Source organism: Paenibacillus sp. N3.4, assembly GCF_008017805.1.
In the GTDB taxonomy this organism is placed as follows: Bacteria; Bacillota; Bacilli; order Paenibacillales; family NBRC-103111; genus Paenibacillus_E.
Genome location: NZ_VRTT01000045.1, coordinates 1 through 57671, shown reverse-complemented (window position 1 = coordinate 57671; position 57671 = coordinate 1). Strand labels below are relative to the sequence as shown.

At 45.2% G+C, this 57671-nt stretch carries 37 protein-coding genes and 1 pseudogene (1 of these 38 running past the window's edge); 3 read left to right on the top strand and 35 right to left on the bottom strand.

From position 1 onward, the window contains the following. From FU659_RS21565 to FU659_RS21490, 17 genes and pseudogenes are all read right to left on the bottom strand, one after another. Positions 1–7248 carry the 5' portion of a chitobiase/beta-hexosaminidase C-terminal domain-containing protein gene (locus FU659_RS21565; protein ID WP_147949438.1) on the bottom strand. 732 nt of this gene lie to the left of the window's left edge, so the window shows 7248 of its 7980 coding nt (coding positions 1–7248); it begins with the start codon at positions 7246–7248; its stop codon lies off the left edge, out of view. Next, on the bottom strand, positions 7197–8354 hold the full coding sequence (locus FU659_RS21560) for a hypothetical protein (protein ID WP_147949437.1): 1158 nt from the start codon (positions 8352–8354) through the stop codon (positions 7197–7199). Before FU659_RS21560 ends, FU659_RS21565 begins: the two co-directional genes overlap by 52 nt. Positions 8355–8449: 95 nt before the next feature. Next, entirely contained in the window at positions 8450–16057 is a 7608-nt protein-coding gene (locus FU659_RS21555; protein WP_147949436.1) for an S-layer homology domain-containing protein, read from the bottom strand. 25 nt (positions 16058–16082) lie between these two features. Then, on the bottom strand, positions 16083–21674 hold the full coding sequence (locus tag FU659_RS21550; protein ID WP_147949435.1) for a hypothetical protein: 5592 nt from the start codon (positions 21672–21674) through the stop codon (positions 16083–16085). A gap of 242 nt (positions 21675–21916) precedes the next feature. Further along, positions 21917–24964: a hybrid sensor histidine kinase/response regulator gene (locus FU659_RS21545; protein WP_147949434.1), complete on the bottom strand. Its 3048-nt coding sequence runs from the start codon at positions 24962–24964 to the stop codon at positions 21917–21919. A gap of 10 nt (positions 24965–24974) precedes the next feature. Beyond that, the gene (locus tag FU659_RS37430; protein ID WP_261807954.1) at positions 24975–25454 is read right to left on the bottom strand and encodes a bacterial transcriptional activator domain-containing protein; all 480 of its coding nucleotides are present in this window, start codon (positions 25452–25454) and stop codon (positions 24975–24977) included. Then, positions 25406–26095, bottom strand: coding sequence for a response regulator (locus FU659_RS37425; RefSeq protein WP_261807953.1), 690 nt, complete (start codon positions 26093–26095; stop codon positions 25406–25408). The genes FU659_RS37430 and FU659_RS37425 overlap by 49 nt, the downstream gene beginning before the upstream one ends. A 120-nt stretch (positions 26096–26215) precedes the next feature. Next, a pseudogene (locus FU659_RS21535) lies at positions 26216–27666 on the bottom strand (nicotinate phosphoribosyltransferase). A gap of 5 nt (positions 27667–27671) precedes the next feature. Further along, positions 27672–28502, bottom strand: coding sequence for an ammonia-dependent NAD(+) synthetase (gene nadE / locus FU659_RS21530; RefSeq protein WP_187274298.1), 831 nt, complete (start codon positions 28500–28502; stop codon positions 27672–27674). A 20-nt stretch (positions 28503–28522) separates the two neighbouring features. Beyond that, the gene (locus FU659_RS21525; RefSeq protein ID WP_147949442.1) at positions 28523–29077 is read right to left on the bottom strand and encodes a cysteine hydrolase family protein; all 555 of its coding nucleotides are present in this window, start codon (positions 29075–29077) and stop codon (positions 28523–28525) included. A 69-nt stretch (positions 29078–29146) separates the two neighbouring features. Then, entirely contained in the window at positions 29147–29920 is a 774-nt protein-coding gene (locus FU659_RS21520; RefSeq protein WP_147949432.1) for an NUDIX domain-containing protein, read from the bottom strand. A gap of 98 nt (positions 29921–30018) precedes the next feature. Beyond that, positions 30019–31218, bottom strand: coding sequence for a class I SAM-dependent methyltransferase (locus FU659_RS38935; RefSeq protein ID WP_397356231.1), 1200 nt, complete (start codon positions 31216–31218; stop codon positions 30019–30021). Beyond that, a complete protein-coding gene (locus tag FU659_RS38930; RefSeq protein ID WP_147949430.1) occupies positions 31191–32090 on the bottom strand; it encodes a class I SAM-dependent methyltransferase in 900 nt (299 codons plus the stop codon). Before FU659_RS38930 ends, FU659_RS38935 begins: the two co-directional genes overlap by 28 nt. A 130-nt stretch (positions 32091–32220) precedes the next feature. Beyond that, the gene (locus FU659_RS21505) at positions 32221–32541 is read right to left on the bottom strand and encodes an SPW repeat domain-containing protein (protein ID WP_147949429.1); all 321 of its coding nucleotides are present in this window, start codon (positions 32539–32541) and stop codon (positions 32221–32223) included. A 130-nt stretch (positions 32542–32671) separates the two neighbouring features. Further along, positions 32672–32974 carry a copper amine oxidase N-terminal domain-containing protein gene (locus tag FU659_RS21500; protein ID WP_187274296.1) on the bottom strand — a complete coding sequence of 101 codons (303 nt, stop codon included), beginning with the start codon at positions 32972–32974 and terminating at the stop codon, positions 32672–32674. Positions 32975–32994: 20 nt separating this feature from the next. Then, a complete protein-coding gene (locus FU659_RS21495) occupies positions 32995–33834 on the bottom strand; it encodes a DUF3298 and DUF4163 domain-containing protein (protein ID WP_187274295.1) in 840 nt (279 codons plus the stop codon). Between the two features lie 93 nt (positions 33835–33927). Continuing rightward, a complete protein-coding gene (locus tag FU659_RS21490; protein ID WP_147949426.1) occupies positions 33928–35634 on the bottom strand; it encodes a methyl-accepting chemotaxis protein in 1707 nt (568 codons plus the stop codon). Between the two features lie 252 nt (positions 35635–35886). Between FU659_RS21490 and trhO the strand changes: the two genes are divergently transcribed. After that, positions 35887–36792 (top strand): oxygen-dependent tRNA uridine(34) hydroxylase TrhO, encoded by a 906-nt coding sequence (gene trhO, locus FU659_RS21485; RefSeq protein ID WP_147949425.1) that lies wholly within the window; start codon positions 35887–35889, stop codon positions 36790–36792. Positions 36793–37062: 270 nt separating this feature from the next. On the opposite strand, the gene FU659_RS21480 is transcribed toward trhO, so the two are convergent. From FU659_RS21480 to FU659_RS21465, 4 genes are all read right to left on the bottom strand, one after another. Further along, a complete protein-coding gene (locus tag FU659_RS21480; protein ID WP_147949424.1) occupies positions 37063–37593 on the bottom strand; it encodes a hemerythrin domain-containing protein in 531 nt (176 codons plus the stop codon). Positions 37594–37692: 99 nt separating this feature from the next. After that, on the bottom strand, positions 37693–39945 hold the full coding sequence (locus tag FU659_RS21475) for a methyl-accepting chemotaxis protein (protein WP_315971343.1): 2253 nt from the start codon (positions 39943–39945) through the stop codon (positions 37693–37695). A gap of 380 nt (positions 39946–40325) precedes the next feature. Further along, the gene (locus FU659_RS21470; RefSeq protein WP_222708598.1) at positions 40326–40952 is read right to left on the bottom strand and encodes a GGDEF domain-containing protein; all 627 of its coding nucleotides are present in this window, start codon (positions 40950–40952) and stop codon (positions 40326–40328) included. Positions 40953–41039: 87 nt separating this feature from the next. Next, positions 41040–42053: an HD-GYP domain-containing protein gene (locus FU659_RS21465; RefSeq protein ID WP_147949421.1), complete on the bottom strand. Its 1014-nt coding sequence runs from the start codon at positions 42051–42053 to the stop codon at positions 41040–41042. A gap of 241 nt (positions 42054–42294) precedes the next feature. Here FU659_RS21465 and FU659_RS21460 point away from each other — a divergent pair, with 241 nt between their 5' ends. Continuing rightward, positions 42295–42531, top strand: a complete 237-nt coding sequence (locus tag FU659_RS21460; protein WP_147949420.1) for an AbrB/MazE/SpoVT family DNA-binding domain-containing protein — start codon at positions 42295–42297, stop codon at positions 42529–42531. A gap of 326 nt (positions 42532–42857) precedes the next feature. On the opposite strand, the gene FU659_RS21455 is transcribed toward FU659_RS21460, so the two are convergent. From FU659_RS21455 to FU659_RS21390, 14 genes are all read right to left on the bottom strand, one after another. Beyond that, complete coding sequence (locus FU659_RS21455) at positions 42858–43094, bottom strand: hypothetical protein (RefSeq protein ID WP_222708597.1); 237 nt, start codon at positions 43092–43094, stop codon at positions 42858–42860. 146 nt (positions 43095–43240) lie between these two features. Further along, complete coding sequence (locus FU659_RS21450) at positions 43241–43807, bottom strand: peroxiredoxin (protein ID WP_147949418.1); 567 nt, start codon at positions 43805–43807, stop codon at positions 43241–43243. Between the two features lie 48 nt (positions 43808–43855). Beyond that, positions 43856–44095 (bottom strand): glutaredoxin family protein, encoded by a 240-nt coding sequence (locus FU659_RS21445; protein WP_147949417.1) that lies wholly within the window; start codon positions 44093–44095, stop codon positions 43856–43858. Positions 44096–44124: 29 nt separating this feature from the next. Next, complete coding sequence (locus FU659_RS21440) at positions 44125–45051, bottom strand: NAD(P)/FAD-dependent oxidoreductase (RefSeq protein WP_261807952.1); 927 nt, start codon at positions 45049–45051, stop codon at positions 44125–44127. Between the two features lie 156 nt (positions 45052–45207). Further along, positions 45208–46305: a glycosyltransferase gene (locus FU659_RS21435; protein ID WP_261807956.1), complete on the bottom strand. Its 1098-nt coding sequence runs from the start codon at positions 46303–46305 to the stop codon at positions 45208–45210. Positions 46306–46663: 358 nt separating this feature from the next. Next, a complete protein-coding gene (locus FU659_RS21430) occupies positions 46664–47629 on the bottom strand; it encodes a copper amine oxidase N-terminal domain-containing protein (protein ID WP_147949415.1) in 966 nt (321 codons plus the stop codon). Between the two features lie 23 nt (positions 47630–47652). Beyond that, positions 47653–48225, bottom strand: a complete 573-nt coding sequence (locus FU659_RS21425) for a hypothetical protein (RefSeq protein WP_147949414.1) — start codon at positions 48223–48225, stop codon at positions 47653–47655. Positions 48226–48242: 17 nt separating this feature from the next. Continuing rightward, a complete protein-coding gene (locus FU659_RS21420; protein ID WP_147949413.1) occupies positions 48243–48935 on the bottom strand; it encodes a hypothetical protein in 693 nt (230 codons plus the stop codon). A gap of 1123 nt (positions 48936–50058) precedes the next feature. Continuing rightward, positions 50059–51186, bottom strand: coding sequence for a polysaccharide deacetylase family protein (locus FU659_RS21415; protein WP_147949412.1), 1128 nt, complete (start codon positions 51184–51186; stop codon positions 50059–50061). Positions 51187–51189: 3 nt separating this feature from the next. Then, positions 51190–52509 carry a glycosyltransferase family 2 protein gene (locus tag FU659_RS21410; protein ID WP_147949411.1) on the bottom strand — a complete coding sequence of 440 codons (1320 nt, stop codon included), beginning with the start codon at positions 52507–52509 and terminating at the stop codon, positions 51190–51192. A 3-nt stretch (positions 52510–52512) separates the two neighbouring features. Then, complete coding sequence (locus FU659_RS21405) at positions 52513–54060, bottom strand: oligosaccharide flippase family protein (protein WP_187274293.1); 1548 nt, start codon at positions 54058–54060, stop codon at positions 52513–52515. A gap of 138 nt (positions 54061–54198) precedes the next feature. Next, a complete protein-coding gene (locus tag FU659_RS21400) occupies positions 54199–55269 on the bottom strand; it encodes a polysaccharide pyruvyl transferase family protein (RefSeq protein ID WP_147949409.1) in 1071 nt (356 codons plus the stop codon). A 65-nt stretch (positions 55270–55334) separates the two neighbouring features. Continuing rightward, positions 55335–56528 carry an O-antigen ligase family protein gene (locus tag FU659_RS21395; protein ID WP_147949408.1) on the bottom strand — a complete coding sequence of 398 codons (1194 nt, stop codon included), beginning with the start codon at positions 56526–56528 and terminating at the stop codon, positions 55335–55337. Between the two features lie 27 nt (positions 56529–56555). After that, positions 56556–57413: a glycosyltransferase family 2 protein gene (locus tag FU659_RS21390; RefSeq protein WP_261807955.1), complete on the bottom strand. Its 858-nt coding sequence runs from the start codon at positions 57411–57413 to the stop codon at positions 56556–56558. 48 nt (positions 57414–57461) lie between these two features. On the opposite strand from FU659_RS21390, the gene FU659_RS21385 reads away from it, so the two are divergent. After that, positions 57462–57605, top strand: a complete 144-nt coding sequence (locus FU659_RS21385) for a glycosyltransferase (protein ID WP_147946272.1) — start codon at positions 57462–57464, stop codon at positions 57603–57605. Positions 57606–57671 lie beyond the last annotated feature (66 nt).

The window sequence follows — 57671 nt, the reverse complement described above, 5'->3', positions numbered from 1 at the left end:
CGTTAACGTCAATTTGCTGTTTTTGGCGACGGACACTGAAGTTTTGTTATCTGTCTGAACCGTCTTGGAGCCAATGTTAGCGGCAATACCCGGTTCGGTGACAATTGGCGGGCCCCATCCGCCGCCGCCCATTAACGGAGGCTTCTTCGTCCAAGTCGCCGTCATGACCTCGCTGTTTTCCTTATCTTCCGCTATCGTCATCGCCTTGATCGTTGTCGTATCTTTCAGCACGATAGGTGCGGTATAAACCTTGGACCATGCGTCCGGCTGGCTGCCGTCCAACGTATACACGATCTTGCCGCTCAGTTCGTCTGCAGCCAGCACAACGGAAACTTGATCGGCAAACGGATTTTCACCGGAAACGACTCCCGGTTTCTTCGCGGTATCGACGAATGACAAAGCTGGCGCATTCACCGTCCACGTTCTGGCTTCTCCGTTCACCGCTGCTGTCAGTACGGCGCTGCCGCCTGTTTTCATCGAGCCTTTCGTTGCTTCCGAAGCCTTGACGATGGTAATTCCATTCGGATCGGCCGTCCAAGTTACCTCACTGTCGCGAGTCAACCCAAAATCGGATTTGATGCCATAGATGGAATCCTTCTCGCTAAAAATAACGGCTGCTGTACTCAGTTTGGATACCGCGGTTCCGCTAAATGCTGCAAGCTGCGGATAAAAACCTTGAGCAGCCTGCCACAATCCGGCATTCAGACCGATCGGCAGCGTTCCTGAGACCATGTCCTTGGCCGACAGACCGATCGCTTCGCCGGTTACGCCGGCCGTTCTTTTTCCAACGGCGTTATAGTAAGCAGTGTCCGTTTTCAGCATTTGCTTGTTGAAAGCGGTATTCGCGATAACGGCCGCGCCTTCCTTCTTGCCGGCAATGCCGCCGAAATAAGATGCGCCCGGATCGATTTTGCCGCCGACTGAAGCGACAACTTCGCCGACATTCAAGGAATCGCTGATCGTGCCTTCGACAGCGTACCCGGTTATCCCGCCGGCCCACGCTTTGGATGTCCCGTCGGCGCTCAAACGTCCCGAGTAGTACGTATTGCCGATTTTACCCCGATTCAGTCCCGCAATGCCTCCCACCGTCGCTTGATCGGAGGAGATGGCAAGATTGGCAAAGGAGAACGATTCGCCGATGTCTCCGGCAGTTCTGTTTTCCCCAGTAATTCCACCCGCAGCTATCGCTTGACTGGAATTGGTATTGGTGATTGTTCCTCTGGAATAAGCTTTGCTGATCTTTCCTTCATTTGCACCGGCAATGCCGCCTGCAACGCTGCCCGCCGTGCTGATCGTAGCATTCACGGCTATGCGGTCCGCGTTACCGCTATTGAGGCCGATCGCCCCGCCGGTGTAATCGGCGCCTTGCACAGTGCCGCCGCTGATCGTGATGTTGCTGATCGTCGCCCCGGCATGGTTGATCCCAGCGACGATACCTGTGTTTGTGCCTGCTGTGATATCGGCGCCGACAAAGGTGACGTTGGCGATGCTTCCGTAATTCTCGGCAACAAAGCCGTAAGCGGACGCACCCAGGGCCGTGCCCTTAAGCCCTATAATCGATTTGCCTTTGCCGTCGAATTCTCCGTAGAAAGCGGCAAACGGTACCCATGGACGGCCATCCATAGCAATATCCGCCCCGAGAGAGAACTTGTTCATCTCAGGCTTCGCAGCAGCCGTCCGGTTAAACAGTCCGTAAAATTCGGTCCCTGGATCGTTATAGAACGTCGTGATGCCGATCAACTGCTTCTCGCTCTGGATGACAATATCCGAAGCTCCGTTCTGACTCAGGAAGGAGGCATCGATGTCAAAATTCCAGTTACCGAATGCATATGACCCGGTAAGGTCGCCTTCCGCTTTCATCGCCTCCCCCGTGCCTAAGTTGCGGCCCGTCGGAGCGAGCGATCCGAGATAGGAGGACGACGTCACTTTCCCGTCTCTGAAATTGTAGCCTATAAACGCTCCTATAAACGCATTTGCGCCGGTGACATTCATGGTAACCGCAGGGGTGCCGGCAAAGGCACTCTGGATCACGCCATCGTTATACCCCGCAAACCCACCGGTATACGACCTTGTCGCGTGATTGATCCCAGTCGTGGTTACTTTTTCCTGCATCGCATAAGCATTTTTCACGCTAGCCATACGCTCGATAACTCCGGCAAAGCCTCCGGTGCGTGTATCAAAGCCACTATTCGCGACTTTTCCCGTCGTATAAGCTTCATTAATCGCATAACGGTCTGCGGAGCCGACGAACCCGCCCGCATAAGCGCCCGTTATTCCTTGAACCTCCACGGTTCCTTTGGCGTAAGCCCGTTTGATGGCGCCCGATCCTGACGGGTCGGTATCCCCCAGCAAACCTGCAAATCCGCCGGCATAGATCGTATTGTCCTGATTGTCGCATATCACCTGCACAGGGATATCGGCAAAAGAATTCGTAAATAGCGTATTATCGGCTATTCCTACAAAGCCGCCGACGTGAGCTGCCGGAATTACACCCGGTTTCGTCACTGCGCTGCCTACCGTGATCTTCTCTCCGGCTGCTGCAGTCGCTCTCGTGTAATGGATTTCGCCGCCAGCCGATTGGCCGACAACCCCGCCGACATGATAAACGCGGCTGGAATCTGCGGCGATGCTGCTATGAGCGGCCGTGCTGACGATGTTCCCGCTGTTGTATCCCGCGATACCGCCGATCGCGGACGTTTTCCCGCCGCTGACCGCAAGGGCCGGAGCGGATACCGAATGATAGATCGACGCTGCCGTATTCTTGCCTGCGATGCCGCCGACAAAAAGGACGGCTCCGTTATCCGCGCCTGCTGCTTTTATCGTTTTGGCAGAGACGGTTGCTTGGTATATGCCTCTATAGAACGGTGCCAGCTTACCGAAATCAAAGGCCCGATTGACATCGCTGGACGAGATGATCCCCGCAACGCCTCCGATGGAGGACTCGCCCGATTGGGCCGCGGCGTCGATGTCCGAGGTCACATTCACCATATACAGAATGGCATTGTCTGCCTGTCCGGCGATACCGCCTGCAATGACTTGATCTCCGGCCGCTTTGATCGCGCCGCTTACTGATGCCTGCCCCACCGCTGCATTCGCGATCTTTCCGGCGATGCCGCCGATAACGGCTTGCCCGCCGCTGCCTGTGGCAACCAGCTTCACGTTATCCACTTTCACTTGGTCCAAGTCAAACGAATTGGTGCCCCGGCCTTCCTTGGCTCCCACGATCCCGCCGACAATGCCGCTGCCGGTCATATGCTGGCCATCCTGCTTGACCGCCAGCGTAACGTCGCTGACCGTATTGCCCGGACCCGATTGGCCGATCACACCGCCTAAAGTCGATCCCGCACCTGACGTTTGCAGCGTACCGTCCGTAAAGGTAAGCGCGATATGCTCCGCTTGCCCGGATACGTACTGCCCGATCAGACCGCCCACGGTGTTGTTTGCGCCTGTCGCCGAAATGCGGTAGTTCGCCGCAATATCCACGCTGAAGCCGCGCACATCGCCGGTCTGTCTGCCAATCAGCCCTCCGACCGTGGCATTGTCGGCCGAGCTGCCGATGCTTGCATCAACCGGCTTGAAGGCAAACAGTCCCGGGTTAAGCGCCATCGCGTTGTCGCCGATCAGCCCACCGGCAACCGAATTCGTGCCTGTCGCTTCGATTCGGCTGCCTCCCTCAAGACTAATCGCGATGCCTGATACCGTACCCGTATTTTTGCCAAGCACGCCGCCGACAGTGCCGCCGCTGATTTTCACGCCACCCAGCAGCTTGATGCTGATATTGGAGACAGCGCCTTGATTCACACCGGCAAGCACGCCGGTAAACTGTTGTCCAGCCACGGACAAAGGTTCGATATTGACATTCTCCACCTTCGCCTGCTGCCCGATCACGCCGAACAGTCCGGAGTACGAGACCGGTGTCACCGTCAGACCGTCGATGAGCTGGCCGTTTCCGTTAAAATGTCCTTGGAATGGGCTGTCTTCGCTGCTGCCGATTGCCGACCATTGTTTCGATTGAATATGGATCGGATTCATCACTTTGATCGTCCGGCCTTCAAAAGAGAACTTGGTTACGCCGGGCATAGAGCCGTTGACGATGGCCGCAAGGCCTGCCAGCTCCGCCTCGCTCTTCAACTCAAAGGTATAAGCGCCTTGATCGCGCATATACCAATTGATGTTGGCATTCACGTCGTCGCTGCCCGTCTCTCCTCCGCTGTTGGCCACGCGGATCAATTCTGGATATTTATATACGGCATTCAGCGAGCCGTATCTCCAGACCGTTGTGAAATCCCAGCCTGACAGCGTCGGGAAATAATCTCTGTTCTTGAGCGTTTCCGCCAAAATTGTGCTAAGCCGTGCCTGCACATTCAGCCAACGCATATTGCCTTCTGCAAAGTCGGGCAAATCCGCGTTGATATCGTTGCCTGCATCTTTCACATAATACGCTTTATAAAGCAGTTCCTTGCTTGCATTGTCATAACGTCCCGCAAAGCCGCCGGCATACGAGCCTTCAACGGCCGATACTTTGCCGGCTGAATAGGCAGTCGTCACATTGCCGTTCGTAATTCGGCCAAGCAGTCCGCCGGCATAAGAATGATCGGCACTCGCAACTACTTCTTTGGCCGCATAAGAATTCGTGATGCTGCCTGCCGCATGCTCGCCGACCAAACCGCCGACGATCGTGTAGCTGCCTTTGGCTGTCACTTTGGAAACCGAATACGATTTGTCGATCGTTCCGCTGTTGCGGCCGATGACTCCGCCCAAATAAACGGAATTGCCTTCTGTTCCATAAGCGCTGCCGGTAATATCAATGTCCACATAAGAAGCGGTCACCTGACCGCGGTTTTCGCCGACCAGTCCACCGGCCAGCGTATTTTCGCCTTCAATCGTCAGGTTCGCGTTGGAGTAGGTGTAATACAACGTTCCGCTGTTTGTATTTATGCCGGCCAAGCCGCCTACAATACCGGAATTCCCTTTGGAGATCACCGCTATTTTATCGGAAATGCTGTTATTTGCGATCAAGCTGCGATTGTCGCCGACCATCCCGCCAGTTACAGCTGCATTCGCATTCACCTGAATCGTACCGACGATCCGACTATTCTGAATCGTGCTGACCGCTTTGCTAGGATCCGTACTCGGATCTGAGCCACGGCGGTCATTGATTCCGACGATCCCGCCGACTGTAGATGCGGAAGCGGTCGGGTTCACCTTGATGCTAAGGGCATCCGTATGATTGTTTACGATAACCCCGGCCGTATCGCCGCTCAGATTGTAGCCGGCCATCCCGCCGACCACTGCGTTCGAACTTGCTACGACGAGATTGACATAACCCGATGATATTTTTTCCACCCGCGTTTTGTCGCTGTATCCGGCAATACCGCCGATATAGGGGGACGCTGCAGAAGCGTTGCCGGTAATAAACACGTTGTCCGCATTGAGCTTCACCGCGTCGCCGACGATTTTACCATTCTCGATGCTTCCGGCGATCCCGCCGGCCTTGGCATTCGCTCCCGTAACGGATATCATCGCGTAGTCGGGAAGCTCGGCATCGATCACCGGATCCTTGATCTCGGTATTCCGCGCATACCCGGCAATCCCGCCGATTACGGCGTTCGTTCCCGTCGCTGTCAGCAGCGGCTCCTCTCCTGCCCGTACCCATGCGCCGGCGATGCCGGCCGGCACGGTGCTGTTGTTCGGCGCTTCGGAATGTCCGGCGATCCCACCGAGCTCCGCACTGTCACCGCTTGCCTCAAGCTGATAATTTTGGGTGTGGACCGCATTGATGACTCCGGTATTATTGCCGGCAATCCCGCCAATTTGATTGGTGCTGCCTTGCGATGTGATTGTCACATCTTTTGCCGTGATGGCAAAGCCTGAGCTTGGGGCGTTCATAACGGCTTCCTGAATACCGATGGCTCCGCCGACCTTGATTCCGGATGCCGGCACTTGAGTAACGATATTCTCTATATGAAGCAGAGTAATTTGCGATGTGCGGTTGATGCCGATAGCCCCGCCCGCATTACTGTTAGCCGCCTTGACGGCGATCTCTATCTGCTTGACTTCAACCGGTGCCCCGGAAGCTCCGATTTGGGCATCGGGGCCGAGTATGCCGGCCATCCCGCCCAAATTGTAGCCGCTTCTTCCCGCTTCATTAAGTAATCCGATGCGAGTAACCAGACTGCCCGTAACCGTAAGCGGCCCTTCGCTCCGTCCGACAATACCGCCTGCCGTCAAACGGTCGATGCCCGCAGCAGCAGCTAATTTCACGCTGTCGCTGCCTGCTGATGCCGCGTCGCCTACAGTTGCTCCGGTGATTGTGCCTTGTGCCGTACCGGCAACGCCTCCAGCGAAGCCGTCAACGGTCTGGACCGTCGCGGTCACATATTTGACATTCGCCGAATGAATAGTCCCTTTCAAATATCCCGCCACGCCGCCGATGAAGCCGTCAGCTGTAAGCGCTGCTTGGCTGTCCGCCGTATTCCCTACGGTTGCGCCGGAAATCAAGCCGCCGTCAACGTAACCGGCAATACCGCCCGTATAGGTGTACGCGCCGCCGCCTGTCGATGTCAGCGTTCCCTTCCGGTATGTCGGAACTCCCTGGACCATGCCGGCCGGTGTCCGTTTAAATGATGCCCCGGTAATACTTCCGCTTCCGCTGGCATTCATATAGTAGCCAACGATTCCGCCCGTACTGACAGTGCTGTCCGGGCTGGAAGTCGTTGCCGTAACCGTGATGTCGCCTGCGAACGATGCGCCTGCGATCGTTTTATCGAGTCCTTCTTCCGGGACGATGCCAATGAAGCCGCCCGTATACTGCTTCGTCTTGCCTGTGACCTTGATATCTCCGATGCTGGAGACGTTATCGCTTGGTTCGCCGCTTGTTCTCGCATAAGCCCGGTTGGAGACGATCCCGCCCGTATACAGTCCGGTACCGCCGGTTACCGTGATGGCCCCGCTATTTTCAAAAGCAAGCGCAGTCGTATTGTCGAAAAGCACCCGGTTCGCGGCATAGCCGACCAATCCGCCGGTATACACTTCATCCGGCTTACCCGGCTGCACTCCTCCGGAAACTTGAAGTGCAGCCGTATTTTTTGCCGCACCTTTAAAACTGAACGCTCCTGACGCATAGCCGATCAGCCCGCCGGTATAGAGGTGATCTTTACCGGTTGCCGTAATGCTTACGCTGTTAGTATAGTTCTTCACATACGTAAATTCGCCCTCGACATAGCCGGCAATACCGCCCGTGTACACGTTGGTTCCGCCGTTATTCGTGACGACCCTGTATTGACGAATGCAACATCCGCCTGCGCGGTGCCGAGGAAGCCTGCCAGCCCTCCGGCATACGATGCGCTTGCCGATGGAGCCGTGATTGTGATCGTTCCGCTGTTTACGGTGTCCGGGGAAAAGATCGCCTGCCCGTTGGCTTTGCCCAAAATGCCGCCGGCATAAAGGTTTGATCCGCCGGACACGGTTACTGCCCCTGCATTCGAAATATTGGTGTTGTAGTTGCTCATCATGATGAATTGAGGCGAATAGCCTGCGATACCGCCGGCATACACGTCATTCCCCGCTCTGCTCACCGCGTTAAGTGCCCCATTATTCCATAATTTAACAGATTCCAACCCACTGCCGTACACACTTCCGATGACCCCTCCGGCGTAAACCGTTCCACCGGATGCCGTAACCGCACCGTTATTGATGAGATTAGAGATATGGCCTTCGCTTTGACCGACGATTCCCCCAACGTAGGTATCGCGAGATGCTGTATCGACCGTGATGGTCATGTCGTTCGTTATATCGTACAAATAGCTGTTGTTGATCATTTTGCCGACAGCTGCCCCAGCATAGACGCCCTGAGTAACCGAAGACATGTTGATGCTGCCGGCGCTGGTGAATTTAAATCCGCCTACCGTTGCCCCGTCCATGTATCCGATCAAGCCGCTGTAAATGCGATCGTCAGCTACCTTCATACCGCGAATTTCCTTAGCTTGCCCGTCCGTTGTTATCAACGTCCCTTTGAAGGGCTTTGTATCCGTACCAATCGGTACCCAGGAGTACGCGGATAAATCCAGATCCGTACTAACCTCCAGCCTTTTTCCGCTAAAACCGTCGATCGCCACGCCATTTCGGCTGATCCCGTCATTGACCAGCTTGGCTACGCCAGCCAGCTTCGCCGGCGTGTTAATCGTAAAGGTTCCGAAGGAAGGATCGACGTCAAACCAACTCGTATCCGGATTGCCACCGTCCGTCCATCGCCCTGTGTTAGCACTCGCATGGTAAGCTGCAAAGCTTGCCAGTAATGCGATACATAAACCAGCAAATACAATCGCATAGATTGATTTTTGCTTCAATGCCATTTTTACACCGCCTCAATTTGGTAAAAATCCGGTTGTCTACCTCTTAATAAGAGATACCGGCACAGGCCATAAAGACTTGTGTCGGTATCTTTTCGTTATTTACGGCTTGCAAGCCACGCATCGAGTCTGATCGCGATCGCCGCTGCCTGAGCCCTTGTCAGTTCGTTCAACGGATTCACGTAGTTGTTGTCCCCTTCAATGATTCCGTTTTGGATGCAGATCGCAACTGGTATTTTAGCCCAGTCGGGAACGGATGCTCCGTCCGCGAAGGCTCCGAGCACCTTGTCCGACTCGTCTTCCGACATCTTTTGGCTGCGGCCCAGCGCTTCAAGCAATCTTCCCGCCATCGTCATCGCTTCCATTCTCGACACGGTCGACTGAGGAGCAAAGCTTCCGTCAGCTAGACCGTTGACGATACCCATTCGCGCTGCAACTCCCACGCTGCGGTTGTACCAATCTTCTGAAGCGATATCCGTAAATTCAGCTTCAGCCTTCTTGTTCATCATGCCTGCTACACGCAGCAGAATCGTCGGATATTCGGCCCGCGTAATGCGGCTTTCCGGCTCGAAGCGATCCTCCGCCTTGCCGAGCACAAACAATTTGGCTGCCGCTTTGCTGATGGCCTCTTTCCCCCAGAAGCTATTCTGTACGTCCCCGAACGTTTTCGCGTTCCGGATAAATACGAGATTGCCTTCTCCGGTCAATTGGACGTCGACAGAGGCCATATTGCCTGCCGTATTCAGCTTCCACGGCACCGGTGTCCAAGCGCCGTCCGGACTTTTCAGCACAACCGCAGTGATATCTCCCGGTTTAAGCGAATCCGGAAGCGGGATACGGGTGGCCGCATAAGCATTCCAGTCGGCTGCAGGGATGTTGGTCTTGATCGATACACCCTGGCCGCCGGCGAGCAAGGTGGAGTCCAGACTGCCTGCCAGCCTTCCCAGGTCGTCAAGCTCATCGCTTAAGTTTCTAAAAATATGAACTTCCAGATTGTCTTTCATATTTGCCAGCATCTTCGGCGTCAAAACAAGCTCAGCCAAAGGTACTTGGATGACGATATTGCGTTGTTTGCCGATCGCCTGCCGACCAATTTCCTTATCCAGATGGAATGTAAAGCCCTTGGCCGTGCGATCCTCGGAAGCGATCACGATATCCTTGGTGCCGGAGGCATCCACATGTTTCGCATCAATATCTGCTACAACCACGTCGTCTTTTTTCACGGCGCTAATGCGCTGCTGGCCGATGATGATTTCGGAAGCGGTCGTGACCGGAATAAATCCGCCGCCACCACCAAAGCCGCCAAGCTGCGGCTGCCAAACGTTAGCAGACATTGTCGCTGCAGCTACGGCCAGCTTGCCCGAAGAGGTCCGCTTCGCCACCACGATGCTGTCGCCCGATTGTGCGGAAACGATCCCGTCTTGTGGCAGGAAGCTCCAAGAGCTTATATCTTGATTAAGTGCAGGCTGCGCTGCACCCGTACCTTTGGAAAACACTTTATATACAAGCTGGAATCCGAGCATTTCCCCTGCACCGCTCACAGTCAACTTCGTATGGGAATTGTCGTTTCCGATTGCCGAAGTACTGGCTTGAATACTGCCGAGTACCGTTGGTGCGGGAACTTCTACAGTTGCCGCCGCCACCGCTTGCAGTGTAACTCCTTCGGCAACCTGATATTCCGCCTGAACAAGGCTGGCACCTCTGGAAAGCGCGGTGATCGTCTTGCCGTCGGCGTTCAGTTGTGCCGCTTCCCCTGACAACATGGAATAGTTGACTTTATCGGCCGAAAGCGGAATCTCCTTGAACTTCGGCTTACCCTGCGCATTTTTGCCGTCGGATACACGCAGATTAGCTTCCAGCTTCGCGCTGTCTCCTGGCTTCATGACCGGCAGCTGCTTAATCACGAGCCCTGCAGGAACATGAAACTGGTCGTTTGTAATCGACACGATGGCCGTATTTTCATTGCCAGCTCCGTCCCGTGCCTTCACGGTGAGCTGTACGGTCGGATCGGTCGATTCCACCTTGATGTCCCCTGAGAATCGTCCGTTATCCGCCACATGAAGCGTCGTTTCTTTCTCGTTCTCGATCACTTTAAGTGCGGCGTCGTTTGAAGTTCTCCCGGAAAAATGAATTTTCCCGCCGCTCGTTCTTGCCCCCGTTAACGGCTCGTCCAAGTACAGCACGGGAGCGATCGTATCCACGGTCAGGTAAAGCATTTTGACCTTGTAATCTTTCGTTTTCGTATTGGTGGCAAGCAGCTCGATTGCGTAAGTACCGTCCGTCGTAAACGGAGTCAACTGCAATGTGCCATGGCTGCCGGTTCCATCGTTCTGTAGTGCCGTCTTGCCGATCAACTGATTGTCATAGTAAGCTTCCACAGTAACATCCTGCTGATCAGAAAACAGCTGGATGTTTTGCTGCGTGACATGATTGGTCAATAGATCGATTTTCGGTTGAGGCGCGCCAAGCTTTTCCCTGCTAGTCTCAAGCACCGGTTTGGCCGGCACCGGCAGCAGCTTCCTCACGCTGTCCATTCTGGCGGCATAATGATAATTCTCGTTTTTATCGACTTCCTTAGAAGGCTTGACGACAGGCGAAACGCCTACGATATACTCTTGCCCCACCTGTAAGCCGGTATATTTGATATCTTTCGGATCCACAGCGGCGCTGTTCAAGCTTTTGAGATCGACGTTGGCGCTAGTTGTCGTCGCCGTCCAACCGCCTATCTTAATGCCTTCGTATTTGCCTGTTGCGGCATTCCAATGACTTGCCAGCTCCGCTTCGGTAAACATTAGCTCACCGAAATTCGGATAAGACGTCAACTTACCGTCCTGTTCCTGCATCGCGTTAATGACATAGCTATGCTCGAAATTCTGTAGAGCCGGCTTTTTCGGCGCCGGTCTAAAACTCAGCTCGAAATATCCGTTGCCCGCAGGCACGATGGAGACATCTTTAACCTCCTGTGGAGCCAGAGGATCGACGATGTCGAATTTCTCAGCCGATGTCTTGGTGCCGAACGCGCTATCAGACTTGAGCTCGGCCCGCAAATAATAGCTGCCTTGCTGCAGCAGTCCGCGAATGTCCTCATCGGCTCCCATCATATTGACCTTCGTGACGTCGATGACCTTGCTGCCGCTAGTCGTTGCCCCCGACACTCCGCCGCCTTCGGCTACGGGGATGTCTTTGGCAAGCAGCATACCGGGTTCACCCGGCTCAAGCACTTCTTGACCGTTTTCAAGCTTCGTCTTGGCTCCAGTTACGGCATCCTTGGTCAAGTACAGATTAACGGTATCTCCCGCCTTGGCATTGTTTACCGACCAGCTTGCCGTAAATGTATTCGCATTTCCGCTATTCTTCGTCAAGCTGACGTTGTTCAGCTGCGGCAGCGTCGGAACGCTAAGCAGTCTGGTTTGTACGGCAGATGTGGATGTCAGCGTCCATGTGCCGCTGTTTTTGATTTTATCCTGCGGAACAACGATAAACGCCTTCTGGTGATCCACCTGATCGCTCGATTGAGCGGCAGGGATGATCTGTGTAAATGCGGTAGCCGCCGGATTCGTGTTCGTGTTGTCGATAACGATCGGATACAGCTTTCCGGCCGAATCCTTGAGCGTTAAACTAGGCATGTCTTTATCGGTGTATTCCACTTCAATAATGGCATTGCCTGACACCCCGCTTGTCGGAATTTCGTGCAAGCGTCCGCTGTTTTTCACTGTGATGCCGCCGATTCCGATATTCATTGCGCCATTATCTAAGACTTGCACGCCTGGAGCAGCGTCACGGTATACGATCTCGTGTGTTTCTTTCTCCGCTTCGACCCACGATGTGGCCACCGTCTTCACCCCTTGCCCGACGACGAGCAGACGCGGACCGCGTTCCGGATCATTGATGAGCAAGTGGGTAAAGCCTTCGGGGAGCTGCTCGCCAGAGGTGCCGAATTCGACCCCGCCGCCCCAATAGTACGTAACGCCAAGGGAAATAAACAAAATGCCTACGCTTCCCCAAATTTTATCGTTATTTAATCCGAAAAAGACGCTGGACAGCGGCATCCCGCCGACAACAGGGACCGAGCTCGGGATTTGGATCTTCGCGCCGATGTAGCCCTCAAAATCGGTTCGGTGTTTCTCCAGGTTTTGCCCGACAAAAATCCCGACTCGTCCAACAATGACATCCCAGCCTCCAATGTCCACTTCAGCCTGCAAGCGCACGAACCACGGAGTCACCCACTGGGCTTCAATAAGCGCCTGAGTCAACATCGGAATTAAATCGTCTTTACTCGCATTGCTTTTGGTCGAAAAGCCAAGCTTTCCTTCCAGCTTAATACCGGTCCGTTTTAACGTCAGATCAATGTCGCCATAATGATAAGCAGGCGCAATCCCAAACCGCAAGCTGATGCCGGCTTCGATGACTAACGGGAACGGATCGTCCTTGGTGCCGCCGGCAATCGTATCGGCCAGTTCGCGCAGCGCTCCCCGCACACCCGTTAAATAAGTCGCGCCGGTAATGAGTATGCCGGGATTGTTAAGGGAAGCTTTAAACGCAAGCACATCCGGCAAAATCCTGCCGTCATCAACCTTCTTGAAGGCAATTTCTGCCCCTATCTCCGTCATACTTTTTAGCTGGGCATCGAATTTCAAGCCGTATGTGTTGGAAACGCCATCGACCGGCTGCACATAATGCGTGATGTCGATTTCACCGCTTGGCTTCTTCGGTCCCTCCGGTTCTTTCTTGGCATCCCCGCCCTCTTTTTTCGGTCCGATCAAGCCCAGTTCTTCGTTTAAATCGAACTTGAGCGCGGCATCGATACCGACGAATCCCTTATCGTTAAACACGACGTTCTTCACTTCGGCGTTTAATATTTTCAAAGAAATCGTACCGCCGAAGGAAACGCCGCCGGGTCTTAAAATAAAATCGTTAAAGGAAACGCCGAAGCCTGAAAATGTAAAGTTCGGTACGGAAAACAAGCTATGCTTGTTAAAATAGACAAGCTGGACCATCAGTTGCTTGAACGGATTCAACCTGTCTCCAAGCGCTCCCGAAGCCCATTTTAAGCTGCCGTTTAAGCTGTCGTCTTCCTCATTGCCTTTTTTCTTCGGATACTCCGCCTGCGGAATGGTATATCCTTCGCCGAGCGTTTTCTCAAAGCCGTTGAAGAAATCGAGCGTCCATTCCCCTTTGTGGAACACAAAACCGCTGCTGGCCACACTGAGCGTCCCGTCCCCCTTCACAAACAACGTGTCGAAGAAAGGCATCCTGTCGTAACCGTTCACCTTTTGTTTGACTCCGAAGATGTCCAGCTTGCCTCGCGTAAATACCATATCCTTGCCTTTATACGCGACGGCTCCGTTAATGATGGCCGGCTCGGTTTTCGTATCGACGATGACCTGCTGATCGGCTCCGGTGCCTGCCTGCTTGATCATCCCGCGGATGTCGACAAGCTTCTCCCGATCTTCTTCTTTAAAAAACTCCTCCATCGCTTCATCCGATTCAAACAAGCGATAATGATAAACAGGCACTTCTTTTAATGTCTGCATATCGTTATAGGCGACGTTATCGAATTCCGGGTCCAAAGCCTTGGTAGCAGCGCCCAGAAATAACTTAGCAGCCTTATAAACGGCTACAGCATCAGCCAAATTCATTCCGGGTTTAAAAGGCGCCCCCGGAAATGCGCTGTTCAGCTCCTCCAGCAAACTTCCGTTCAGCGAGATCGGCGCATGGCTCAAGTCGAATTTTTGCTTGTAGACAGCCATAATTTTCGCTTCCCGGATCCGGTTGCTGTCGTCATCCGATACGGCGAATGTTTGATTGGTCGTTATGCTGTACATCGACGCGATTTCCGCGTCGCCGCCGGTGTCGCCTTTATAAATAATTTCAACCTGGTATTGGCCGAGCGGAAGCTCCGGCCCGAGACCTGCCTGAATGACGGTACCCTTGCTGTCAACCAGGTCCCCGCCTCTGTATGTAATGCGCATATCTCCCGAGAACCCGTCATCGGTCGGCTGCAAAATGACCGAACTTTTGACCGGCACCTTATAGCGTTTGCCCGTAACTTTCTCCTTGAGGAACAAGTCGAAGTTAGGCTCGGTTGTCTCGTTGCCTGGATTGTAGGCTTCAATATTCGATAGATTCACGGCCAAATATTTGACGTCGGTGCTGTACGTCTCTTTGGGTGACATGCCAAACACATACGTCGGCACCGCATTCCCGATGGCCGGCAATAAAATGAAATTCGATTTATTCGATTCGTACTGAGCTTTAATCCCTTCATCTGTTTGTCCCTGCAGCTTGGCCTCCGTTTCCGGACTCCTTACCGTCATCATGTACTGCTTGGTAGTTGGCCAAGGCTTGCCCTTCGCTTGGACTTTGAACGAAGCTGTGACGGTATCGCCGGGTTTGAATTTCGGGATAATGCCCAACTCCGCTTCCGCCGGTGTGGCCGGTTTACGGAATACCATTTTTTTGCTGCGGTATGATTCCGTAAGCGCCTTGCCGTTCGCATCGCGCACGATCCGTCCCTGGTCGTCCAGCTTAACGAAATTAAGACCACTATCCAGAGTCAGCTCAGCCTCAATGTATGATTGCTCCATATTAAAAGAAGCAAGGTTTTCAAGCTCCGCGTTCATATCAAATATGCCTTCGCCCGCATAATCGCTATTGTCGCTCAAAGTAGCCAATTGCTGAGGCGTATCCATAAATCGGATGGAAAAGACTTTATCCGGCGCGATGATTTCGCCAAGTCCATAGACGGTTTCAAATGTTTGCTTCGCCTGGCTCGCGATTGGCTTCGGCTGCCAATATAATGCTACCGCCGAATCCGCCGTGCCGTAATCGTTCGTATCTCTCGTAAAATCGAGATTCGGATTCGGGGTATAATCCCACTTCGTGTTCGCCAGACCGTTCCAATGGCCCACGATCATTTCATCAACAATATTGATATTTTGCTCCGCAAAGTTGTTAAAACCGTAAGCGATCACGTTGGTAGCCTGCGGATCCGACAGATTGAGCTTATCGCGCATGACCCAATAAGGCGGAAGCTTGTAATAAGCCTTATCCTCTTCCGATATACTCGAATCCGGCTCGTGAACCAACTTTCTTTCGACCGACAGAGGAACCTTATAGCCGGTTCCGATTTGGAACTCGGGCCCGTCGTTGCCTCCGACCATCGTATCGAGCAGAATACGGGAGCCCAGCTGCACCTTTGCTCCGCTTCTGTTGACAACCTCATAACGGATGTTTACGTTGCCTACATTTTTCTTGTCCGACGTGTCGGCATAGAGCATAAGAATTTGCTTGATCTCAACGCCCTTGATCGTCCATACCGTTTCGATCTGCTTGGATCCATTCGTATTTGCCACAATACGTGGCGGTGTAATCTCCGAGAAAAAATTGGCGGCAAACTTGTAAGGATTGCCGAAAATATAGTCGGTTCCGTCAATCCGAAAGGTCGTGAAGGACGTTTCTGGATCGTCGCCACGGAATAGCATATCGACGTTCTGATCCTTTTTCCGAATCGGCTGCCCTTCCACCGTTCTTATGCCGTACCGCCCTGTGGCGTTATCGACGGTAACTTTAATAAAATCGTTTTGCAGCACCGTTACCTTGGGCGCGTTAAGCTCCGCCGCAAGGACGGAAGCCACCTGGAAATTCGAGCTTGCGATAATGATGAGTGCCAGCAATAGTACAAGTGTCTTTCTGACCAGCTTCAAATGAACTGCCTCCTATCCTCAAACGCTATTCCTTTTTGCCGATAAAGAAAGTCGAATACTCGCGTTCCCGTTCCTGATTTTTTACGATAATCGTATACCAGCCCGTATCCGGTAAAGTGACCTTGAACTTGCCGTTCACCAAGTCGCTGTAGGAAATTTTCGTTGCGATATATTTCATTTGCCCTTCGCGATACAGCCCCTGCTGAACCAACAGGTCGTAAGTGCCCCATTCGTTGATCCGATTTTGTCCGCCAACTTCCATGACATTATAATTCGTTATATGGAAGGTGAGCGTATTGCGGTTGAACAAGGCCGATTCGTTGCTGGAACCGGAAATAAGCACATCGTCTGCAAAAATAAGCATGCCGTCGCTTGCGACAACCGTAACGTCCTGGTAGGCAACGGCCGTATTGCCAACCTGATCCGTTGCGGTATAGGTTACCTTTTGTCTGCCGAGCTTGCCCAGATCGAGCCCGCTGATGGAAACCGCAATCTGATCGGCCGCAGATACGTTGTCGCTTACAGCGTATCCTCCCAGGTCGGTTCGGAAGTTAAAATTCGGCTTGTTTTGGGCGATACCTACGGTTGACAAATTCAGGTTGATGTCCGGAGGCGTGTTGTCCAGTCCTTTAATAGCAACAGGCACTTTCTTCGTATTGCCGAGCAAGTCCGACAGAGCGACCAACGTATTGCCGTCCGCGGAGAAAGTGCGTGAGTATGTGAAAGAGCCGTCCGCATCGCTGATTTGGTTCGTATAATGGTTGCCCTCCGAAATCGGCGTGACTCCCGCAAATACCATGTTTGGCGCCTGAGTCCGGCCACTGAGTGTCACTTTCACTTTACCTTGGGCATATTTCTGACCATTAATCGTTACAATTTTGTTATCGGAAAGCGGGTTCCCCTCATCGTCCACAAAGCTGTACGTTATTGATTCCGCCTTCGGCGCTGCTGAGATGATGTTGTCTACTGTTTCCTTCACAATGGTCGTATTGCCGAACAGATCGGAAACCATAAAGGAGACTGTGCCGTTCTCCAGCAGCATCGCGCTCGTTTTGCCGTCCGCTACGGTAAAGTCCTTGGCATTTGCGTCTGCTTTTTCTACCGTCAATGTGACTCCAGAGGAAAATAGCACGCTGCCGCCAGTATTTTTAATCGTGCCGAACGTTTGGCTGTTGTTCTCGCCGTATGCATAAGAGCGAATCACCTTGACCTGCGGCACCTCTTTGTCGATGTTATAAACGTTCGCCGTTACCGAATTTGTATTGCCCGCTTCGTCTTTAAATTCGAAAGTAAACGAGCCGTTCTGGGTAAATTTGTATACCGAACGCCCTTCATTATTGGTAATCGTGACCGGCTTGGAAAGATCGGTCAGCTGGACAGACACGTTTCCGTTCGTTTTTCCTGTCGTCAAATACTCAACGGTTCCGGTCGGCTTCGTATCGTCCACATTTTTGACTACGGCATAAAGCGTCGCTTTTCTGCTGGCATCGGCAATATCCGTAAGATCGAAGGCATACAGTCCGTTCTGCTTGACATTAAACCTGTTGCCGGATCGAGTAGGCGTAGACGGATTCACAGCCGATGGCATTACTTTAATGCCCAGCGGCACCGTAATGTCGATATCAGCGCCCACCTCCGATTTAATCGGTCTTTCGTTGCTAATAGCTGCTAATGCGTAAACCGGCTGGTCTTTGGATATGTTTTCCGCACTCAGCACTTTAGCCGTACCGACTACACCGCTTGGCGTTCTATACTTTACTTGAACCTGCAAATCGGAAGGCTTGTTCGTTGCTACCTTTAAAGCGACAAAATTCGTATACGGCCGCCATTTCACCCAGCTGATCCCGTTATCCGGAGACAATGAAAAATCGTATCCGCCTTTATCCACGGAATCTTGCGCAAGTCCCAGCTGCACGATAGCGGTATAGCCATCCTCTTCGTCGCCGTACAAGTAAATCAAATCCGATGTCACATCGGCAGGCGGGTTGCCGGGATCCTCAGACCTCGAGATGGCGAAAACGCCCGTCGTTTTGGTCAGTACGCTATTCCCTGCGCCGTCCTTGGCCCACACATACAGCCGGAAGTTCTTTTGCTCCCCGAGTTTAAGCACCTTCTCACCATCGATAACTGCCTTCCCATCTTCCGGCAATTCGATCCATCCTGCTGTCGCTTCGTTCGGATCAGGCAGTCCGTCCACGACCCATTGATATTTCTTTTGAAGTCCTACTTTGCTGTAAGGTTCATCAACCGTTACGGTTACCGATTGCGAAGCTTGCGGATATGAAGCGTTGTTTTTACTGAACGTAACGACCGGAGGCTCGTTGTCAAAATAATAAGCTTTGGAGAAGAAATATTGCTTTTCAAATCCGTTTTCAGTCACTTTTGCCAAAATATGAACATATTGCGTGCCGTTTTTGATCGGGTCTGCCGGTACCACATACAGGCGGCCACCGTCCTTCAGCGTGTAAGTCGAAAAGCCTTTGAAGGCCGTTTCGGCCGGACGCAGCGCGCTCCCGCTTAACGCATAGCCGACATACACCGAGTTGGTGACCGTTGGAAGCATCATCCCGCCATAGGTCGATTGCGTTACTGTCGGCGAATAGGTCGATGAAGTCACAGTTGCCGAACCAAGATTGTCGACCCCCATGAGTTTGAATTCGACGTCACTGCTTTTTACATATACGGGCCTGCCTTCGCTATCGACACTAGCAGGTGTTGCGAAGGTTCCGTTAATCAGCGAAGAGGAATTGACGGTGATCGGATCGCTCTGGAAGTTCCGCACGTTGCCCGCATTGTCCGTTGCTCTGATAAACAGAACATAGTCTCCGTCTTCAACAACTTCATTTTGGGTAGTTAGTGTAGCGCTATTGCCCGAAAGCGGAATCGGCTGCCAATTGATATCCTGCGGCTGACTGCCAACCTTCACCCATTGATACAGGCTGCTTTGGACACCACTGTGCTCGTCCGTTATGGTCAACGGGAACTGCACGACGGATGTGTTATTACCAATAACCCCTGTCGGAGTAACCGTTGGCGCTTTGTTGTCTACCTTGATCGTTCCGACACTATGGACCCAGTTGGAATCGTCATGCTTAAAATCGTCCATCGGCCAAAGGCCGTATTTCCCTACTTTTTCTAATACTTTATTGTCGGCATAAAATATTTTATCCGCTTCGGATGCGCCCGGAGCCTCCGCTTTCCAAGCTTCATATTGAACTTGGCCCGCTGGGTCTTGTAAGTAAGCTTTTTTCTTGTCGTATTGCATCAGCTCTCGTGCCGTATCCCAGGTCATATCTGCCGTCCATGTATGCAGATACCAAGGACCGCTTTTATCTTCAGCGAGCGCTTCCGCCGGCAGTACAATCAGATTCGTTTTGTTATTGGCAACGCTGAAGCTCGTATCGGCAAATTCTCCGGGGTAAAGATCTTCTCCCGGTTGTTTGCCGGTAAGGGAGTATCTTTTAACGGCAGCGAAATGATCTGCGTCTTTGCTTTCAAAAGGATCGACCTGACTTTGGCTCCACCAGTAATAAACTAACCCGACCGCCGGCGAAGAGGATCCCGTCATATTCGATGGACGATATATACCTCTGCTCGGCCTTGCCTCCCCAGGCCCTATCGGATCGAGCGACGGCACGATGATCGTAGCGTCGTTGGCATCGATCGTCATTTTTCCGTTCTTTTTGTACATGGCATCGGTTGCTCCTCCGGGTTCGTACCGGTAGCTGACCGTCGGTTTCGTATTATCGATCGAGAGCTGGGCCCAGTCGATTTTCGAGTTGACGTTGGAAGATTCGAGGCCATCCTCTGGATCCACGAAAAGACCGTTATAGTTGGCCGGCTGAATCAGAAGATTCCCCGCATAGTCTTGCAGCACATTCGTATCTTTCGGCATACCAGTTGCCGTATCGGTGATATTTGCATCGTTGGTCAAGGCAATCGCCTTAAGCAGCGGTGTCTCTACGCTTACGCCACCGGGAATACTCAGATGGAAAACCCACTTGTCCGTTCCCTCGCCGGTTACGTAATAAGCTTTCATTCCGTTATTCATCAGCAGAAACGTTTTCCTCACGTCCCAGCCTGTTTTCACTACAGCCTCTTCTGTCAGCTGTACCGTAAAATCAAACGAGTCATTTTTGTTCAAGGTGCTGCCGGTCAATATTTCCGGCTGAATGCCGTTGCCTGTCTTCGAATATTTAGGGCGCACCGCATCAACGATCGCCCGGTATCCCCCGTGTTCAAAATCGAAGGGATTTACCGTTTTAGTGCGCAAATAGCTTTTGCTCGTATCGCTGGCTTTGTTAAGCGCGTCGAAATCCTGCACCAAATTACCCGCTGCATCGGCAAGGCCAGCCCCTCGCAGCTTCTGCTCCAAAGACGAATCGATCGTAAACGAAGTCGATGAGCCCGATTTCTCCGCACTGGTTCTTTCAATAAACGGTTGAAGCGGAATATTGCCATTCTGGTGATACTTAACAGCGGTATACCGGTACTCCAAATTATCTGTATAAGGCAGATTGTTCATTTGCTTGAAATTTGCCGTTTTGTAGTCCTCGTTTAGCAAATATTGCTGTTGACCGGCAGCAGGCAAAAGAGTGCCCGCCAGATTGACAAACAACGGATGCTTTAGAAATGAGACGCTGTCTCCCATCAAACTTACCGACGTTGGTCTTACCGGTTCAGTGAAGTTGTACGCAAGGCTGAAATATTCATCTTTTTTGGCATAAAGCTCTTTTTCTTTGTTTTTATTGTCTCTGGTCGCTCCATTGGCTTTAAAGGTGTAGCCGGTCAACTTCGGACGATGCTTGTTCTGCTGGAATTTGACAAACACGCCTTCCGTTCCGGCCCCTTGCCCCTCTATATTAACCGTGAATTTAATAACGGTTCTCGACGTAATAGCCACTGTCTTTGCTTGATTCACGCCACTGCTATCCCGGCAGTCGCCTTTCAACGTTACAAATTCAGGTCCCGATGCAAGCAGCGACGTCATGCCGTTAGCAAAACTTCCCGACGGTGAAGCTGTCGGAACAGAGCTGCTGCCACTGTCGCCACTTCCATCATCCTCAGGCGGGACATAGTCAGGATCTGGTTCCCCACCTTCCGGCTCGTCAGCCCCGTCACCGTCATTGGGGTCAGGAGGGAGGCCATCAGTACCATTGGGATAAATCTTGAATTCGGCAGAAGTAACCCTCGTTTTGCACCAGCCGAGAAAACAGCCGAATTTATTGAAACGCAGCTTGTTCCAGCCGACTACGACTTCTGCATTCCCGCTTTGAGCAAGAGCAAGCAAGGTCGGGTTATCCTTTACGTTAACTTCAAAACGAAGTGTAAACCCCTTATCTCCCTTCGGGTTGATCGATCCATCCCCAAAAACGCTTCCTCTATCTGAAAATGTGGTTTGCGCAAAGCCGTGCTCTGGCTCACCTGTGAAGTTTACAAATGAGTTAGTGGCAGGATAACTTAAGTTGCCGAGCTGCACACCCTTGCCAAAAAAAACTTGCAAGTCCTGGCCTGCTGCCTCTGCCTTCTGAACATCCCAAGGTAGAATCAGCGTTATACACATGAAAAAAATCAAAAAGTTTGCTATCCATCTTCTTGCCATCTTGCTGTAAAGCATGAAAACCAGACCCCCTTAATAACCTTAAATACAATCCATAAGACCCACATCCTCAGACATAATACGACAAAGAACCTTAAAGAAACCTTAAAAAGTATAGGTCTTTAGACACATGAGGCTGTAAAATTTACAATAGAACAGGATATAAGAAATTCTTTTCAAACAAAAAACGACAGTCTTTTCCGGTACACCACCGTGAATAGACTGTCGTTTTTATATCAACATTTCCAATTGGGTCGGCCTCAGCTGAATCCCATCTTCTCTGCCGGGATCAGAACCGTAACCTTGGTTCCGTTTCCGGGAGAGCTGTCCAGTATTAATTCCGAATTATACTCGTACTTGAGACGCTTCATAATATTTTTCAAACCGACCCCCTGGAAAGCGGCAGACTCCTGGTCAAGAAGTTGCTTGACCAGCTCGGTCTCCATGCCGACTCCGTTGTCTTCGATTTGGAAGCAATAATGTTTTTCCGTTTCATTTGCCGTTATTCTTACCGTTCCCCCATCGGTCAGGCCTCCTATGCCGTGGCGGATGGCATTTTCTACGAGCGGCTGGATAAGCAGCGGAGGAATGCTGATACCGTACATCGCCTCCGAAATATCGTATTCAACCTGCAGACGATCTTTAAATCTTGCCCTTTCGATCTCTATATAAGACCGGATCAAGTTCAGTTCCTGCCCGAAGGAAGTGCGCTTCTGAACGTTGCTGAACCGGAAGCTGCCGCGCAAATAGTCGGCTAGATCGATCGTTAGCTTTCGCGATTTCTCCTCATCCGTGTAGCTTAAAGCAACGATCGTGTTCAGCACATTATACAAGAAATGGGGCTTAATCTGCGACTGCAGAAACGCCACTTCCATATCGATCGCCTTGGCGAGCGAATCCTTCATCAGCAATAAACCCTTGATCCTTGCCTTTAGCTCCATCGTATCAAACGGCTTCGGCAAAAAATCGTTCGCCCCCGCCTCAAAAGCAGCGAGCTTATCCTGCGGCTGTGTTGCCGTTGTTACCATCAATACGGGCATTTCAAGCAGCGTGTACTTTTTTCGGATCGTCTGGCATACCTCAAAGCCCGACATCCCGGGCATCATAAGATCCAGAACGACAAGATCGACCGTATTCGGCTTATCGATTTGCGCGACAGCTTCAAAACCATTTTTGACGGCAATGACGTCGTAGCCCATCGGCTTAAACGCGTCGATCAATATTTTCAGATTGGCATGATGATCGTCCACGATAAGTATTGTATGTTTGCCTGTGCCTTCCGAATAATAAGGAGTAGGAAATGAATAGTAGGGATCCTTTCCAGGTTCGTAGATAGCATGCGAGTCTACCGTCCTTGCTCCCTCACTTTTTTCGGCTAAAGGAAGACTGAAGGTAAATACTGTCCCCTCGCCTTTAACCGAAGAAACTGAAATTTTGCCGTTCTGCAGCTCGACTAGCTGTTTGACAATGGGCAAACCTAAACCGAAGCTCTCGCTCTCCGGGGATTCGAAAGATTTAAACGGTTCAAAAATAAGGTCAATAGCCTGCCGATCAATCCCCGCCCCCGTATCTTGAACAGAGATTTCTATAGCTCCGTCCTGCTCGGAGGCCGACACCTCAATGGATCCGCTTTCCGTATGCTTAACCGCATTATCGAGCAAATTATTCAAAATTTGCCTGAAGCGGTTTTCGTCTGCAAGCATGTTAGGCAAATTTTCTGGCACGCTGTTAATTAAACGTATAGGTTTGCCGGCCGTCATAAACGAAACGATCCGCAGAACAATGTCGACCGTCGAACGTACATCAATCGAAACAGGCCGTACGGTCAAATCCCCCTGCTTCAGCTTGGATAAATCCAGAATATCCAAAACGAGCTGCGACAGCTTCTTGCTGATGCTGAGCACAAGCTCCAGCTTCTCCTGCTGTTCCGACGGCAATTGTTGGCGGCGATCATCGATCATCGATTGGGAAATCGTAATGATACTCTGTAAAGGCATCTTAAATTCATGCGACGTTTTCGAAAGAAAATCATCCTTTAGTTTATCCGCATTGAGCAGTTGTATGGAAAGCTGCTCAATCTTTTTGAATGCGTTCGAGAAGCGCAGCGACATCAGCAGGGCAAGCATCAGAATGACTAGAAACACCTCGTAAGGGATCATTGTATATACCGGTACATTCGAATAAATGCTTAAATTTTGGATCATCACATGCTGATTCAAGGCTATGGCGGCCATGACCAAATACTTGCTTCCTTCAGCGCGCTGAAAAGCAGCCAGGACGTACACATAGGTTACATAAAAAAAAGGAACCGTGCCGTATCCTGTCGTAAGCAACTGAAATAGTTTGCCATAGCTAATACCGGTTAGACCAAATATCGTCAAGCCTACGCCAACAGAAACCCCTGCATAAACAAGCTTTTTGGAGCAAAATGAACGGAAAGCCGTATACACATAAATGAAATTCATGATCCCTGTGGCATATACCGATATGTTCTGCAAACGAATTAATAACCAAAACGGGATGTAGTCGAATAGGATGACCAGCAATCTTTCTCCATGCGTTGCTAAATATAAAGTGATGAATATGCATAGAAGTCCGAATGCAATAAGAGAATAGTCGCTTTTTCGCTGGATATACAAGCCGGAAAAATACAGGCCCATGATCAAGAAACTGCAAATGGACATCAAATCGTGTGAAAGCGCCTTGTCGCGCAGGCCGGAAATCTGTGAAGAGTATCCTAGAATAATGGAATTTACAATGCCGCTGCTGGCCTCATACTCGTAATTGGCCGCTTGAACGATAATTTCGTTCCAGCCCGGCTTCAATGTAAAATAACTTACATACGGTTTGTTATTCGCTGAGTATGACGCCTCTTCCGACACCACTCCCGCAGAGCCGATTACGGTGCCGTTGATGATAATGCGATTGGCCAATTGGATGGACATCGTCTTCAGTCCGTAAATTCGATTGGTGTCATCCACGCGGATTTGCAGTCTATAGGTAGCCATCCCGAGCGTATTCATCAGGTTGCTCCATGAACCGGGTACGGTAATCAGCTTAGGCGAAACTAAGGTGCCTAAAGCCGATTGTGAGTCCGCATGTCCAAGCAGCATATCCGGATAAAATTCCCACTCCCCGTCAAGCGGAACAAACCCTTCTTCGTCAAAGCGCCAGCCGGACAGGTCCATACGACCACTGGATGCGACCGGTGTATTTTTATCGTAAACCCTATTAATTTGAAATAAAATGCCATATGTAACTACCAGAAGTACTATCGTTACAGCCGCTGCAACGAGCTTTTTTTTCATGCCATTCTCCTCAGCCGGATAAAGTGAAGCTTTTATACAGGCGTACCGTCTCTTCTTCCAGCTCTACCCCCAGATTCTCGCGAACCTCATGATCCAGCTGCCGGTATACTTTTAAAGCCTCGTTTCGTTTATCCGTATTTATGTATAGCCGAATCAAATCCCGGCCGTCCTTCTCCGAATCGGGAGTTAGCGCCAAAACGCGCTGCAAGCTGTCGACCGCGAGCGGAATGTTGCCTGTCCTCATAAAATACCTGTACGCAATTCTCAGCGTCCGGATATATTTGGATTTAAGTTCCTCCCTCTTCCACCTCGCCCAATCGAAATCGCAGCCCTGCAAATATTCGCCTTTGTGCAATGCGTTGATTTTTTCGTACTGCTTCTCTTCCAGCGTTTCATCAGAAGCCGCCTTTTCCGCAATGGCTAAAAACTCCGCTACATCGCTTATAATTCCTGTAACGTTGACAACGTATCCTCTGCCGATTTTATCCACTTTGCTTTAACGCCATTCGCCTGGAAGCTTTTCCGCAAATACGAAATGCATGTGTACAAATAAGTTTTCGCTTTATTCAGTTCGGATTCCGGCCAGATTGACTCAATGATCGTTGCGGCATCGACTTGATTCCCTGCGTGATGAATCAAAAATGCGCAAAGCTCCTTTTCCTTGTTCGTTTTCCACGGGAGCAATCCGCTTGCCATATGTATACTAAAACCGCCAAAGCATTGCATATAGACGCGCGCTTCGTCCGTAAGCTCGCTGGGACTTTTGTCGAAAGAGGGCTTCTCGAAGCGCGAGACGGTGTTTTGCAGCCTTTCTTTTGTAAACGGCTTCAATAAATAATCCACGGACTGAATTTCGAACGCTTCCACTGCATATTCCGAATATGCGGTAATAAACACAAACTGGGTATGCGGCATCTTCTCTCTGATCTGCCTTGCCACCTCAATCCCCAGGATGCCCGGCATTTGGATATCCAAAAATACGACGTCCACCGGCAGCTCACCGAGAACCTCCAGCGCCTGGAACGGGTTCGTAAAACGCCCGACCACCGTTACATGATCGATCTCGCGCAGTAAAATTTCCAGAACATCCAGCGCATTTTCTTCATCATCGATAAGCATAACGCGTATCAATTGGTTCACTCCCTTTGTTGATTCGGTAGAGAAAAATAGATTTCTTACCCATTTTACTGGGAGGTTCCTGCCAAATCAATGGATGCAAGATTTATATTGGATTACAGCTTCTGTCAAGACTCAACCTTTATATTTTTTCATCAATTCCATTTTAAGTTCCCAAGCCGCTGGACTTAGATTTACTCGGAACAACTCAGGATTCAACTTACGAAGATACTCCGGCCAGAATAACTGAAGTTGTTGCTCATGATACAAGCGAACTTCACTTAAATCTGGTAATGAATACTCAAGTACACCATTCACAAATATAGGACGTAGGAGTGATACACTTTCATAGTCATCTACCGTTTTATTCCTATAAGGGTGAATGGGATCAAACAAATTCAGTGGTTTTCCTAGTTGTACATCCGTTTCGTCTCGTAAAGCGATGTAGTCGGCTTCTGCTTTGCCAGTTTCTTTATTGATAATCCGGTAGATTTCCTTCACACCCGGATTTGATACTTCTCCGGGTTCCCCGATATCTTAATAACCGGTTCGCATACCCCATTTTTTTCTCTTTCTACCAGCTTATAAACGCCCCCTAATGATGGCTGATCTGCCGCAGTTATTAACTGTGTGCCAACTCCCCAAACATCTATTTCCGCTTCTTGTGCCTTCAGATTAATTATAATGTTTTCATCAAGATCACCTGATGCAATTATCTTTACATATTGAAGTCCAGCATCGTCAAGCATTTCTCTTGACCGCTTTGAAGTGTAAGCCAGATCTCCACTATCAATTCGAATAGATTGCATTTTTTTGCCCATACGCTCTAATAGTTTGGCAGTTTTTATGGCATTAGGGACACCACTTTTTAACGTATCATAGGTGTCCACTAATAAAGAAACTTGATCAGGAAGTGCTTCAGCAAATTTCCAAAAAGCTTCTTCCTCGGTATCATGATCCTGAATCCAAGCATGAGCATGAGTACCCTTTGTTGGAATTCCGAACAGTTTACCAGCTCGCAAGTTTGAGGTCGCATGAAAGCCTGCGATATAAGATGCTCTTGCTCCCCACAAAGCTGCATCGGCTTCTTGAGCTCTTCTGGTGCCAAACTCCAACAACGTCTCATTAAGTGCCACTTGTTTAATTCGAGAGGCTTTGGTCGCAATTAATGTTTGATAATTCATAAAGTTAAGTAAGGCAGTCTCAATCAAATGCGCCTCGAATATCCTAGCCTCGACCCGAATTAATGGTTCATTTGGAAAGACTAAGGTCCCTTCAGCGACAGAGTGTATATGACCTGAAAACTTAAAATTCCTTAGTTCGTCCAAAAATCCATCCTTATACTTCTCCTCTTGTTGCTGAAGATAATGAATATCCTCTTCGCTGAAAGCTAAATTCTGAATGTAAGTAACGATCCTTTCCAAACCCGCAAAAACAGCATACCCATTTCCGAATGGTAATTTACGAAAATATGCCTCGAACACTGCCATATTATTCAATGATCCCTGTACCCAATGCGCGTACATCATATTAATTTGGTATTTATCCGTATGCAGGGTTAGGTTGTCATAGTTATGATCGTTCATGCTAATCATCCTTTCCACCAAGTATCGTAGCAGGTCACAGGACCTTGACGTTTATGCGCTGTTAAAGCGAAGCGGGTTTCGATTTTCTGCTGAGCATCAATTGAAAGCATTTTTCCCTCTAAATAATCATCCAACTGGTCGTAAGTGAGACCTAGCGCCTCTTCATCCGGCAAACCCGGTTTCAAATCTTCCAGATCCGCCGTAGGCTTTTTCAAATATAAATGTTCGGGGCAGCCCAGCTTCTGAAGCAACTGCTTGCCTTGCCTCTTATTAAGCCCATAGATTGGGGCTACATCACATGCGCCATCACCATGTTTGGTGAAAAAACCGGTCAAGGCCTCAGCCGCATGATCCGTTCCCAACACAAGCATGCCATAGTGCGCCGCGATATCATACTGCGCCTTCATGCGTTCGCGCGCTTTCACGTTTCCTTTATGAAAATCCTTGAGCGTTTCCCCCGTTGCCTCTGCAAATTGCCGCACCGCTGCATCCACAGCAGGCTGAATATTCAGCGTTATGACTCTATTCGGTTCGATAAATGCAATGGCATCCTGAGCGTCAGCCTCATCCTGTTGAATACCGTATGGCAATCTTACCGCAATGAATGCGAACCTCGTACTTTCCTGCTCCGCATTCAGTTCATTGATCGCAAGTTGCGCCAGCTTACCTGCCAGCGTAGAATCTTGCCCTCCGGATAAGCCGAGCACATAACCTTGAGACCCTGTATGAAGGAGGTAATCTTTCAGAAAATGTATTCTGCGCTCTATTTCATGGATACCATCTACTTGCTCATTCGTATGCAGTTCTAGTCGAATAGCCTGTTGCCTAGGATTCACCATGGTTCCCCATCTCCTTCTTATTCGTGGTTTGTAAAGCCACGAACAACTTTAGCGCCTAATGTGCCTTGAACATGCTGCAGGGCCCATTCATGACCCTGTGGATTAAAGCTGGCAACCGCATCCTCATGAATCACAATCGCAAATCCCTTATTATAAGCATCAATGGCAGTATGCAGCACGCAAATATCTGTGCAAACGCCCACCAAATGCAGCTCCTGAATCCCTCTTGCTCTCAAGCGAAGCTCAAGATCCGTGCCACAGAAGGCGCTATATCTCGTTTTATCCATCCAATAAATGCCATCCGCATGTTGTTCGTATGCCTCCTGCAGCTTCCCATACAGCTCACGCCCCTGAGTACCGCGAATATTGTGAGGAGGGAACAGCTTCGTCTCCGGATGGTAAGGGTCTTCTTCCTCATGAAGATCAACAGCCATGACGACAAATTGCTGCTGAGCTGCGAACTGCTCCGTCAGTTCACTTATGCGTGTTTCAATTGCGATGCCAGGATCCCCGCAGGGAAGCTTACCTACCACAAAATCAACTGTGTAATCAATAACAATAAGGGCTCTCATCATCGACACTCCTTCAAAATGTATATTTAATATTATTAAACAGACAGTATCAATAATGAAAAGAGAGGCCTAGCTGTAAATGGACAGCTGAGGCTCATAATCTGTGAATCGGTACAGCTGCGCCGCCCGTTGGGAATAACGGTTCGACACTTTACCTTCGCCTTGAAGATCCAGAACTTCTTCGATGATCCCTTTGCGACTTTGTGTCGACGTAATTTTACGAATAAAATTTCGCTCCTCGAACGTGGGCACGACCGACTGGATAACCTGATACAGCTCGCTGATTGTGAATTCCTCAGGCAGAAACTCCCGGGCAATCGTCGTCGTCAGCATTTTCCGTTGAATCTGCGCTAGCGCATCCCGAAGTATGAGGCTATGGTCAAAAGCAAGATCCATAGCGAGGGCCTCCCCGATGGGAAACAATCGAACATCCGCCGCATCGTCGGCAGCTTGACGTTTCTCCAGCAGCTTCTCATGCACCAGCGCTAAGAAAGCATGCGAGATAATCCAGCCCCGCGGGTCACGCTCAGGGGTACTATATACATTGAAATATTCAATATGCACATCGGCGACACCTGTCTCCTCCGTTAATTCGCGCCGCGCGCTCTCATGAATCGTTTCGGTTTCCTTGGAGAAACCGCCGGGAAGCGCCCATTGGCCTGCGAAAGGCCACTGCTTTCTTTGAATCAACAGCACCTGCAGCTCTCTGACAGGCAGCGACTTTTTTGTTGATTCTTTGCCTTCAGCGGTGATCGTGAAAATAACGATATCTGCAGGCGCGCCATCCGGAGTGCGATATTTATTGGATTGATAGTTCAATACGTTCTCTGCTTGCTCGTTCATACACTCACCTGCTCTTTAACCATCCTCGAACTTATATAATCAATTCGATAAACTCATTATGACATATTTAAATTAACATTTCAATCCCAACTCATTAATTATTTCTCAATCACAATCAAACAAGTGCTATCCGGCAAAGAAACCGTGTTTCCTTCTTCATCCATGAAGCTAATTTTATCCCTTAACGCTTCCGTATATCCATCTTGGAGAAAGTGTTTGCTTACCACAATGTTTGCTTGTGGACCTAGCTTTTCCAGAATGAATGAGGTAAATGTACTTGGTGTAAAATATCCGAACTGCTCTTGCACTTCATGGACATAGGCTTCTTCCCCCCATGTATACGTATAGAGGAATTCCATGGCATCGTTCACCGGCATCATGACTTCATTCGGAGCGACAATCTCGTACTGAATGGTACGGCCTTCAAAATCTTTGGCGTAGCGTCTCAGCCATTCCATGGCTTCATCCTGGAAAAACCGGATTCGACGTTTCTGTGCAAGAGGCTCGGTCATAATGCCATCTCGAATAATGATTCGACCTCCGGGAGCGAGAACGTCAAAAGCACTTTGCAGTGCGGCAGCAACTGTATCATGGTTGAATTTCTTCCCCTCAAAAGGGATGTATGAATACAATTCATGCAGGATAGAAGAGAAAATAACCGTATCAATCGTGCCTGGCTCCACATACGCTTTGAGATTGAGAGCATCGCCCTTTATGACATCCCAACGATGGCCCTCCAACTGTTTCTTCCGCTCCAGAGCTTCAATGACATTGGAGGATATATCAATCCCGATCGGAAGCTTGTCCGGTAAATATTGCTCGATAAGATCCAGCATCACCCCGCCCCCTGGGCCAATGTCTATAACCCGTCTTCCAACAACGTAATCCAGCATCAGCTTCTTATAATCTGCCGTTTGATTCATTGTGGCCAAGTATTCTTCTTCGTTATGGAAACGATCATAAGCATCTCTGCGTAATTCAAAGAGATCGAACAGGAGCAGCACCGCTTTTTCATATAACGGAGATTTCTCAGCTTCTACACAAAACTCAATCAACTTCTCAGCCGCAGCAGAAAATTGGAACGTGAAGAAAATCGTATCAGGAAGCAGCGGCTTGATCTCAATAATATGCTTTAAATGAGCATTGCCTTGGTTTAGCCGCCCCTCCAAAATATCTGCCCAAGCAAGCTCACTCAAATATTTCTCAATCATCCGTTTCTTGTACACATTAACCTTTTTGGCACCCTTATAATCATAGTACATCGTTTTCATTAGGTGCTCGAAGCTGATGTGCTGAATAGAGGGATTGACATGCCCCTTTTCGTACTGCTGGATAATAAGGAATACTTCACCAATTGCTCCAAAGAAAACTCTTGCAGTGCGGATTCAACGAACCATAACGTTGTTCTTTCCAGCAAAGAAGCCAACGCCTCCATTGGTACATGATCGATCAGCTTGGCGAATTCAGCTTCGAAATTTTCACCTTTCTGAATCGAATGGCTTCTTATCCTAGCCAACCGATCTGGAAAGGAAAGCTCCGTTTCCAAGGAATCCGTCACAATACGCTCAATAATCGCCTCAACCTCATAACGTACTGATTCCCACAACGTCTCGGAAACACCAGCAATAATGCATTCGTTTAAAGGTAAAAGCAAGCTGCGCAGCTCTTCCGCCGAAAGCTTCCCTTCTTTCATCAACGCTACTAGAGGCTCCTGTTCTTTCAAGGGAACTTCACCTCTTATGGTTTGACCTATGAGCCCATGGGTTCGAATTAAGGTCTGAATAACTGCCGTTTTATCGCTCGTATTGACCACATTACTTTCATATAACTGGGCTGAACCTCTGTTATGTACAAAAAGATGGATACCTGCCTCCTGCCATTGAATACGCTCCCGCGAAGTTCCTCCCTTCGCTACTTCAGACCAAATCAGCACTTCTTCCAAAACATCTTTCTTCCAGAAGGAAAGCTCCAGCCTGTCCAACACCTGAAGCGTTCGTTCCACGTAATCCAGCACCGGATTGGCCTGTGCCAATTCCTTTATGGAATGAATGCGTTCAAAATTAACAATGCGTTCCTCTGCCGAAACGATATAAGATAACCATGCATGCTCAGCAGCAACACGTGTATCGCCTGCCCGAAAGCTGCGAATGAATGCTAAAGCGTTCAACATATGACCTCATCCTCCCTGATTTCGGTGAATCACCCACAAACAAAAAAACCTAAGCAGAATGCTTAGGAAACCAATTCACTCCGCATACCATTATCTTCCTAGTATAAACCAACTTCGCAGGAATCTCACATTACTGAAAATCGTCATACAAATTAGCGTAATTCACCAGCATTGTCATAAAACCAAGAACAACAAAAGAGAAGAATGCCATCAAATGTAAGCCATATAAATTCGGGAGGACAAGAAATACGGCACCTGTGAAAAAGCATATCCAATTTTCCCACACTTTTTTTCCTGTTTTGCCAAGCGCGAGTAAAGAAAGAACAACTTGCAAGCTTCCCAATAACGCACAGACGAGGAATGCGTTCATATGATCGGTGAAATCAAAGACCCAAGGGCTGACCAGAAACCAAATCCCCATGCCAGCGGACATTAAGTTTTTCAAGTACATCGTCCACTTCCACCTCCTATTGGTTCGATAGCTTATTATATGCAAGCGTTTCCAATAAAGTGTAATGGAAAAGCCCCTAGTTCTCCCATTTTTCAACAGGAACTAGAGGCTGTTAGACGTATGTGATATCTTATTTCAGCTTTTCAATATGAATATCGCCTGAATCGCCATTTCTCACATCGGCATGTAAAATATCAGAAACGAATGTGAGAGGCACATATAAGGATTCATTTTGAATAACAGGGGCAGCTTCCAATGTGATCGGTGCTAGTTTTCCATAGAAATACGCATTCTTCCCTACAATTACATTTGTCCATTCTGCTCCTTTGTTCAGTTCAGCAGCGAACTCACTTGTGATCCACTTGACCTCGTATCCAAGTCCTTCAGCCACTTTCCTTAAAGGTACGAGAGTTACACCTTCTGGACTCTTCAAGCTGTCGTTAGTCAGTAAATCTAATTGTATGGTCTCCGCTTTGGCAATCGGCTCAACGAATTCGGAGTGATCGTTACATTTTCTGGCAAGCTAAACCGAATTCGTGATCCTGTTGAACCAGGCGCAATGGCATATTTCGGAAAGATAACGACCGCTTCACCTTTTTCAACAAAAAAGCCCTGCTCTTCATTTATACCCTTAAAATCATTCTTGAAATAGTTCTGAGGATCCTCATCCATTTTGGCTAAAACACCTGTGTTTACAATTTCCTTGAAGTTGTCACCCAGCAGATCTTGGAGCCTGACAAGCTGAGCTCGCTCGCCATTAAACACATTGTATGTATCCACACGCGGCATCCCTGTTCCGCCAGTCTCTCCATAGGTTGTTACTTCAAGCGAAATTACACCCGCCGGGTTACTCGACCCGTCTGATTTCAGCTCGTAAGTAATTGTCAACTCATAGGGTCGATATGTAAAACCATTCGCTTTGGCATCCGACGCAGCTTGCGCGGCCTCTTTTTCCCAGTTGGCCATATCCTTATTGGCATGAGAGAAAATGATATCGTTCATTTCCGCTTGATAGGTCGTATCACGCATCCCCGTGAGCTGGGGTACTTTCATATTTGTTTTCAGTTCCTTACTTGCAGAGATTAAAATCACTTCTTTAACCGCAACGGAGGAAGGATGTGTTGCTGGGATAGACGCCTTTGGAATTGGCGTGTTCATGGGAATCGCTGTAGCTTGTTCGGCTGAGGCCGCAGCTGCATTCCCTGTCAAGGGAATAATCGCCCCGCTCAACCCTGCCAACATCGTACATCCGACTACACCCAACTTCAACATGGTAAAACGATTGTTTGTCATTTCCATTCACTCCTCGACTGATTATCATGGTATTTACTTACTCGATAATTTAGACGAGGCAGCTCGTAAAAAAGACGTAAAGTCACAATTTATTCACGAAATCCGGAATGTGCTCACGACTTGGTGTAAATCGTTAGCAATATCCGCCAAGCTTTTGGCAGAAGCTGTAATCTCTTCCGTTGAAGCAAGTTGCTCTTCCGTTACAGCTGCAACCGACTGTGCTGTCCCTGCTGTTTGCAGAGCGACGGAGCCCATGCTCGCAATCGCTGCAGCCACTTCCTCCGAGCTTGCCGCCATTTGCTGGGCAGCCGCAGCCGCATCTTGAATTTTATTTGCCACATCTTGCGAAGCACCGAAAATTTGACTAAATGCTTTCTCAGCTACGCCAATTTCGATGAGGCCTTCATTCACTTCCGTAAGTCCAGTGTTCATCACCTCAGCGGCCTTTACAGAATCTCTTTGAATATTCGTGATAAGTTCCGAAATCCCGCGTACAGATTCATCTGTTTGTGACGCAAGTTTACGAACCTCTCCTGCAACAACAGCGAATCCCCTACCGCTTTCTCCCGCACGAGCCGCTTCAATAGCGGCATTCAGAGCAAGAAGATTCGTTTGTGAAGCAATATCACCGATTAGTGTGGAGATTTGTCCTATGTTTTGAGAGTGCTTTTCCAATTCTTGAATGACTTTGTTCGCAGCATCCACCGAAGCGCTAACGACCTGCATTTTATCCATCACACGTTCCATCGAATCCGTTCCTTGCTTAGCCAAGTTCGTCGCAGAAATCGATAATTCCGATACATCAGATGTCGTCTCAGCAATACGCTGAATGCCAATTGTCATTTCCTCTATCGCTGTACCGCATTCCATGGAGCTTTGAGCCTGTGTATCTGCACCTGCAGCAAACTCCTGAACGGCTAACGCCACATGGTTCGAGGCCGATACATTTTGTTCGGAACTGGCGAATAGCTCCTCAGAAGAAGCGGCCACACTATCAGAGGCTCGCAGCATTTGAGTAACGGAATGACGTAAATGCTCAACCATCCGATTCACGGAATCGACTAGTGTTCCAATCTCATCTTTATTCCTCACATGAATAGGTTCAACCGTCAAATCGCCGTTCGCAATCCGGTTCAGGGTTTCGGATGCTTTACGGAGCGGATTCGAAATGATTCTCACCAATATATAAGAAGCTGCTAACATGAATAATATAATCACAATAAGAGTAATGAAGGATGTCCTTACACTTGCATCATACAATTGCCTGCTCTCTATCTCCGCATTGGCTGCACCATTCTGATTGTAGGAGACCATTTTCTCCAGAATCGTCTGCATATCCGTATATGATTGCAGCATAGATTGTGTAGCAGCCAAACCATCTTTAGATTTATTGGTGTCAAAGCCAAGCTCTTTTACCTTTGCTAAAGATGCTGTGAAATCTTTCCAATGCGTTTCAAACTTTTTATAATTTTGTTCGTCCTCGTTCCCGCTTAAAGAAGCTTTGTACTTTTCAGATAACTGCTCAATTCTTTTTGCCGTTTCGGACATCGTTCCAAAGAGCGGCTCGCGTTTATTTACATCAGACTCCGAGATGATTCTGTAATAATTAGTAATCATAAATTCCGTGTTGTAATGAATGTCCTCAATGGACTGAATACCCATTAACCAGTCGTTTACTAGTTTTTGATTATCGTTTTTCAATGCTCCCATCCGGGTCATATCCGTCCAGCTCAAGCCTCCGATCATTAGAAATATGATCAAAAACACGGTAATCAACTTTGCACGTACTGTGAACCTCATTTGTCATTTCCCCCCGAGTTGTGGATGAATAATTGAACTGCTTCTTAGATGAATGCAACTACATGTCTAATTATAGGGGCAAATCATTAAAATTGTTACCTAATATTTGTTATTATTTGATGAGTTTTATAAAATGTCCTTCCTCTGATCCAAAAAATGCTAGTAGATTGAAAAATGAGCCGATTTATGTCACTATATGCTTATGCCTTGCATGAACTCTGGCATGTAATTTATTCGTATAGGTGGTTAACCATGACTGTAGAAGGCGCTCCATATCGCATATTGTTGTACTATAAATTCGTTACCGTTCTGGACCACGAAGCATTAGCCCGCGAGCATTTGGCCTATTGCAAAAAAATCGGTGTCAAAGGACGTATCCTCATTGCCCCGGAAGGCATTAACGGAACTCTCTCTGGAACGATTGAACAAACCGAAGCCTACATGGCTATGATGCGCCAAATGCCACTCTTTCAAGATATTGTCTACAAAATAGATGAGAGCGAGAACCACGCTTTCAAAAAATTGTTCGTCCGTCCCAAAAAGGAACTCGTAACCTTCCGTCTCGAAGAAGATGTGAACCCGAATGAGTTGACCGGCACGCATCTCAAGCCCAAGGAGTTTTATGAGAAACTCCAGCAGGAAGACGTTATCGTGCTGGATGGCCGCAACCATTACGAATTCGATATCGGACATTTCCGCGGCGCCATTCGCCCTGAAGTGGAGACCTCCAAAGAGTTTCCGGAATGGATTCGCAACAATCTGCAGGACTTTAAGGACAAACCGATTCTCACCTATTGTACAGGCGGTATCCGCTGCGAGAAACTTTCAGGCTTTCTTATGCAGGAAGGCTTCAAAGAGGTCTATCAGCTTGATGGCGGTATTGTTTCCTACGGCAAAGATGACGAAGTACAGGGACGGCTATTCGATGGCAAATGCTACGTCTTCGACGAGCGGATCTCTGTTCCGATCAACCGTACGGAAGAAGATATCGTGGTTGGCAAGTGCTACCACTGCGGGACGTCCGAGGATCGCTATATCAACTGTGCGAACGACGCGTGTCATTTGAAGCACATCTGCTGCGAAGCGTGCGAAGAAGAGCACAACAGCTTCTGTTCCAAGGAATGTGAAGAGAAAGTACTGAGTCAGCTTGAAGTCTAACACAAGGATAAACAACTTCGTCGTCCTTCAGGGACGAGCGAGTTTGTCAAGGTAGATGCGAAGCAAACGTATAGACATATACGTTCTTATCAAATTAGAAAAAGGGTTCTCTACAGTCGTTAACCAGACTGCGGAGAACCCTTTTTTACCATATAAGAAAGTAAAAGTTCTCGGTTCCCGAAAACCGCTTTCTTATTGGCGATAAAACTAACCTCTAAACGCGGTCGCTCATCATTGAATGGCCTCGATAGAGGTTTTCTCATTATGCTTTCAAGCTAATTTCTCCAAGATACCATCAGCTAACGGATATACAAGCTCCTCTTCCAAGGTGAAATGTTTCAACAAAATGAGACAAGCCGTCATTAATTCGGAAGCCATCACTTGCAAAAATGTCAGATCTATCGGTACTTTCATTGCATTGACGCCATCGACGAAGGACTGCACAACTCTTTTGGCTAAGTCATGATCCTGCTCCAGCACCGTCACGGAACGCGACACGGAAAGTGCCATCGTGGGATGTAAATAGGATTGCAGAAGGGGAAACAACTCCTGTTCTTCCCATTCGGAATGCTGCTCCAGCTCTTCAATGAGTGAAAGAATGCGATCCTGCAGTTCAATTAACTTGCACATGCCCATTGAGCAATCCTCAAGGGAGAGCAGAGAGACAGCCAGTTTGCGGATTTCGGAGATCTCCTCGCGCATTTGCTTGTGCTCCTCCTTCAATCGTTCCACAATCAACGGAAAATAGATTGAATTGGCTGCATACTCCCCATTCCTTTGAATGCTCAAACGCTCATCCATTAGACATCCTCCTTAGCGATTTCGTTAGAATCCTGCACCTTATTAGCAGTGTATGCGGATGGGGGCTTCTAACATGCGCGAATGTCTAATTATCAGCATTTAACGAATGCGGCTATCGGTCAAATGAAACTGATTCACGAGCTGCAGCAAAGACTGCGTGATAACCCCCACGTTACCAGTGGTTTGACGCACATGCAGCATATCCTGCAGCAAGTCCTGCACCGTCCGTTCAACCTCCGCAGATATGTGACGATTCTCGATACTCACCGCCGCAACCTTCTCCATCAGCGCAACGACTTCGTCCACTACCTGTGTTTTCATGGTATCGTGCGCGCTCGCGCTGCTTAAGATTTCTGAGGCTGCCGCAACGATTTGCGTCCCCTCCATGACCACCTTGGTGCCCGTCTCCATGGAGATGAAAGCTTCATTCGCATGGTGCTCAATATGTCCGATCGTGACATTGATCTCTGTCGTTGATTTCTTCGTCAAATCTGCCAGCTTGCGAATTTCACCCGCAACAACGGCGAAGCCTTTGCCATGCTCACCCACTCGTGCAGCTTCAATGGATGCATTCAGTGAAAGTAAATTTGTTTGTGCAGAGATTTCCTCAATAACTTTAAGCAGCTTGGGGATTTCTTGCGTCGTTTGCAGAAACGTTTGTATCGCCTGATTCGTCTCGGCCACTTTATCCGAGATATGATTCATTTTCTCGCCGATTCGCATGACTTCTGCTTGAGCGACGGCGATTTGTCCGGATGCCTTCTCTTCCAATTCCCGCAACGTGCCGCTCATATTTTGAGTAACATCTTTGGCGATATCGATATCTTTCAACTGTCCGCGCAGCGAGCGGATCATGTCATTGATTTTGATGCTCATTCGTCCCGTCGATTGTTCCGTTGAGCCGGTGGATTCATTCATGCGTTCCTGGCTAATCTGCACATCGGCTGCCGCCTGTTTAACTTGCAGCATAATTCCCTCTAGGGAATCAATCATATTGTTAATCCACTTGGCCAATTCGCGCGTCTCATCACCTGCAAATTGTTGAACCTGAAGCCGCTGCGTTAAGTCGCCGCTGCCTTCCGCATTAATCCGGATAAATTTATTAATTTCCGTCAGCTGACGCACAAGAGGCTTCGTGCCTTTATGTTGAAAAACACGTGCGCCAATCCCACCATAAACCAAGCTCATAGCAGCAATAAGAGATGCTCCTAAACCACTTGAAACATGCCCGTTAAGCAGCCAGAAACCTGCGCTGCTGAGCAGGATAAAACCTAGGATGAAACCTAACTGCAAGCGCAGCAGCTTCCAATCCATACTGCGGATTCGGTAAACCTCCTCCAAATCGCCTTCACACATCATCCCCCAAACGTCCGGACAATGTGGTAATTGGAAGGTGACACCTTTCCCAATAACAGCAATATGTCGATAATCGGAATAACCCGGAAATTCCACGAATAGATTACTTCCCTTGGCAATCGTTCCCGCTACCCCTGGATGAAGCTGTCCGGTTGCCGGATCGGTGAAGATCAGTTCGAGCTCCGTGTGTTCCTTTACTGCTACCGTACCATAATCGGTTCGTACGCCATCTTTTAGATTATCGCCGTGTGTAAATGTTAGATCTTCAAATCGGCTTCGCGAAAGCGCAGTGCCCGGCGCAATCTGTTGATTTAAACCTGGCTTAGCCATGAATAAATAGTTGTCACCCGAATCGGGGTACACATGTCCAGACTCACGTTGAATCAAATCCCCCAGCACATCGTTTGGCACGCGCCCACAAACAGCTCCTTTCCAGACGCCATTCTCTGTAATCGGTAAGATAAAAGCTAGCGTCATAGCGTCGTGAAACGGAGATGTACTCGGACCTATCTGTAGCGTAAGAGAGTCGGAATAAGGACCGAACAAACATTTTTCTCCTTTCCGAGCCTCCTTCAACCCTTTGGAAAGTTGATGCTCGTTGGCATACGAGATGCCAACATGAGCTGGATACGTCGAGCCAACCACCACTTCTTTTTCATTTAAAATAAAGATCTCCGAGAAATCTGCTCCGCTCTTTATTGTTGCTGCAAGAATTTTTTGAACAGTAGCATCTTCTTGGTTCCACGCTGCAATGGAAGGTTGATACACAGCGATCTGCTCAAGAAGGCGGTCTAGATATGACCAGTATGCCTTCACCCAACTATGTAATATTTCCGTTCGTGTGTGAGCAATCCCTTCGAAAATATGCTCTACATCCACTTTAAGATGGCGGTTGAGGCGATAAGACCACCATAAAGGTAAACCCTTCCGATACCCAAGCCAATCGAACATAGGATAGCCCCCTACAATCACATCTAATGTGATTTTATTTAACATTCTTATATTCGACATTTTAAAGCTGTTTTCCGTGTAAAGCAAGATAAATCGACTATTATTCCCAATATTTATGTTGCGCAGATCTTTTCCTGCAGTTTATGTCCATGAATATATGAGTCAGATATATTGACATATTATTCTGAAAAATCTACAATATAAGAAAATCCATTATTACCCATCAATTAGCGTTACATTTACTAACATCATTTGATCTTAGATTAGAAAGGAGGCCTGGTTTTTGCTTCGGACTATGATAAAGCCGCGCATCCGAATGCAGTATGAAGAAACCAGGGAGCCGCGATGTCCAAAACTGAGAATCTGACCACCATTAAGTTGATCGAATAGTATGATCCGCAATCAATTCCCCCGTTATATACGGATCAACGTCCCCGCTTCACTCCCCTTTCTCCCCGGTTTTCTTTATTTTTGTACTGATACATTCGCCAATCTGCTCGTTGAACCAGTTCTTTCATCTGTTGAGCATCATCCGGATAAATCGCTGATCCAACAGAAATCTCAATATTCCCCTGAGAGATAACTAACTCATTGAGTTTTGTTTTTATTCTGCTTAAAGTATGATGGACTTCATTTTCTCCAACATCAGGACAAAGAAGAAGGAATTCATCGCCTCCCCAACGCGCAGCAATGTCTTCCTCCCTTTTACATGTCAAAAGCAAACGAGCGAACGCCTTAAGTACCTTATCGCCCGCATCGTGTCCTTGCGTATCATTAATCAATTTAAAATCATTCATATCAATGATCAAAACAGCGAGCTTTTTATGTTTACGATCCATTTCGGATTTTAATCTAGGAAAAACTTGATGAACATGCCTCCGATTGTACATGCCGGTCAGCTCATCTCTCTCGGCCAAAAATTTAGCTTTATCAAACTGCTTGCCTAGCTCATAACCTAGCAAGCAAGAGACTCCTAGAAGCAAGATGACAAATAAATCAACAGGCAGCCCATCCATCGCGTATTTGAATATCCATGCTCCTGACTGAAACATAGCAATTAAGCACCCAACCCATCTACCTCTGTAGTTCATGTATGTGTCCTTTCGTGGGCAATGATAAGTGATCTGTGGTTTATAGCCTCAGAGAATGATATCTTGAATGTGAACATGCAGATCTTTACTAAGGTCCACAAAGGATTGATCCACCTTAACCATAGGATGTGTGTCATCATGAGGGTTCAAGTAAACAACTTCCCCCCATCGGCCGTCCGTAAGCCTAACCCTGCGTCCCAATAAATTTCGTGTTAGATTTTCCAGAAAAACAGACACGATATAGGGATCTAATTCACCAAAAAAACCGCTCCGCATTCGGCTAACCACTTCAAAGAAAGGGAGTGCTTCATGATATGGCCGCTTGGAGGACATGGCGTGAAAGACGTCAGCCACCGCAACAATGCGGCTTAATGGATCGATTTGATGTTCGGTAAGACCAAGTGGATACCCTTTTCCGTTCGCACGCTCATGATGCTGCAGAGCGACTAAGGCTCCTCGTGAACTCAAACCAACTGTATCTTTCAGCATGGAGTAACCATAGACCGTATGCAGCTTCATTTCCTCGAATTCATCCTCGGTTAACTTACCGGGTTTATTCAATATGTCCGTGGAGATTCGAACTTTGCCCACATCATGCAGGGTAGCAGCCACAGACAATAAAGCAACTTCCACTTCATCCATATTCAGCCACTTTCCAATGAGCGTTGACAACACGCCAACACCAATGTTGTGCTGATGCGTGTATTCGTCTTTGGCTTTTACAGCTTCAAATAACTGAAATAAATCTGGATGTTCGCTAGCTTGTTGTACAATCGGAATGAGTTCATTCCTAATTTCTAAAAGGGGAATTTTTTTATTATATTTCATGCGTTCGAACAAATCTTGGGCATAGTGAACAGCCTCTTTAACTAAACTTTCCGGCGAATCGGTTTCCACATCGTTATCGGACCAAAGGATAATGTCTGTAAAGTCAATCGCGTGCTGCTGCAAAAGCTCCAGACTATTTAGATCGAGCACATACCGGGCCGGAATAAGTACGAGCCCTTTTTCATTGGTAACATCATTCTTAATTTTCTTGCCTAGCAGTCGGTCTAATGACATCTGTCTTCACTCCAACACTTATATTTAAAATCACTTTTCAATTCGATTCATCATTCTTCATTGTACTCTCTCGTACTGAACAAATACTGAAACTAGAGTAAGCAGGGCTGTTCTACGCTCACGCCTATGTATAGCAATAAATTTTTATTAGTAAATAAAAGGAATTCAAGTTCATTTGTGGAATAGAAGGTATATAACGTACAGGTTCGATTGCAATAAGCGAATAAGGAGGCTGCTAGGAATGAAATCGACGGGAATCGTCAGAAAAGTGGATGAGTTGGGACGGATTGTATTGCCGATTGAACTGCGGCGTACGCTTCATATCGATATCGGAGATGCGATTGAGGTTTATGTAGATCCTGAGCGTATTACACTCAAAAAATATATGCCGGCTTGTATTTTCTGTGGCAACTTTGAACAAATGACCTATTTCAAAGGTAAGCTCGTTTGCCATACGTGTGTGGAAGAAATCCAGTAATTCACTATTCCAAAGTTAGCGAAAAAGCCCCTGCGTACCACAGCTGTTACTGACAGCTACGGCACACTGGGGCTTCTTTCTTAACAGAGGGAACTACGTGATCCCCTTACTTCACTTTCACTTCCACTTGCTCCGGTCGATAAACGGCTATTCAAGTGGCCTTGACCATCAGTCGCTAACATGACTGTCCGCTCGGATGCAAGCTCTTGACTCCGGCTAAACCCAGAACAGCTAATCTTTTTACTTTGCCCATCAAAAACGGTATCATTCACCTATGCACAAATAAGGCGTATAGCGCTTAAGAGTAGCTATACGCCTTATTTGTGCTAGAACAAGGACAATCCAATAGAAACCAGAATCCCTGCCACTGAAATCCAAAATAAATAGGAACGAAGGACACGGCGCAAGCTCTTGTCTTGACGGTCAATAACCGATTTCTTCCTAGAGCTGCTATCCTTCGTCTCTCCATCTAATTCATCCGTAACTTGCGAGCGCCAGTTCACGAACTGAAAACCAATTCCGCTAATCACCACTGAAACCATTAATAATATCAAAGAAAACATAAATATCTTATCGGATAGCGACTGCATATTCGGGTAACCTCTCTGTCTTTACCTAAGATTCTTTCTTCTATTATACTGCAAAATGAACCTTGAATACATACAAAAGCCTCCATCGAGTGAGAGTCGATGAAGGCTTTCAAATGCTTTTATAATGTTTTATCGCCTGGTTTCCAGTTCGCCGGACATAATCCGCCTGCCTGAAGCGCTTGGAGCACACGCAGGGTCTCATCTACAGATCGCCCTACGTTCATATCCGTAACCACTTGATATCGCAGTACACCGTCCGGATCAATGATGAACAATCCGCGGTGCGCAGCTCCTGTATCATCGTCTAGAACGCCGTAAGCTCGCGCAGTTTCTTTGGAGAAGTCACTGACCAACGGGAACTTCACAGGGCCAATTCCGCTCTGTTCACGCGGTGTTTGTGTCCACGCTCTATGCGTATACACACTGTCGACAGAAGCTCCAACGATTTCACAGTCAAGCTCAAGAAACTGCTCGTAATTGTCGCTGAAAGCCGTGATTTCAGTCGGACATACGAATGTGAAGTCAAAAGGCCAGAAGAAGAAAACAAGCCATTTTCCTCTATAATCTTCAAGCGAAGTTCTCTCCTCTAAGGTTTCCATATTCTTCGTTGACAATAGGGAAAAAGATGGGGCAGGAAGACCTATTTTGGCAAAGGATTGTGAGGGTTGTACAGTTAGTTGGGTCATGGTTAGCTCTCCTCTTTTATCTATATTTGATAATTTTCTTGTCTTAACTTAGCTAGCAATCTCGGCCAAAGCTTTTTTCAGCTTCGTCACATTGAGACCTAATATTTTATGCTCGCCAATCACGGTTACAGGCAACGACATCAAGCCCATATCGTGGAGCTCTTGTCCAAATTGATCGTTCAGATCGATGTTTCTTTCCTCATAGGGAACGCTTTGCTCGGTTAAATATTTTTTCAACTGTTGGCAATAAGGGCAATTCGTACTGGAATAAACAATGACATTAGACATCGGTATTCATCTCCTCGTTATATGTGTGATTATTTGTACTGCGGGATCAGTTGAGCCCGTTTATTAATAAACTTATCTACGGCCATCGCGGCAATAGCACCATCAGCGGCTGCAACGACGGCTTGCTTCACTGGTGTACGTCTAACTTCCCCAGCTCCAAATACACCAGCTACCGGCGATTGCATTAAGCTATCGAGAACCATAAAGCCATCCTCATCCAGTGGAACTTGGTCTTGTAGGAAATCCGTGCCTGGCTTGCTGCCGGATAGGAACACGAATACTCCATCTACATCGAGCACTTCCTCAGCGCCTGATGCTGTGCGGATGCGCAGACCCTTCACATGCTGATCGCCAAGCACTTCAAGCGGTTTGGATTTATACAGCATGTCCGTATTTGGCAAATCCGGCACATGATGAACCCCCTGAAGCTCCGGACGTGGAACAACGAAGTAAATTTTATCCGTAAATTTGGTCAACGCTTGAGCTTCCTCTAGCGCTTCCTCCGAATCTCCAATTACCGCGACCGTTTTCCCTTCAAAAAAAGCTCCATCGCAGGTCGCGCAAGTGCTAACTCCCCGTCCAAGTAGGTTCTCCTCGCCGGGCAGCATGCGATTGCGTCCTTTGGAGCCCGTGGCAATAACAATTGATTTCCCTTCATAAATGCCATCGGCCGTAAACACATACTTCGTATCGCCTTCGACATCAACAGCCGTTATCGTCGTTTGAATAAACTCAGCGCCAAAGCCCTTCGCTTGCTCACGCATAGTATCCAGCAGATCTTTACCTGAAAGCTCACCAATGACGCCTGGGTAATTCGCAATCTTGTGTGTAATCGCAAGCGCTCCTGTATTCGGAGCTTTATCGATAACTAGCGTCTTCAGGTTTCCTCTAGCTGTGTATATCGCAGCTGAAGCACCCGCTGGACCGGCTCCAATAATAATGACATCGTACATCATGGCTTGGTCCCTCCTTCGTTTACACCTGTATTTCATTGAGAATCTATATCACATAATAATTATTATAAATAAATTCAACTAAAAGTCAATCCTTTTTAATAATAATTATAAATAAGAAAAGAATCCCGATGATTAGCATCAGGATTCCTCCGTGTTTCAACCTATTTTCGCAGCATACAACTCTTCCAATTCTAAAGCAGCCATCCGAATGTCATATCCCGCTTCTTGAATCGCAAGAATCCGCTGATCCTTCGACATTGGTTCGCTGACCAGTGCTTTCAATAACCACTGCACCCATACAGCCGTATCTTGATTCAAACTAACGAATGAGAAGAAGCCAGATTTCAGGTTAGCTTCCGCCGGAATATGATCAGATACAATACATGGAATACCCGCAGCTTGGGCTTCGATGAGAACCATCGGTACCCCGCCCTTGAAAGATGGAATCACCAGAACGTCCAGTTCCTGAAGCAGCTCTGGAACATCATCTCTATGCCCTAGCAAATGTACATGGTTCTGGATCCCTTTATGCTCAACTAAGCGCTGTATCTCTGTTCGCAGCACACCATCCCCGATTAAAATAAGGCGCGCATTCGGAATACGAAAGAGCAGTTCTTCGAAAATTTCAACCAGAAACCTATGATTCTTGATTCCACTAAATCGTCCAATATGACCAACTAGAGGAGCATCCGAAGGAATAAGCAATTCCTCACGCAACGCGGCTTTCTCTTTCAACCTATTCGTAAAGCGGATAACATCAATCCCATTATGAACCATCTTACTCCGCTTATCCTTCGACCAGCGACGACCGAACAACACCTGACTAGCCGATTTAGAACTGCCTACCCAATTTGTAGCAAGCCGGCGGATCATCTTCGTTTTCAACCAACGTGTCATCTTATTTCGTGGTGATGAATAAGCAAAATCACTTAGACTGTGACTATGAGCAATACGAATATCAATACCAAGCATTCTGGCTATTAATAACGCGAAGCCTCCAGCATCGTGTGTATGGCTATGTATAGCATGGAACGGGCCCTGCTGTTGAATCGTAGATCTTAACTCATACAAAAAGCCCCACCAGCCTACCCTATATGGCTTTCGCAGGTTAAATATCCTTCCACCTAACGAACGAATTTCTTCATCGTAATCACATGGATTGTACGTATGGACAATGAAATCGAATTGAATCTTCGAACGATCCATCTGTCGGTAAACATTCATTATGAAGCTCTGAGCTCCCCCACGATTCATACTATTGATGATGTGTAATATCCTAACAGGACCATTACTCAACACACGTACCCCCTAGGTTTCTACAATTCTTACAACCATAAAGCCAAGTTCGAATATGAAAAGTCAATAAAATTGATGCGAAATCTACTTGTATTCGAATCTAGATTGGGGAGGTTTTTGTGGGGAAAAAGTAAACGATGTGACAAATAATGTAAACGCTCTCTGAAAATGATTGTAGCATGAAAATGATGGCTTGCCTATAGAAGTATAAAGATTTGATAAAGATAAATGACAACGAATGTCGATTTATGTATAAATTTGGGGAAGGAATGAAAAAAAGAACCTTTCCGGTTAAGGAAAGGTTTTTGGGATTGGATTATTTAGGCGTTACCATATTCATACCCTCAGCTTTTTTCTTTTCATATTCAGTTCGATACGTACTAAGGATACTCTTATCGTAATCATTTGCGGAAAGTTGAGCATCTGCAGCACTGATAATGGATTCGAATTCTTTATCATATCCGGCGATTTTATCTTTGGCTTGCTGCTTTAGAGCCGGATCATTCGTGCTAAGATACTGACCATATAGCGCAAGTAACTCATTAGTACTTTTGCTTTCTAATTGGTTTAACTTCGCCACTGTTTCCGACTTAATCGAATCCAACGTTAGCTTCGTACTGCCTCCGCCACCTCCACCACCGCCTCCTGCAACAGGTGCAGTTGTACCAGTCTTTGGACCTTCCGGTAATTTCACCACAGGATCTTTCTTATCGGGACTTGTGATTGCTGATACCGTATACGTTTCTGGATCCCAATTGATCGTCTTCCCTACCGACTCAGAGAAGAAACGAACTGGTACATACAGACTTCCGTCCACAATGTAACCAGGCAAATCCTCAGAAGGTTTCTTGGCTACACCATCGAACACGTAGGAAATCTTCTCTTTATAGGCAGTCAATTTACTTGGGGCTAGCTTTGGCTTCTCTATTTTCAGATCACTTTTTGATCGTACTTGGGTGTTTAACTTATATTCACTGATATTAATTTTATCTGTTTCCTTGGGATCAGCTACGGTGACGGTATAAGTTTCCGCGTCCCACTTGACTGCTTTATCTAACGAATACGAAATAAAACGAATCGGCACATACGTACTGCCTTCATAAATGAAGCCCTGTTGCCCTTCAGGAGGTGCATACTCCTTACCATCGAACGTGAAATGCATCGGAATCTGATACACATGGACATCGACCGGTGTTTGCGCCGCGGATGCTTGTATACTCAGTCCCATGATTAAAGCTATGGATAATGCTGCTGACACTTTGACACGTTTTATTACTTTCATTACAACGTACACCTCTTCAATAATTATTTAGTAGCGACTACCCGCCTAACCGCCTCAATCTCTGAGGAAGTAAACTTCGAGTACGCAATCTTCATCAATTCAGCCTTATTCTCTGAAGTTAAATCCCCACTGGCGATCTGCCTAATATGATTGATCTCCGATACAGAGAATCTGCCCATGACGAACTTGATAGCCTCCTGCTTGCTTTCAAATGCGAGTCCCTTATTGTCTAAACTTTTTTTAGATGTGGATGAGACGGGCTTTTGCGGAGATTCGCTAGACAAGGGTTCTTGTATTGGAGCGCCCGACTGTTCCTCACCATGTGATTTCGAATGATCTATCGTAGAGATTTCTTGATCCCTAGCCGTTATGTTCAAATTATCAATCGTTGATTGCTGCTGAATATCTTGTCCAGAAGGCGCCGATAATCCCGATGCATTCACCCTATCCAACCATGGAGAATCATTCGCGGCCTCCGCCAGTAAATGATCGGAAATCTTATTTCCTATCACATTCAACGAATAATTATAAATAGCGTAAACCCCGATACCCGCAATACTCAACCCAAGCATAACCTTTAGCAGCCGCTTTCTCAAAACGATCCCCCGTTAGCTTACTTATTGCTTTGGACTTGTTTCTGTGAATCCTTATAACTCATTCCTTCGCTCAATCCATACTTTGCTGCAATCTGGATCAACTGGTTATACTCGTCTTCTGATAATTTCTTGAGAATCATCTCTTTGGCCTGCTTCTTCTCATCTACCGATAACCCGTTAGCCGCCATCTTAGCAAATAGTTGAAGCTCAGTGGCACTTAACTTCTTCAAAAGGATAGCACTCACCGCTGCCTTCTCCTTCAAAGAAATAGAATCTTCTACCGCTTTCGTCTTCTCCGTGGTAACTTGAGCCTCATAAGTTAACGCTTGTTCTTTTGACTTTGAAGTTGGGGCGGGAGTAGTTGTAGCAGCAACCTGAGGAGGAACTGCGGGCGTTACCGACACTTGAGATGAAGTGGAAGTCGCTTCTTTGCCTTTTGTAGATTCAGTAGGATTTACCGTTGATACAGCCTGAGTGGATCCAGGAGTGCTGGCCTCTTTTTGTTCAGCTATCACATTAGTCCCACTAGTAGCAGTCGGCACAGGACTTACACTTTCTAAAGCTTGGCCGCTGGAAACTGGCAATTGAGGAGCCATAGACTTTAGTACATAAGACACAGCTATATTCATGCCAAAATATCCAATACACAGAAGCACAAATACACTGCCAGCTACCCACAGCAATGCCTTTTTCCATTTCTTCATTTTCATCGTATCACCAACCATGTCACAAAATGGATATGTTCTATTATAAACCCAATTATGAAATAAGTCACATTTTGGAATAAAATAAAGCTAAAAAAGCACCCAGTTTGGATGCTTTTTCACAAAACTTTTAGCTTACGATCATGGTATTCTAGCTTGCGCAGCAGTTGCAATTTTGTCTCAGTATCAATACAGCTCTCGTATAATTCCTCGTTATACTTAAACCAAAACCGGTGCCACATCCCCATGAGGACTAGATACATGATTCCCCCCCTTTGTGTAATAAAATAGATGGAACATCATGATTGAAAAATAACTACTATATCTTAACTAATTATAATAGTTCTTTCAAACATCATCAATGTTGATTAACCAAATTGTGTAACTTGAATTACCCCAATGAGGTTGTATGTCTGAACCAACCAACAGCTACATCCTCACAACCGTTACGAGAGAATTGGACAAAAGAGAGCTTGCAAAAGGATCACTGCGTAAGTAACGCCCAACAGCCATTTAAGCAAAAGATAGACCATCAAAGCTACAAACAGTTGACCGTACAAGGTATTTTGAGTTGTACCAAACAAATTCAGGAAGTTCAAATGTTGTTTACTCCAACTTAAAATCTCGATCTGCAACGGATTTTGTACATCTGTGCAACTTGTTCAGTGGTGACTGCTCTTTGAATACCGAAAAAAGAACGTCCGCAGCCTTACCTGAAAAACTTGAAAACTGCAATAATTTCAAGCCTTTAGCACCGAATGATCGACGCCAAAACGATAGTTGTCCCATTCTTCGAATGCCGCCAAATACCAGTATTTAACATATTGTACAATGTAAACTTACGAAGTTTATTTTCGTAGTTTGCAACTTGAACGACAAACTAGACTTCTTCTGGAGTAAAGTCAAAACTGATTGAAGGCTGGATAGAATCGTGGTAGACTTTTTCATGGAGTCTCCAACCTTTTAGGTTGTTTCTATGAGCACAGACATTTTACCGAGTTAGTGTGATTAATGAACAAGTCTTTTCAAATATAATATGTAACTTTTTATTTATTGAGTGTCTTAGGAACTACTAAAATATAAGGAAAATTACTCATTTGTAAAACAAACAAGATATAACCAATGGCTCCTAAATGTCTAACTCCTTAATATTCTTTAATTTATTTAGTAACCTTTTGTCCAATATATTGTTATTTTTAAGGTTAAGCTTTTCTAAATTAATAAAATATTCAATACCTGCTAAATTAGATATGCTCATTCCTTCAAAGTCCAATTCTTTTATGTTTATTAAATCATTAATATATATCCACTTATTCTTCAAATGTAATCGATTTCTAATAGCTTTCTCTAAATTCGGGTCAATAAATGTTGCAATACCAGCCGCTTCTGCCATTGTGTAAAATTCAAGCCCTATCTTCTTAGCCTCCTTAATTATATATTCAATATCCTTAGGGGAGACTCGATACATTCCTGCCTCCTTTGAATTTATACCCCATCCAAATTCATCCCAATTTAACTTTTTCGGTAAAATAGAATGACACATTAAAACTAGGTTTTTTCCTGTTAATTTTGCGTAATTTAATGCAGGTTTTATGAGTTTTACATTAGGAAATACATTTTTATCTATACAAATCGAAGGAGAAAAACCTGTATGTTGCATTGAAATTAAGTTATCTTCTTGAATGTATCCTCTTACTATTTTATAAAACCTTGGAATTAGAGCTCCATTTGTTTCATTGTTGTACTTACTACCAGGATATGCATAAGAAACTGGATTTTTAAAGTGTTCTCCAGTAATAGAATGTTTTTGTTGCTCCATCCATTCAAATAAGGGGATAATATCATTTTCTATCCAGAAATTTAATCCATGAGTTTTAGAATATTCAACAGCATTCCTATGCCTGTAACCATGATGTGCAATTTCATGCCCATTCGCTTGTAGTTCTAATAACATATCAATCTCACTCTGGTTTAATTCCCTTTGATTTTCATAATGATGATAAGCGTTAATATTGAATGTAACTTTAACATCAAAAAAACCAAAAAGATCTTTATACCCTTGCTTCTTTCCAATTCCATAATCATACCAATGATTAATTCTAAAACTATCGTCAAATGAGATTACAATCCCTGGTTTATTAATATAAGGAATTAATTGTTCTTCACTCCTATTTATGCCTTGTAGTTTTCTTCCCATTTCACTTACCAGCTTTTTCGATTCCTTTATTGTACGAATTTTTCCGATTATATTCTTCATAGCTTATTTCCTTCTTTTAATTCTTTTAATAGGAATACTATAAAATGTGTTGTACATTTTAGTAAATTTCCGTTTTATTAAATGCCATCGGAATTCACGAAATAATCTTTTGTAAATATCGGGACAGTTTTCTTGTGTCCAAGCGTACATGTTTTTGAAATCTCTGGAGTCTTTTGCCGAATGAAAGAGATAGTATGAGATAGTTATATATGCATTATGATTCCACCAGTTCTCGATTTGCTTAGAATCATATTGTGTAGTTGCCATTTTTTTAATTTCCATTTTTTCTTTAAGGTTTTCTATAATAAAATCAAAGCTACAATTAAAAGTAATATTACCGCCATGTACACGATAAACAGCTGCCACAATATCAATAAAACCAGCATCTCCAACCAATAGCGAGCGAAGGAAAATAGGAGTATCGTTTACCATCTCCATCTCTAAAATATTCATTTCAATTAAACATTTGTTCTTAAATACTGTAGTAGTAATGCATGGTTTAGGAAATTCGTTAGACATAAATTTCAAAAAATACTCTTGTCTATTGATCACGCCTCTAAGATTTATGAAAGAAAGTTTCAAATAATTGTTTTTTTTATATTCGTAAAAGGTGCCTGCTCCAACAAAAGCTACATCAGGGTGTTTAATATGAAATTGAATTGCCTTACTTATATAATTCATATCAATTAAATAGTCGTCATCATCAAAAAATATCACATAATCTCCGTCAGCATATTTACTATATGCTCTTAATCGGTTGGTTCCCGGGCCAAGATTTATCTCATTTTGCATATATATAACCCTGTTTTCACTTTCAAACATTTCAATCATCATTTGTTTAGTTCCGTCATTTGAACAATCATCTACAACTATTATTTCAATATTTGGATAGTCTTGATGTAAAAAACTATTTATTGCTTCTAGAAGATATCTTCTTCTATTAAAAGTTGTAATTAAGACACTAACCTTAGGATAACTAAAATTATCAGAAAATTTTTGTATCATAGAACTTGAATTGGTATAGTGGATAGAAACATTATTTAAACAAGCTAGTAATTCATCAATTTTTTCAATCTCAATCATAAATTGTTTATTCAAATAAAAACTTAATACAGATTCTGAAATGCGCCCATATAAATATCCGTCAATCACTTCTCTTAACTCTTCTAAGTATTCATTACCAAGATATTCTTTATTAATAAGATCACTTATTAAATTAAAAATATTTTTGTAATTTAAATTACTATTGTTAATTTCACAATATCGAATAACAGAATTTATTAATTTATTACATTCGATTTTCAAATTCTTCTCTATATTCATAAACTAGCCTCCAAAGCGATGCTTTTTACTCTTCTTTAAGCGCTCTAAAAAACCAATTATAAATACTTTAATTAAACTTTTTTCATAATTGGTAGCACCTAATAAATATAAGAATACACAATATAATACTGTGTAGACTAATCCGTTTAACCATAAATATTTCCATGAAATTATGGGAACTAGTTTAATAATAATAACACCAATAAAAATCACTATAGAAACAAAGGGGAGAAATTTCAGGACAGTATCCTTCCAGAAGTGTAACATGTTTATGCTTAATACTATGTGATAGTAAATACTCATTATTATTATCTCTACCAATAACATACCAATAGTAGTTCCCAATGTTGCACCATACGGTCCATAAGCTTGAACCAAAAAGTAAATAAGTACTGCTATAATAGCAGCATTGATAATACTAATTAGAGCTTTAAACCCATGTTTATTTTTAGCAATTAACATAGATCCCGGAACACTCAACAACAAAGTAAATGTTTGGGGTACCATTAATATCATTGCTATACTCCAAGCTGTGATATAATCACTGCCTAACCAAAGTGTTAGAAATCCTCTTCCAAATAATGAAAAACCCCCTATAACATAACCAAGAACAATAAACTGTAGCCGTGCAGTACGAATAATAAAGGTAATCATTTCATTTTCACTAACATTTTTGGTTACCATCATGGTAATTCTAGGGATGAGAACTGAAGAAATAGAACTTGCTATGTTCATATAATACGTTGTAAATTGTAGACCTACAGCATATATTGCAACTACAGAAGCACCCGAAAACATACCGAGCATAATATTTCCTAATTGCCAAATTACTAAACCGGAGAGAGAAATGACAAATGATAAGGATGATTGTTTAAAAATTTTGAGAACAAAACTTCTATTAAATTTCGGCCTAGTAATTCGTTCTTTTATAACAATAAACACATATGATGCATTTATTACACCAAAAAGTATATTAATTAATGTATCAACTATAACAACCGTAACTGCTTTATAACCAAATGTTAGAAGTAGAGTTAGTAACCCAACACGTACTACTCCACGAACCATTGTAGTAATATTAAGTAGTGCGAATTTTTCATACCCACGTAACACACTGGAAAAAGCATTAAATGGGAATGCTATGACTATATTGATAATTAAGATTCCAAATATAATTTTAGCTATTTCTAATTCCTCTACTGAAAGCCCCTGATTAAAAATAATCTCTATATTTGAGTATATTAATATTCCTACTACTAGTGCCAAAGCCGAAATACCTAAATAAATAATAAGACATAGTGAAAAAAATTGTGACTCACTCTTCATATCTTCTTCTGCTCGATATTTGGCAATATACCTAACCAGCGAGTTACCAATACCTAGATCTAAAAGTGTCATGTATCCAATTAAAGTCCCCATTAGAGCATAAATACCATATTGCGACTTTCCTAGAGAATCGACAAGAAACGGTGTAAACAATAAACTTAATATATTATTTACAAACATTGTCAGATAAGAAGTTAATGCTCCAAGTTTAAGTTTACTAATCATGATCTCAAGAATCATTCCCTTGCATCTTCAAGTAATGGATCTTCTCAGTCCTACTTCATCTAGAAGACAAATATTTAGAAAGTTTTTTGTAGCACACTTTGGTTAGATTTTTACCATTTAGATTCATTTTATTACTTTTTAACTAGAAACTAATTTATTAAATTCATCAAAATGTACTTTCGCATCTGACTTACTTTTTGAAAAATCATTAAAAATATTTTTATTTTCAATTATCGAATTTACTATTTCGGCAACATTATTTTTATCTATAGACATATCCTTAAACTGTAAAAGTAATCCATTATAATATTCGTCATTTAAGTAATTTTGCATTTTATTTGAGTAAACAATTGGCAAAAAAGGAATATTTAGTATCTGACACAAAATAGCACTATGGAATCTAACACTGACAAATCTATCACATTGTTTCATAGATTTAATAATCGATTCATGATTTCCTAAATAAGGGATTATACTTATTTTTTCAGGATATTTGGATATATATTTTATATGGTGAGCAGAAGATAAATCATTTTCATTTTCAGAATCAAATGCGAATAAATAAACTTCACTTCCTGTTTTCTCAATAAATCCATCAGCAATTGCAGATAAAAAAACATAACTCGAATAATTAGTTTCTTTATTTTGAATTGATCTGTATGTTGATATACCTAAACATGTTGGTTTATTGTTTTCTACAGCATCTTTTTTATCCGAGTAGTTAAATACAATATCTGAGGCCAAGTAAAAGTTTTTTATACTTTTAAAATTTTCAATTAAATTATAAGAATCTAAATCTCTTACTGTAATTAAATTATTTAATTGGAGTTCTATTTTCGTCAATAGAGGTCCAATTCTATTCTTATATGGACCAAGGTTACAACCAATAGTCGCCAATTTAATATTATTCTTTTTGAGACGGTAAAGGAGAATGATTCTAAGTATCCTATGCACAATTCCCATTAAACTATTGATGTTGTTGAATAATGAACCACCAATCGATAAATGTACTTGGAATTGTCTTAAATACCTTTTACTTTTATTAAATTTATGACAAAAAATATTTCCATTTTGGCTAAATGTATTTATGACTGCACTATTATTTGTGTCAATGTAAAAACTGCATTCTGGGAATCTCGTGGCCAATAACTTTATCATTAAATCATCCCCGATATTATTATCTAAATAAGCTGAAATAAGTATTTTCAATATCAATACTCCCTTTCAAATAAAATTACATAAAGTTTCATTGTCCTTAATATTGAAGAGACAGACTACATTTTTATCTCCGAAACATTTAAAGAGAAAGTTCTCTTAGTATTCTGAATCACTGAACTTTTTGAAAATACCAATATATAAAAAACTACATAGTAAAAATTGTTACTATATATGAAGGAATCTATTGCACTAATAATCACCATTATACCCAAAAAAATCTTTCCGTCATCTGTAGTAACTTTAAAAAGCCATATGATAAAAAAAATAAATGCAATTAATCCCAATATTCCATAATTAATTAAAACAATTACAAATGTGTTGCTATAATTGTATAAACCGTAATTACTAAAATAGTTTGATAACTGTGAAAATCCAACTCCCAAGAATTGATTCACTATCGGTAATTCCCAAAAGTATTCTAGATAACCTATAAATCTTATCTGACTATTTTCATTAGTAGTTGCAATTTTATTCAAATTGTTTCTTAATAACCATTCAATATTTAATATTTGCACACAAAAAACGATTATTATACCCAAAATTAATAAAACAACAATAATTTTGTAATTTTTCTTTATTAGTGCATACATTAGAATTACAATAATACTTCCTAAGATTCCAAGAGTCGATGTAGAGAGAAATAATAACAAACAACAAATAATCGCATATGTCTTTTTTTCATTTATAAACATAAATGCCATTAATGGAAGAAAGAATATTGCAAAATATGAAGGCTCAGAAAAAAATGAATTCATTCTTAGATATGTAACTGAATCAGACCAAGTATAGCCCTTTGCTAATTCACCAAATAATTTACCATTATAAGGAATACCCCCTTGATTAATAACAATAAATTGATATACCATAAAACTACCACAAACAATAGATAGAAAAGTAAGAACCCTCAAAAAGGATTTCTTTTCATAAAATGGGACTATTTGCATAAGCGCCAAACTACTAGTTAATGCCATTAAAATACTCCAAAACATACTTAAGATTCCTTCATTGTAATCCAAACTAAAATAAGATAAAAAAGATAAAAAACAATGAACAATCAAAATGAAGAACAATGGTAAATTAATAGATAATGTTTTTTTTATAATAATAGATAGTACAGCTACTAATACCAAGAAAATAATTCCAATAGAAAAAGGACCTATTAACTTGTAAGGTCCAAGAATAGGCATTAAACATATGGAAAACGCAGCCAGATAATTTATTGAATTTGATTTTTCAGATACATATACCATTTCCCGCCGCCCCTCTTTTATTTTTGCTTATACCTTTTTCATGGTATTATTCAACTTATAAAAGAACATTAGTATTATTGATGGTGCATATTTAATCAATAATGCTTTAATACGCACTAATTTGGAAGACTCAAACTTAACATTCAAGCATTCCCTAGCATGAGGACTTTTTTTAAGCTCTCTTAATTTTCCCAACTTCTTAAAAAAACCAATATTTGATCTAACAATATGGGATATTGAAAAAAGTATGTCGAAATAATAGTATCTGTTTAACAATAACTCATATTCATTTTTAGCATTGAGATATTCAAAAATTTGATCTAATCTTTGAGCTAGTAACTGAATACGTTCATACTGATTTTGATTCATTAATCTAATTGCGGAACCTATACGCTTCTCAACCACATAATATTTATATGGAATTATGCCTATTTTATTTTCAGTTAGTAGTAGAGCTTTGATAGTGAACAACATATCCTCTCCATAACTCATATCAATATCAAAAGCTAACGAGTGTTTTCTTATTAAATCTAAATTAAATAAAACTCCACAAGCAGATCTTTGTACTTTTCCTTGTAGCATTTTCCTTATATATTCATTAGATGAACTTTCTTGTGCAATTTCAGTGGTATCATTATATTCGTTATTTTCGAATGAACAAAATGTTAAATCTAGTTTTTGACTCTCCGCGAAATAATACATTTTCTCTAGCATATCAAAATTAATATAATCATCACCATCAACAAAAGTAACGAATTCACCAATTGCCATTTCAATACCTTTATTTCTGGCAGTACTTACACCTAGATTTTGTTGCTTAACACATTTTATTCGTTTTTCAGAATATGGTAGTAATGTAACACGTATTGTAGAAGAAATTATCACCTGCTGCAATAGCGGCAGACTTACTTAAGAAAATCAGGGTATAACTTTATGAATAAAGAAATTAAAGTAAGTGTTATTGTACCAGTATATAACTTGGAAAAATATATTGAGAGATGTCTTTATAGTATAAAAAAACAAACCCTTGAAAATATAGAAATAATTGTTACTGATGAGTTGGATCTTATTGCTTGAGCAGCTATAAAAAGAATCCTCAAGTATTTCACCTCATTATTAGATATACCTAAGTACTATAATTTT

Excerpts from the sequence above, each read along its gene's own strand:
- FU659_RS21415 (WP_147949412.1), bottom strand. The coding sequence starts at position 51,186 with ATGAAGAATATAATCGGAAAAATTCGTACAATAAAGGAATCGAAAAAG.
- trhO (WP_147949425.1), top strand. The coding sequence starts at position 35,887 with ATGACTGTAGAAGGCGCTCCATATCGCATATTGTTGTACTATAAATTC.
- FU659_RS21385 (WP_147946272.1), top strand. The coding sequence starts at position 57,462 with ATGAATAAAGAAATTAAAGTAAGTGTTATTGTACCAGTATATAACTTG.
- FU659_RS21520 (WP_147949432.1), bottom strand. The coding sequence starts at position 29,920 with ATGAACGAGCAAGCAGAGAACGTATTGAACTATCAATCCAATAAATAT.
- FU659_RS21450 (WP_147949418.1), bottom strand. The coding sequence starts at position 43,807 with ATGACCCAACTAACTGTACAACCCTCACAATCCTTTGCCAAAATAGGT.
- FU659_RS21495 (WP_187274295.1), bottom strand. The coding sequence starts at position 33,834 with ATGACAAACAATCGTTTTACCATGTTGAAGTTGGGTGTAGTCGGATGT.
- FU659_RS21435 (WP_261807956.1), bottom strand. The coding sequence starts at position 46,305 with ATGAATCGTGGGGGAGCTCAGAGCTTCATAATGAATGTTTACCGACAG.
- FU659_RS21395 (WP_147949408.1), bottom strand. The coding sequence starts at position 56,528 with ATGGTATATGTATCTGAAAAATCAAATTCAATAAATTATCTGGCTGCG.
- FU659_RS21460 (WP_147949420.1), top strand. The coding sequence starts at position 42,295 with ATGAAATCGACGGGAATCGTCAGAAAAGTGGATGAGTTGGGACGGATT.
- FU659_RS21455 (WP_222708597.1), bottom strand. The coding sequence starts at position 43,094 with ATGTTTTCTTTGATATTATTAATGGTTTCAGTGGTGATTAGCGGAATT.
- FU659_RS21420 (WP_147949413.1), bottom strand. The coding sequence starts at position 48,935 with ATGAAAATGAAGAAATGGAAAAAGGCATTGCTGTGGGTAGCTGGCAGT.
- FU659_RS21505 (WP_147949429.1), bottom strand. The coding sequence starts at position 32,541 with ATGTACTTGAAAAACTTAATGTCCGCTGGCATGGGGATTTGGTTTCTG.
- FU659_RS21560 (WP_147949437.1), bottom strand. The coding sequence starts at position 8,354 with ATGGCATTGAAGCAAAAATCAATCTATGCGATTGTATTTGCTGGTTTA.
- FU659_RS21525 (WP_147949442.1), bottom strand. The coding sequence starts at position 29,077 with ATGAGAGCCCTTATTGTTATTGATTACACAGTTGATTTTGTGGTAGGT.
- FU659_RS21430 (WP_147949415.1), bottom strand. The coding sequence starts at position 47,629 with ATGAAAGTAATAAAACGTGTCAAAGTGTCAGCAGCATTATCCATAGCT.
- FU659_RS21490 (WP_147949426.1), bottom strand. The coding sequence starts at position 35,634 with ATGAGGTTCACAGTACGTGCAAAGTTGATTACCGTGTTTTTGATCATA.
- FU659_RS21475 (WP_315971343.1), bottom strand. The coding sequence starts at position 39,945 with ATGTTAAATAAAATCACATTAGATGTGATTGTAGGGGGCTATCCTATG.
- FU659_RS38930 (WP_147949430.1), bottom strand. The coding sequence starts at position 32,090 with ATGTTGAACGCTTTAGCATTCATTCGCAGCTTTCGGGCAGGCGATACA.
- FU659_RS21470 (WP_222708598.1), bottom strand. The coding sequence starts at position 40,952 with ATGTTTCAGTCAGGAGCATGGATATTCAAATACGCGATGGATGGGCTG.
- FU659_RS21550 (WP_147949435.1), bottom strand. The coding sequence starts at position 21,674 with ATGCTTTACAGCAAGATGGCAAGAAGATGGATAGCAAACTTTTTGATT.
- FU659_RS21405 (WP_187274293.1), bottom strand. The coding sequence starts at position 54,060 with ATGATTAGTAAACTTAAACTTGGAGCATTAACTTCTTATCTGACAATG.
- FU659_RS21545 (WP_147949434.1), bottom strand. The coding sequence starts at position 24,964 with ATGAAAAAAAAGCTCGTTGCAGCGGCTGTAACGATAGTACTTCTGGTA.
- FU659_RS21465 (WP_147949421.1), bottom strand. The coding sequence starts at position 42,053 with ATGTCATTAGACCGACTGCTAGGCAAGAAAATTAAGAATGATGTTACC.
- FU659_RS21480 (WP_147949424.1), bottom strand. The coding sequence starts at position 37,593 with ATGGATGAGCGTTTGAGCATTCAAAGGAATGGGGAGTATGCAGCCAAT.
- FU659_RS21445 (WP_147949417.1), bottom strand. The coding sequence starts at position 44,095 with ATGTCTAATGTCATTGTTTATTCCAGTACGAATTGCCCTTATTGCCAA.
- FU659_RS21440 (WP_261807952.1), bottom strand. The coding sequence starts at position 45,051 with ATGATGTACGATGTCATTATTATTGGAGCCGGTCCAGCGGGTGCTTCA.
- FU659_RS21410 (WP_147949411.1), bottom strand. The coding sequence starts at position 52,509 with ATGAATATAGAGAAGAATTTGAAAATCGAATGTAATAAATTAATAAAT.